This window comes from Streptomyces polygonati (genome assembly GCF_042650325.1).
GTDB lineage: Bacteria > Actinomycetota > Actinomycetes > Streptomycetales > Streptomycetaceae > Actinacidiphila > Actinacidiphila polygonati.
Genome location: NZ_JBHSBB010000040.1, coordinates 1 through 40,371, shown reverse-complemented (window position 1 = coordinate 40,371; position 40,371 = coordinate 1). Strand labels below are relative to the sequence as shown.

At 73.4% G+C, this 40,371-nt stretch carries 25 protein-coding genes and 1 pseudogene; 7 read left to right on the top strand and 19 right to left on the bottom strand.

Annotation, left to right across the window (positions count from 1 at the left end; all coding sequences use genetic code 11):
- Both ACFO3J_RS32710 and kdpC read left to right on the top strand, forming a co-directional pair.
- Window positions 1-342, top strand: a pseudogene (locus ACFO3J_RS32710) (potassium-transporting ATPase subunit B); the annotation flags it as partial.
- 31 nt (window positions 343-373) lie between these two features.
- Window positions 374-1,000 (top strand): potassium-transporting ATPase subunit KdpC, encoded by a 627-nt coding sequence (gene kdpC, locus ACFO3J_RS32705; RefSeq protein WP_386437409.1) that lies wholly within the window; start codon window positions 374-376, stop codon window positions 998-1,000.
- Window positions 1,001-1,122: 122 nt separating this feature from the next.
- Here the strand turns inward: kdpC and ACFO3J_RS32700 are convergent, their stop codons facing one another.
- Window positions 1,123-2,280, bottom strand: coding sequence for an ROK family protein (locus ACFO3J_RS32700; RefSeq protein ID WP_386437406.1), 1,158 nt, complete (start codon window positions 2,278-2,280; stop codon window positions 1,123-1,125).
- 377 nt (window positions 2,281-2,657) lie between these two features.
- Here ACFO3J_RS32700 and ACFO3J_RS32695 point away from each other — a divergent pair, with 377 nt between their 5' ends.
- Window positions 2,658-4,772 (top strand): fibronectin type III domain-containing protein, encoded by a 2,115-nt coding sequence (locus tag ACFO3J_RS32695; protein ID WP_449343668.1) that lies wholly within the window; start codon window positions 2,658-2,660, stop codon window positions 4,770-4,772.
- Between the two features lie 439 nt (window positions 4,773-5,211).
- Window positions 5,212-7,413: an alpha-galactosidase gene (locus tag ACFO3J_RS32690; RefSeq protein WP_386437403.1), complete on the top strand. Its 2,202-nt coding sequence runs from the start codon at window positions 5,212-5,214 to the stop codon at window positions 7,411-7,413.
- Between the two features lie 82 nt (window positions 7,414-7,495).
- Here the strand turns inward: ACFO3J_RS32690 and ACFO3J_RS32685 are convergent, their stop codons facing one another.
- Window positions 7,496-8,062 carry an ATP-binding protein gene (locus ACFO3J_RS32685; RefSeq protein ID WP_386437412.1) on the bottom strand — a complete coding sequence of 189 codons (567 nt, stop codon included), beginning with the start codon at window positions 8,060-8,062 and terminating at the stop codon, window positions 7,496-7,498.
- A gap of 202 nt (window positions 8,063-8,264) precedes the next feature.
- On the opposite strand from ACFO3J_RS32685, the gene ACFO3J_RS32680 reads away from it, so the two are divergent.
- Together ACFO3J_RS32680 and ACFO3J_RS32675 are read left to right on the top strand one after the other, a co-directional pair.
- Window positions 8,265-8,501, top strand: coding sequence for a DUF397 domain-containing protein (locus ACFO3J_RS32680; RefSeq protein ID WP_386437400.1), 237 nt, complete (start codon window positions 8,265-8,267; stop codon window positions 8,499-8,501).
- Window positions 8,502-8,643: 142 nt separating this feature from the next.
- Window positions 8,644-9,546: a helix-turn-helix domain-containing protein gene (locus tag ACFO3J_RS32675; RefSeq protein WP_386437397.1), complete on the top strand. Its 903-nt coding sequence runs from the start codon at window positions 8,644-8,646 to the stop codon at window positions 9,544-9,546.
- 61 nt (window positions 9,547-9,607) lie between these two features.
- Here the strand turns inward: ACFO3J_RS32675 and ACFO3J_RS32670 are convergent, their stop codons facing one another.
- From ACFO3J_RS32670 to ACFO3J_RS32615, 12 genes are all read right to left on the bottom strand, one after another.
- Entirely contained in the window at window positions 9,608-10,423 is an 816-nt protein-coding gene (locus tag ACFO3J_RS32670; RefSeq protein ID WP_386437394.1) for an SAM-dependent methyltransferase, read from the bottom strand.
- A gap of 185 nt (window positions 10,424-10,608) precedes the next feature.
- Window positions 10,609-12,462: a coagulation factor 5/8 type domain-containing protein gene (locus ACFO3J_RS32665; protein ID WP_386437391.1), complete on the bottom strand. Its 1,854-nt coding sequence runs from the start codon at window positions 12,460-12,462 to the stop codon at window positions 10,609-10,611.
- A gap of 281 nt (window positions 12,463-12,743) precedes the next feature.
- A complete protein-coding gene (locus tag ACFO3J_RS32660; RefSeq protein WP_386437388.1) occupies window positions 12,744-12,977 on the bottom strand; it encodes a hypothetical protein in 234 nt (77 codons plus the stop codon).
- A 268-nt stretch (window positions 12,978-13,245) separates the two neighbouring features.
- Complete coding sequence (locus ACFO3J_RS32655) at window positions 13,246-14,016, bottom strand: 4'-phosphopantetheinyl transferase family protein (RefSeq protein WP_386437385.1); 771 nt, start codon at window positions 14,014-14,016, stop codon at window positions 13,246-13,248.
- A gap of 7 nt (window positions 14,017-14,023) precedes the next feature.
- Complete coding sequence (locus ACFO3J_RS32650) at window positions 14,024-15,439, bottom strand: MFS transporter (protein ID WP_386437382.1); 1,416 nt, start codon at window positions 15,437-15,439, stop codon at window positions 14,024-14,026.
- 133 nt (window positions 15,440-15,572) lie between these two features.
- The gene (locus ACFO3J_RS32645; protein WP_386437379.1) at window positions 15,573-15,938 is read right to left on the bottom strand and encodes a hypothetical protein; all 366 of its coding nucleotides are present in this window, start codon (window positions 15,936-15,938) and stop codon (window positions 15,573-15,575) included.
- A gap of 226 nt (window positions 15,939-16,164) precedes the next feature.
- Window positions 16,165-17,490 carry a glutamate synthase-related protein gene (locus ACFO3J_RS32640; RefSeq protein WP_386437376.1) on the bottom strand — a complete coding sequence of 442 codons (1,326 nt, stop codon included), beginning with the start codon at window positions 17,488-17,490 and terminating at the stop codon, window positions 16,165-16,167.
- On the bottom strand, window positions 17,487-18,521 hold the full coding sequence (locus ACFO3J_RS32635; protein ID WP_386437374.1) for an asparagine synthetase A: 1,035 nt from the start codon (window positions 18,519-18,521) through the stop codon (window positions 17,487-17,489). Before ACFO3J_RS32635 ends, ACFO3J_RS32640 begins: the two co-directional genes overlap by 4 nt.
- Window positions 18,522-18,665: 144 nt before the next feature.
- Window positions 18,666-19,964: a methylaspartate mutase gene (locus tag ACFO3J_RS32630; protein WP_386437371.1), complete on the bottom strand. Its 1,299-nt coding sequence runs from the start codon at window positions 19,962-19,964 to the stop codon at window positions 18,666-18,668.
- Complete coding sequence (locus ACFO3J_RS32625) at window positions 19,961-20,419, bottom strand: cobalamin B12-binding domain-containing protein (protein ID WP_386437368.1); 459 nt, start codon at window positions 20,417-20,419, stop codon at window positions 19,961-19,963. The genes ACFO3J_RS32630 and ACFO3J_RS32625 overlap by 4 nt, the downstream gene beginning before the upstream one ends.
- A gap of 238 nt (window positions 20,420-20,657) precedes the next feature.
- Window positions 20,658-20,864 carry an MbtH family protein gene (locus tag ACFO3J_RS32620; RefSeq protein ID WP_386437366.1) on the bottom strand — a complete coding sequence of 69 codons (207 nt, stop codon included), beginning with the start codon at window positions 20,862-20,864 and terminating at the stop codon, window positions 20,658-20,660.
- A gap of 101 nt (window positions 20,865-20,965) precedes the next feature.
- On the bottom strand, window positions 20,966-28,309 hold the full coding sequence (locus ACFO3J_RS32615) for an amino acid adenylation domain-containing protein (RefSeq protein ID WP_386437364.1): 7,344 nt from the start codon (window positions 28,307-28,309) through the stop codon (window positions 20,966-20,968).
- A gap of 301 nt (window positions 28,310-28,610) precedes the next feature.
- On the opposite strand from ACFO3J_RS32615, the gene ACFO3J_RS32610 reads away from it, so the two are divergent.
- Entirely contained in the window at window positions 28,611-28,832 is a 222-nt protein-coding gene (locus ACFO3J_RS32610) for a hypothetical protein (RefSeq protein ID WP_386437361.1), read from the top strand.
- 568 nt (window positions 28,833-29,400) lie between these two features.
- On the opposite strand, the gene ACFO3J_RS32605 is transcribed toward ACFO3J_RS32610, so the two are convergent.
- The 5 genes from ACFO3J_RS32605 to ACFO3J_RS32585 all read right to left on the bottom strand — a co-directional run.
- Complete coding sequence (locus tag ACFO3J_RS32605; protein WP_449343667.1) at window positions 29,401-35,787, bottom strand: condensation domain-containing protein; 6,387 nt, start codon at window positions 35,785-35,787, stop codon at window positions 29,401-29,403.
- 124 nt (window positions 35,788-35,911) lie between these two features.
- On the bottom strand, window positions 35,912-37,720 hold the full coding sequence (locus ACFO3J_RS32600; protein ID WP_386437355.1) for a non-ribosomal peptide synthetase: 1,809 nt from the start codon (window positions 37,718-37,720) through the stop codon (window positions 35,912-35,914).
- Between the two features lie 6 nt (window positions 37,721-37,726).
- Complete coding sequence (locus ACFO3J_RS32595; protein ID WP_386437352.1) at window positions 37,727-38,764, bottom strand: TauD/TfdA family dioxygenase; 1,038 nt, start codon at window positions 38,762-38,764, stop codon at window positions 37,727-37,729.
- 152 nt (window positions 38,765-38,916) lie between these two features.
- Window positions 38,917-39,708 carry a thioesterase II family protein gene (locus tag ACFO3J_RS32590; RefSeq protein WP_386437349.1) on the bottom strand — a complete coding sequence of 264 codons (792 nt, stop codon included), beginning with the start codon at window positions 39,706-39,708 and terminating at the stop codon, window positions 38,917-38,919.
- A 102-nt stretch (window positions 39,709-39,810) separates the two neighbouring features.
- On the bottom strand, window positions 39,811-40,371 hold a 561-nt coding region (locus ACFO3J_RS32585; RefSeq protein WP_386437346.1), incomplete at its 5' end, for a phosphopantetheine-binding protein.

Sequence of the window (40,371 nt, the reverse complement as noted above, 5' to 3'; positions counted from 1 at the left end):
ACCCGCGGCGCACTGACCACCTTCTCCATCGCCAACGACGTCGCCAAATACTTCGCGATCATCCCCGCGATGTTCACCGTGGCGTACCCGGGCCTGCACAAGCTCAACATCATGGGCCTGCACAGTCCCCAGTCGGCGATCACCTCCGCGATCATCTTCAACGCGCTGATCATCGTGGTGCTGATCCCGCTGGCGCTGCGCGGCGTGCGCTACCGGCCGTCCTCGGCCGCGCAACTGCTCAACCGCAACATCTGGGTGTACGGACTCGGCGGCCTGGTACTGCCCTTCGCCGGCATCAAAGTCATCGACCTGATCATCCAGTTCATTCCCGGACTGAGCTGACCGGCGGACCCGAAGAAAGTAGGTGTAGGACATGTCCAATCTTCCGACCGCGATCCGCCGGCACCTGTCGGCGCTGCGCATCCTGCTGCTCATGACGGTGATCTGCGGAGTGATCTATCCGCTCGCGGTGACCGGTGTCGCCCAGGCCGCGTTCAACGACAAGGCCGACGGCTCCCTGGTCAAGCAGAACGGCAAGGTCGTCGGCTCCAGCCTGCTGGGCCAGAACTTCGACCTGCCGAAGAAGGACCCGGACAACGCCGACGAGGCGGCCCGGCCGGACCCGAAGTTCTTCCAGCCGCGCCCGTCGGCCGGATCGTACGACCCGCTCGCCTCCGGGGCCTCCAACCTCGGTCCCAACGACCCGGGTCTGGTCAAGACGATCCAGCAGCGGCGGCACGACGTCGCCGCGTTCGACGGGGTGGACCCGGCGAAGGTGCCGCCGGACGCGCTGACCGCCTCGGGTTCCGGCCTGGACCCGGACATCTCCACGGCCTATGCGTACGAGCAGGTCAACCGGGTCGCCAAGGCCCGCGGGGTGTCGGCCGACGCGGTGCACCAGCTGGTCGCGCGGCATGTGGACGGCCGCAGCATCGGCTTCCTCGGTGAAGCCCACGTCAATGTGCTGGAGCTGAACAAGGATCTGGCGAAGCTGTCCTGACCGCGGCCCAGCCGGAGACGGGGCCCGGGTTCCTGGCGGACCCGGGCCCCGTGCCGTGGCGGCGCGGCCGGAACGCGGCGGGGGTCGGCGGGGGTCGTTGGGGGTCGGCGGATGCGGGAAGATCACTTCGACGGTGCGAAGACCCGCTGCGCGGCGACGGCCGCGCCGCCGCGCGCCCACTCCTCGAACGGCAGCGGTCTGACCACGAGGTCGCAGTCCGCCGCCGCGCCGAACGCGTGGTCGGCGAAGGTGCGCCGGATCTGGTCGGCGAACAGGTCGTAGGAGGCGACCCCTTCGCCCGAGACGATGATCCGCTCGGGGCCGATCAGATTGGCGACCGAGGCCATCGCCCGCCCCAGCGCGCGGCCCGCCAGGGCGAAGACCGCCCGCACCGCCGGGTCCCCGGAGTGCGCCAGCCGCACCGCCTGGGCCATGGTCAGCTCTGGGTCGCCGGTGGCCTGCCGCGCCTGCTCGGTGATGGCGTGCGTCGAGGCGACGGCCTCCACACAGCCGGTGTTGCCGCAGGTGCAGATACGGTCGCCGCCGCCGACCGGCAGATGTCCGACCTCTCCCGACACCCCGTGCGCCCCCGACACCACCCGGCCGCCGATGGACAACCCGCAGCCGATGCCGGCGCCGACCGTGACCAGGGCGAACGACGACAGTCCCACGCCCGCGCCGAACCACTGCTCGGCCACGGTCAGCGCCCGCACATCGTTCTCGATCACCGTCGGGATGCCGGTGGCCGACTCCACCAACCGGGCCAGCGGCACCCGCCGCCAGTCGAGGAACGGCGAGTACTGCACGGTGCCGGTGTGCCCGTCGACATCGCCGGAGATGGTGACGCCGACGCTGTGCACACCGCCCTCCTGCCGGGCGCCGGCCGCCTCCCGCAACGCGGTGACCAGCCGGGCGATGGCCCGTACGACCGTGCCGACGTCCCGCGAGCCCAGCCGGGCACGCCGCGCCGCCAGCGGCCGGGCGGTCAGATCCGCGAGCACACCGATCACCTCGTCGGCCGTGACCTTGACGCCGATGAAGCGCGCGCGTTCCGCCCGTACCGCGATCAGCGTGGCCGGGCGGCCGTTGGCCCGCTCCGCCACGGCCGGCCGGCCCAGCTCGGTGATCCAGCCGTCGGCGAGCAGGGGAGTGGCCACCTTGGTCACCGCGCCGGGTGACAGCCCGGTGCGCCGCCCGGCCTCGGCCCGGGTCAGCGGGCCGTGGGCGAGCAGGGTCTGGAAGACCAGAGCGGCGGCCGGCGGCTGATCGGCGAGCGTCATGCCCGGACCCTACCTTTCCAGCGGAAAGTATGAAACCCCCTGAAGATGGGGCCTGACATGGAAGATATGTGGGCACCAGCATCGGATTTTCCTCGCCGAGTATGTTGACGATGGAAGGAAACCCTGGCTAGATTCGCGGCACTTCCTCGTCGGGGCGGACGGGACGGTCCGTCCGGGGAGGAGTGCGGCCGGCTTCCTCCCACCGGTCGCGGCTTGTCCCCCCCGGTGGTGTGTCCGGGACGACCACCACCGGGGGAACGCCCCGCGGACAGGTGAACCCCGGCCGCGTCCACGGCGGTTCCCGATCTCCGCCGCACACCTCAGCGCCGAGATGGAGTAGACCCATGGCTCGTCCAGCAGCATCCGCAGGACCCACCGTGTCCGTACGACGCGGCAGACGGCAGCCCCGCCTCCGGAGCGGCGGCCCGCGCGGCACCCTCGCCCTGCCCCTCCTCGCCGTCGCGGCGCTGGTCGCCGCCTTCGTGGTGCCCGCGGCGGCCTCCGCCGCCGCACCGGCCCGCGCCACCAACGCGAACGCCCAGGCCCCGGCGCCCGCGCGGCCCGGTGCGGCACCCGTACTGGCCGCCAAGCCGTACATGGGCTGGAGCAGTTGGAGCCTGGAGTCCACCAACTTCCCCGGCTACGGCAACGAGGACTACCTCACCGAGGCGCACGTCCTCCAGCAGGCCGACGTGCTCTCCGCCAAGCTGAAGTCCCACGGCTACGACTACGTCAACGTGGACGCGGGCTGGGTCGGCGGCTTCGACCACTACGGCCGGCCGGTCCCGGACACGACCACCTTCCCCGACGGCTTCACCTACCTCGGGAACCAACTGCACAAGAAGGGGCTGAAGTTCGGCACATACCTGGCGGTCGGTCTCTACTTCGACGCCTACAACGACGGCAGAACGCCGATCTACGACGCTCCCGGCTGCACCACCAAGGACATCGTCTATCCCGACCTGCGCACGACCAGCGGCTGGGACAACGTGTCCTACCAGCTGGACTTCGACAGCCCCTGCACCACCGAGTACATCGACTCCGTCGCCGACGAACTGGCGGGCTGGGGCGTGGACTTCCTCAAGGTGGACGGCGTCGGCCCCGGCTCCGGCCAGGGCGACGCCGCGCACGACAACGTCCCCGACGTCGAGGCCTGGCACGCGGCGCTGCGGCAGGCCGGCCGTCCCATCCAGCTCACCTTGTCCTGGTCGCTCAGCCATGCCGAGGCCGCTGTGTGGCGGCAGAACTCCAACGGCTGGCGGGTGGACACCGATGTCGAGTGCTACTGCGACACCCTGGTGAGCTGGAACAGCTCGGTCAAGGAGCGCTGGAACGACGTCGTCCAGTGGATCCCGGACGCCGGTCCCGGCCACTGGAACAACCTCGACTCCCTCGATGTCGGCGTCGGCCCGATGGACGGCCTCACCGATGTCGAGCGGCAGAGCTATATGACGCTGTGGGCGATCGAGTCCGCGCCGCTGTACACCGGGGACGACCTCACCAAGCTCGACGACTACGGTCTGTCGCTGCTCACCAACGACGAGGTCATCGCGGTCGACCAGGCGGGCGACCCGGCGAAGCCGGTCAGCCAGGCCACCGACCGGCAGGTCTGGTACTCCCGCGACGCGAACGGCGGTTACACCGTGGCGCTGTTCAACCTCGGCGCCGGCTACCAGGACGTCACCGCCGACTTCGGCGACCTCGGCATCAGCGGCAAGGCCGACCTGCGCGACCTGTGGAGCCACCAGAACCTCGGCGCCGCCGCCGGCTCCTTCACCGCCGAGCTGCCGCCGCACGGCTCGCGCCTGCTGACCATCACCCCGCGCGCCGCCGCGTCCCCCGGCGTACCGCTCGCGGTGCACGGCACCGCCGCCACCGCGACCTCCGTCTCACTGGCCTGGGACGCGGTGAGGACCGGCGCCGCGGCGGTCACCGGCTACGACATCTACGCCAACGGCAACAAAGTCGCCGCCACCACCGGCACCACCACCACTGTCTCCGGCCTGACCCCCGCCAGCGGCTACTCCTTCACGGTGGCCGCCAGGGACGCCAAGGGCCACCGGTCCGCCGCGAGCAAGGCGGTCCCGGTCACCACGCCGGCCGCGGGCGGACCCGTCTCCTACGAGGCCGAGGCTCCCGGCAACACCCTCAGCGGCGGCGCGAGCACCGGCGACTGCGCCGGCTGCTCCGGCGGCAAGAAGGTCGGCGACCTCGGCGGCGGCGGCAACTCGCTCGCGATCACCGGTGTGACCGCGCCGAAGGACGGGACCTACCTGCTCACCCTCGACTACGTGGACGGCTCCTCCGGCCGGACCGTTGTCATCACCTCGGGTGGTACGTCCTTCCAGCTCCCGCTGGCCGGCAGCAACGACAACGACTGGGGCGCGGCGCAGTCCGTGACCGTACCCGTCCGGCTCAACGCCGGCAGCAACACCGTCACCTTCGGCAATCCGACCGACTACGCCTCCGACATCGACCGGATCACCGTCTGACCGGGCACGGACGCACGGCCTGACACGCCCCCGCGTACCCGGGCGGACGTGGCCACCACGGCCGTCCGGGTACGTTCGCCGCAGAACACGGGATACGCTCCGAAGATCGGCGAGTCCATGGTCGGGCTCGGAGTGATGTAGGTCCAAGGTGTCGCAGACCGGTACATTCTTCCCGTCGGTCCCCGCGCCGGCGGACGCCTCCCGAAGGCGCTCGCCAGGCAGGGCACCGACCTGTCGGTCCGCCTCGGCACCCCGAAGGCCGCCGACATCCGCCGAGGACCGCCAGGACCGCGTGAGGACCTTGAGAACAGGATCCTGTGTCCGAGGCGTACTCCGCCGGCACCACTGACCGCCACCGGGTCCGGCCGCAGCCGATACGGCCGGCCGGACCGGGTCGCCGGAACCGTCCATCATGGTGGACGAACCGAAAGGACTCTGTATGCCCGACACCCCCGCGCGGATCGTCTCCCTGCGCGCGGCCGGCACCTGCTTCGTCGTGGAGCTGACCGAGCCGGTGCCCAGAGTCCTCCACTGGGGAGCCGATCTCGGCGAGCTGTCCGGCCAGGACATCGCCGCGCTCGCGCTGACCGCCGACGCCGCCGTGCTGAACAACGCCGTCGACACCCCCCGGGTGTTCACCATCTGGCCGACCGAGGCCGACAACTGGTCGGGTACCCCCGCCCACCACGGCCACCGGGCCGGCGCGGCGGCCGCCCCCCGGCTGCGTACCGTCGCCACCACCGTCCATCAGCAGGGCGACGCCGGGGGCGAGTTGCTTGTCGGGCTCACCGACGACGCCTCCGGCCTCGACTTCGCGGTCCGCTACACCCTGGACCCCTCGGGAGTGCTCGCGGTCGGCACCGAGGTCACCCGGCAGGGGGGAGCGGAGTCGGCCCCGTACGACCTCGCGCAGGTCACCACGCTGCTGCCACTGCCCCGTCGGGCCACCGAGATCCTCGACTTCACCGGCAAGTGGAGCCGTGAGCGCTCCCCGCAGCGCCGCCCGCTCGGCTACGGAACGCACGCCCGCGAGACGCGGCGCGGCAAGCCGGGGCTCGACTCGCCGTATCTGCTGACGGTCGGTGTGCCCGGTTTCGGCTTCCGGGAGGGCGAGGTGTGGGCCGTGCACATCGCCTGGAGCGGCGACCAGCGCTATCTCGTCGAGCGGCACCCGGAGGGCGCCGGCACCCACGCCGCCGCTCTCGGCGGCGGCGAACTGCTGCGGGCCGGCGAGATCCGGCTCGCCCCCGGCGCGCGCTACCAGGCCCCGGTCTGCTACTTCGCCTGGTCCGGGACCGGTCTCGACGGTCTCGCGGACCGGTTCCACACCCTGCTGCGGTCCCGCCCGAGTCACCCCGACCGTCCCCGCCCGGTGATCCTCAACAGCTGGGAGGCGGTCTACTTCGACCACGACCTGGACCGGCTGCTCGGGCTCGCCGACCGGGCCGCCGAGGTCGGCGTGGAGCGCTTCGTACTGGACGACGGCTGGTTCCGCGGCCGGCGCTCGGACAACGCGGGCCTCGGCGACTGGACGGTCGACCCGGTGGTCTGGCCCAAGGGGCTGAGCCCGCTGGTCGACCGGGTGCGCGCGCTCGGCATGGAGTTCGGCCTGTGGGTCGAGCCCGAGATGGTCAACCTCGACTCGGAGCTGGCCCGGGAGCACCCCGACTGGGTGCTCGGCCCGGCCCGCGGTCTGGGCCCCTCGGCCCGCCACCAGTACGTCCTGGACATCGCCCATCCCGAGGCGTGGGAATACCTGCTCAAGTCGCTGGAGGCGCTGATCGAGCGCTACGCCATCGACTATCTGAAGTGGGACCACAACCGGGAGGTGCACGAGGCCGTGCACGGTCCCGGCGACCGGCCCACCGCCCATGCCCAGGTGCTGGCCCTGTACCGGCTACTGGACGCCCTCAAGGAACGTTACCCGGCGCTGGAGATCGAGAGCTGCGCCAGCGGCGGCGGCCGGATCGACCTCGGCATCCTGTCCAGGACGGACCGGGTGTGGACCTCGGACTGCAACGACCCGGTGGAGCGCCAGTCCATCCAGCGCTGGACCGCCCAACTGCTGCCGCCCGAGCTGACCGGCTCCCATGTGGGGCCCGCCACCAGCCACACCACCGCCCGGATCAGCTCCGACACCTTCCGGATGGTCACCGCGCTGTTCGGCCACGCCGGCATCGAGCAGGACATCACCCGCTGCACTCCGGAGGAACTGGCCCGGCTGACCGCCTGGACGGCCCTCTACCGCGAACTGCGCCCGCTGCTGCACAGCGGCCGTACCGTACGCGCCGACCTGGCCGGCTCCCCCGGTTCCGGGGAGGAGGCCGCCCTGCTGCACGGCGTGGTCGCCCGGGACGGCGGCTCGGCTCTCTACTGCTGGGCCCGCGTGGCCACTTCGCCCGAGGCCCAGTGGGGCCGGGTCCCGCTGCCCGGCCTCGCGGCGGACGCCCGCTACCAGGTCAGGGTCCGCACCGAGCTGGGGCTGCCGTCCTGGCACCAGACCCGCGGCCCGGCCTGGCTCACCGCGGCGCTGGACGGATGGGTGACGCTGCCGGGCGCGGTGCTGGCGGTGGCCGGCGTCCCGATGCCCACACTCAACCCGGAGCAGGCGCTGCTGATCGAGGTGCGGCGGGAGTCGTAGCGGAAGGCGCGGTCGTGCCCGCGAGCGGGCGGTGTCAGCCGGGGCGCCGCCCGGCCGGCGCGGGGCCGGCCGGGCGCGCCCGTCAACCGCCGCCGGTCAGCCGGGCCCAGACGGTCTTACCGGAGGGTTCCGGTGGCGAGTGCCCCCAGGTCTCGCTGAGTTCGGCCACGATGTGCAGCCCGCGGCCCGACTCGGCGAACGGCTCCGGGCGGGACAGGGCGGGCAGCCGCGGACTCGGGTCGGCCACCGCGCACACCACCGCGCGCTCGAAGCGCAGCAGGGCGATCCACGCGGTGGGGTCGGCCGGCAGCGGCGGGTGCGGACGCGGCGGCCGGAGGGCGTGGGTGACGGCGTTGGCCACCAACTCGGCGGCGATGGTGGTCGCGTCGTCCACCAGTTCCTGGAGCCGCCAGCCGAGCAGGGTGCTGCGCAGGAAGCGCCGGGTGCGGGTGACGCTGACCGGGGAGGCGTCGAAGCGGAGCGCGGCGAAACCGTCCCCGTCGAAGTCCGTCGGGCCGCGGCCGCCCCACGCCCGCCACTCGGCCCGCAGCAGGGCCTCCAGCGGCCTGACCCCCAACCGCCTTGCCACTGGCGGGCGTTGGTGTTTCTGTCCCGGGTCGTTCCCGGCGGCGGACGCCTGGGCGGTCATGCGGTTCACCCCTCCGAGCGAAGCTCATCTGCACGCATCGCGATCATGTCGACACGCTCAGTATCGTCGTTCGGCGGCCATCGATGCAATTGCATCGGAAATTGCATCCGCACGTGCGCAGTGGGTACGTGTGTACCTATGGTCGTCCCTGATGCGAAAGCGGACTCGCGGGACGGCCGAACCAACGAAGGAGTGATGCTCGGTGCAGCAGTTCGACAACGGCGTACAGGCCAGCTCCATCACCGGAGCGCAGTGGATCAAGAGCGGGCGCAGCAACCAGAGCGGCAATTGCGTCGAGGTGGCCATGCTGCCCGACGGCGGTGTGGCGATGCGCAATTCGCGCCACCCCGACGGTCCGGCCCTGGTCTACACACGCGCCGAACTCACCGCCTTCGTCGAGGGCGCCAAGGACGGCGACTTCGACGCCCTCACCGACTGACCCGGCGCCCGACCCACCGGCCGACCCACCGGTGAACCGGCGCCCGGCGGCCTGAAGTCGGCCGAGAACCAACGCTGTCAGGCAGTGGCGGCGGGCTCCCAGGTGCCATACTGGCCTGTCCGGATACCGCTTGGGAGCCCGCATGCCCGCCTCGCCGCAGGTCGTCTCACCGATACAACTCCTGGAGCGGCGCCCCGACATGGGCGCCAAGGCCATGGCGCGGGTGCTCGGTGCCTATCTGCGCGGACTGCGGGAGAGCCGCGGCCTGACCCCGGCCAGCGCCGGCGCCCACATCAGGGCGCACGCCTCCAAGATCAGCCGGATGGAGACCGCCCATGTCTCGCTGAAGGTCCGCGACGTCGAGGACCTGCTGGACTTCTACGGCGTGGACGACCGGGAACGCGCCGACATCGCCGCCATGGTGCAGCGTTCCGCCCGCCCCGACTGGTGGCAGCCGTACGGTGAAGTCGTCCCGGACTGGCTGCAGCAGCTCATCGGCCTGGAGCGGGACGCCCATGTGATCCGCACCTACGAGACGCAGTTCGTGCCCGGCCTGCTGCAGACGCCCGCCTACGCGGAGGCGGTGGTGCTCAGCGGCCACCGGCTCGCCCCGCCGGACGAGGTGCGGCGCCGGGTCGCATTACGGCTGGAGCGGCAGCGCCGGATGTGGGAGCCGGGCGCACCCGTGCTGTGGGCGCTGATCGACGAGGGCGTGCTGCACCGGCCGGTCGGCGGACGGCAGGTGATGCGCGAGCAGTTGCTGCATCTGCTCGACATGCTGCGGCAGCCGGGTGTCCGGCTGCAGGTCGCCTCGTACGCCGCCAGCGCCGAAGCCACTCCGGGCGCCGCCGTCACCTATCTGCGCTTCGCCCAGGGCTTCCTGCCCGACGTGGTGTATCTGGAGCACATGACCAGCGCGGTCTACCTGGACCGGCTGGAGGACCTCGACCGCTACCGCGCGGCGCTCGACGAGCTGAGCGCGCTCGCCGCGACACCGGCCGCGAGCCGCGTCATGCTGGAAGAGGCCCTGCAGCGCTACCGGTGACCGGTGCGCGACAGGGCCGGCGCTCTTCCGGCGACGCGCCGCGGGCCTGTTCGGCCGGCCGTCAGGTCAGCCGGGCGACACCGCCGAACTCGATCCACTCGTTGCTGGGCTGCTTGGGCGCGAGGTCGTTGTCCGCGCGCCAGGTGGAGACCTCCACCAGGCCCGGGTCCAGGAGCTCCAGGCCCTCCAGATAGCCGCGGACGTCCTCCGGGGTGCGCACCCGGCCCCAGTTGTCACCGGTGGACTCGGCCATGAACTCGGTGACGGACCGCCGGGTCTCGGGGTCGTCGCTGACGAGCTGGCAGACCACCAGATAGCTGCCGGGCGGCAGCTTCTCCCGCACCCGGCGGACCACGCCGGCCGGGTCGTCCTCGTCCTTGATGCAGTGCAGCACCGAGACGAAGAGCGCGGCGATGGGCTCGTCCATCCTGATCAGCCGCTTGACCTCGTCGCTCTCCCATATGCTGTCGATGTCGCGGAAGTCGGCCTGCAGGACCGCCGTGTTCTCGTTCTGCTCCAGCAGGGCGCGGCCGTGGGCCAGCACGATGGGGTCGACGTCGCTGTAGACCACCCGGGCGTCCGGGTGGATGGCCTGGGCGATCTCGTGGACGTTGTCCACGGAGGGCAGACCGGACCCGTGGTCGACGAACTGCTTGATGCCGAAGTCCCTGGCGAGCACCCGCACCACCCGGCGCAGGAAGTCGCGGTTGTTGAGCGCGAGGACCTTCATGCTCGGCACCTGCAGCAGTAATTGCTCGGTGGCCTCGCGGTCGGCCGGGTAGTTGTCCTTCCCGTCCAGCAGGTAGTCGTACATGCGGGCCACGCTCGGCACCGTCACATCGATCTTGTCGCTCAGCGGCGCGTCCTGGTGTTCCATGGGCCCCTCATGGTGTTTCGGCTCTGACAAGTGCTGCAATTGCGGCAGTTGACGCACATCCTAGGCAGCCCCGATCGGCCGGGCGACACACTTCACCGGGCTCGTCCGGCCCGGGAGGCACACGGCGTGAGGGGGCCGTCGCCGGACCGACCGGCGGCAGCCCCCTCATCCCCATGAGCCAGGGATCAACTCGCCGGGTAGCTCACCACGTTCACCGGCACGGTGGCGGTGCCCTGAGCGGGGTCGCCGAAGTCGTTGATCACATGGTCGATCACGCCGTCCCCGTTCAGGGACACGGTGAGCAGATCGTGGAACTTCACGCCGGGCCGCACCGGCGCCTCGAAGCTGTGCGCGTTGTGGATCGTCGGGTCCACATTGAAGAAGCAGTAGGAGCCCAGGCCCCAGCCCTCGTGGTGCCGCACCGAGTCGGCCACCTTGTAGGCGGCCCAGCCGTTCACCCCGTGGTGGCGGTAGGCCGCCTGGTTCGGGGGATCGTACGGCAGTTCGTTCTGGAACATGATCGTCCGGCCCCGGTCGCCGTTCCAGATCACGTTGTACTTCTGGAAGTGCTCCACGAACAGGCCGGTGGCCAGCACATGGTCACCGTTGACGACCACGCCGGTCTCCGCGGTGTTCACCGTCCAGCCCACCCCGGCGCCGTGGTCGGCGCGCCAGGCCCAGATGTGGTCCAGCAGCACATTGTCGCTGTTCACGATCAGGGCGGTGGTGGCCTTGCCCGCGCCCGCGCCGCCGATCCGGAAGAACACGTCCTGCACCGACGCCGGGTCGCGCGGGTCGGTGCGGCCGCCGCGCCGGCCGCCGATCTCCAGCAGCACCCGGGAGTTGACCGGCCCCGCGTCGAACAGCAGACCGGCGATCCGTACGCCGCGGCCGTCGTCCACCGTCATCGGCACCACGCCGCCCACCGGAGTCAGCGTCGCGTAGCCGAGGCCCAGCACCACGGTCCCGGCCCACTTGACCCTGATCGTGTCGGTGAGCTTGTAGATGCCGGGAGTCAGGAGCAGGTGCTTGCCCTGCGACAGCGCCTTGTTGATGGTGCGGGCCGAGTCGGTGGGCCTGGCGATGAAGAACCGGTCGATCGGCACCGACGAGCCCGGCGTCGTACCGCCGCTCCATGTCGTACCGACCCCGTCATGGCGCAGCGCGGGCAGGAACACCCGGTAGCCGCCGTGCTCGTCGACGTACAGGAAGGGCTTCTCCCGGCTCAGCGGGCTGGTCGGCAGCGTGGTGTACGGCGGGCTGGGGAACGACTGCGCCGGAGCCCCCTCGACTCCCGCGAAGACCTGGTTCCACACGCCGTTGGACCAGCTGCCGACGGTGCTGTCCCGGGTCAGCCACTGCTGCTGCGAGGCGTTGAGCGCCTGCTCGTCGATCAGCGAGTCGGCGATGTAACCGCCGCTGGAGAAGCCGCCCTTGCGCGGGAAGAGGAACAACTGGCCGCGGATGTGCACCCGGCGCAGTGGCGCCGCCTGGGAGACCGCCCACCAGTTGACGTCGCCGGTGGGCACCACCGCGAGATTCTCCGCCGACCGCCAGAAGTTGGTCAGCGCGCTGTCCCCGCCGCCGGGCTGGTCCTGGCCCTCGACCCGTACCGCGCCGTTGATCGTCACATCGTCCGGGTGCAGGCCGAGGCCCGCCACCGACGTGTAGTAGCCGAGCTGCGCGTCCACGTCGTACGTGCCCGGCTTGAACAGGAAGGCGTACCGGCCGGTGCCGAACTCGGCCGGCACCTGCTCCAGCGCGGCGGCGTCCAGCGCCGCCTGGATGTCGGCGGTCGGCGTGTCGGGGCCGAAGACCCTCACGTTGGGGCCGAAGTCCGGCTCGGCGGGGGTGTGCGGACGCCCGTGCCCGGCCGGGGTCTGCGCCGCCGCGGCGGTGGCGCCCGCCACCGGCACCGCGGTGGCCAGCGCCGCGGCGGTCACGAACGAGCGGCGGCTCAGGCCGGTACCCGCCGGCTTCGGCCCGGATCTGCGCTCGGGCTCGGGTAGTTCACTGTCTGCGGCCCTGAATGAGGACATGAGGTACGACCCACCTTTACACGGATGGCCAGCGGCCCGCCGACGCACGGGCGTTGGACGGAGGAAGCGCTGAGAGCGCTCTCTCGCAGACGTACCCTGGAGCCCGCGAGCCCGGCTGTCAAGGACTTCAGAGAGCGCTCTCATCAATTCGCGGCGCGGGTGGCGCGAGATGTCGCTGAGGCTTGTGGGATCACTCGCCGCACGGCCCGACCGCAGTTCGGGGGCGGTCTCGGGGGGCGTCCGGCGGCGGCTCGGGACGCCGCGCCGCCGGTGGCCGGCCTTCAGCGGACCTCGGTCCAGGTCATCTCCTTGAGCGCCATCCGGGCGGCCGGCGCGGTGCCGGGCAGGGTCGTCCAGAACGGGTGGGCGGTGATCCGTACGGACAGCCGGACCAGCCGCCGCCGCAGCACCGTGGTCTGCGCGCCCGTGGCGCCGTTGGTGGCCAGTTCGCGGTAGGTGGAGTACCAGTCGCGCTGCGCCTGGATGAGGTCGTCGGGGAAGGCGTGCTGGGGCATGGAGGCGATTCTGGCACACATTCGAATGTGTGTTCGATAACGGGGTCGCACGGGACCGCCGGGCGGTGACACCCGATGCCGGCCGGGTCGGTACCCGGGGCCGCCCCGCGCCGGTGCCGGCCGGCTGCCGGTGCCCGGCGGGTCGCGGCGGCACGGTCCGGGCCCGGCCCCCGGGAGCCCCGCGTGACACCGGCGGCGCGAGGACTTCCGGGACGGGGGGAGCGGAGCCCTGAGTGCTCCGGGTCCCGGCGGCGCGGGACCCGGAGCCTCAGGGCAGCAGCCCCGGGACGTACACCGCGACCGCCGCGCAGTGCCCGTCCGGGACCCGTACATCGGTCAGCGACCAGTCGGGCAGCGGCGCCGCCCGCGGTCCCGAGCCGACGTAGTCGGCGGCCGGGTCGGCCGACAGTCCCACCCCCCGGCCCTTGAGGTAGGCCTCCTTGCGGGTCCAGACCCGGGTGAAGGCCACCGGCCGGTCGGCCGGGAGCAGCAGCGCCAGTTCGGCCGCCTCCCGCGGGTGCAGGACATCGGTGGTCTCGGCGACGGTGCGCGGCGCCGGCACCGCCTCGACGTCCACGCCCACCGGGGCGGTCGCGAAGGCCAGCAGGCTCAGATCGGCGCAGTGCGACAGCGAGAAGTGCAGCGCGTCACCCGGGACCACGGGCCGCCCGTGCGGCCCGCCGCAGTGCGCGCACGGGGCACGCTCCACGCAGACCTCGCGCGGCGACAGGCCGAGATAGGCCCCGAGCAGCCGGCGCAGACCCACATGGGCGCACACATAGGAATCGCGGTCGGCCTCGTACAGGAACTCCGCCGCGCGGGCCAGTTCCTGTACGTCCAGGGTGGCCGCCGCGTGCAGGGCCGCGTGCTCGCGGTGGGCGGTGGTGTCCACCAGCCACACCTCGGGCGCGTCGGTCAGCGCCGAGGTGGGCACGGGCGCCGCGTACAGGGTGCCGAGCGACGTGGGGATCAGCAGGCCGTCGGCCGTGGAGCGGGCCGGGGGCGGGACGGTGGGGGTCGGGAACAGCGGATGCCTCATGGCTGCCTCACACGGATGCGGGGAGGGGTTCCGGGACGTCGGCAGGTGCGGGGGCGCCGGTGGCCGGCGGTGCGGCGAGCGGCGTCGTGTCGGGGTCGGGCCGGTCGGACCGTACGGACGCGGTGACCGCGGCCTGCGCGCCGGCCTGGCCGGCCGCCTGCGCCGCAGGGTCGTCCGTGTCGCCCGGCTCGCCGAGCTGGACCGGCTGACGCAGCGCCACCAGCGCGGCGAACGGGGAGAAGAAGGCGACCGTGCCGCAGATCAGCCAGGTCGTCTGCACGCCGAGACCCAGGGCGAGGCTGCTGAAGATCGCGATGGAGATCGGGCCCACCCCGATGCCGGACAGCGACAGCGTCGACATCGCGGCGCCCATCCGGGACTCGGGGGCGGACTGCTGGTAGACGGTCACGATCGCCGGGCCGTTGAGCCCGGACAGCAGGCCCACCCCGGCGGCCACCACGGTCAGCGACAGCACGGTGGGCATCAGTGCCATCACCAGGATGCCGACGGCCAGCCCCAGACCGGTCGCCACCAGCCGTACGAACATCGAGATGCGGTGCGCCATGATCGCGCCCACCGCGCTGGAGCCGAGCGCGCCCACGCTGAACGCGGCGAGCACCACACCCACCGCGCCCACCCCCCAGCCGCGCTGGTCCACCAGCGACGGCAGCGCCACGTCGGCCGGCCAGCCGAACGCCAGGTCCAGGCAGAAGGAGGCGAGGAACATCCAGCGCAGCCGGGAGTTGCGGACCAGCAGCTGGATGCCGTCGGCCGAGCGCTTGAACAGCGACACACCGGCGTCCCGGCGCGGCGGCTTGAACCCGTGGGTCACATAGAGCAGGCAGGCCAGCCAGAACACGCCGGTCCCGGCCGCCGCCAGCAGCGCCTGCCAGAGTTGGCCGACGCTGATCAGCCAGGCGCCGATCGGCGCGCCCGCGATGGGGGCCAGCCGCAGCACCATCGAGTACAGGGAGTTGGCCCGGCCCAGGTGCTCGCGGGCGGCGAGCTGCGGCATCAGCACACTCGACGCGGGTCCGGCCAGGCCCAGCAGTGAGCCCTCCACCAGGGCGACGAGCATCAGCGGCCACAGCAGCTGGGTGGAGGCCGCCACCACCGCGCCGCCGATCAGCACCGCGGCCCGCGCGGCGGTGGTGCGCACCAGTACATAGCGGGGACCGAGCAGATCGCTGACGGCGCCGCCGAAGATGAGCATCAGCGCGCGGGGGATCGTCGAGGCGAGCATCAGCATGCTCACGGCGCTCGCGCCGCCGATCTGCACGGCGGTCCAGTTCATCGCGATGAGCAGGGCGTAACTGCCGCCCTGCACCATCGCCTGGCCGCTGACGAGCGCGCCCACCTTGCCCCAGTGCACATTCATCGTGCGCTGGGGGGCGGGTGCCCCGCTGGAGGGCGTCGTGTCCATGCGATCACCTGTTCTGTGGAGGATGGGGGAGGTGGCGGAACTGCGGGACAGGAAAGGAAGCACGTGCGGGGTGGGGCCGCGGGCGGGGTCGGGGTGCGTTGCGCGGGCCCGGGTGTCCGACGGGCCGTCGGGGTCAGGACCGGCAGCGGACCCGGACCCGGGCGGTGCCGCGCCCGCCGCGCAGGGTGGACTCGACAGCGAGCGTCGCGGCCCGCCGCTGGGCCGCCGCGACGGCCCGCACCAGCCGGGCGGGGTACGGCCCGGCGCCGTAGGTGCGCAGCTGGAGCCGGCCGCCGAGGTACGAGCGGCCCGCCACCGCGAGCGCCCGCGCGGCGGCCGCCCCGGCCCAGGTCGCCTGAGGCGGATACACGACGACCACCGGCAGCTCCGACAGCGAGAACCGGGCCCGCACCGAACACCGGCCGTGCGCGGCCCGCGCGGTCACCGGGCCGTCCGACGCGGGCGCCGTGCTCCGGGCGGGCGCCCGGGGCCCGCTCACCGCGGCACCCCCTGCGCCCGGCCCGGCGCGGGCCGGGGAGTGGCCATGATCAGTCCGAGGAGTTCGCCGACAGTGCTGAGGGCGGCGACCGGGCTCGGCCGCCGGCCGCGGAGGCCGGGCGCCCCGGTGGTCTGCGGCCCCGGACCGGCCGTGCCCGCCACGGCGGTGACGGCCCGTCGGAGCGGACGGCTGGGGGCCGGCTCGGGCGGCCGGGGGCCGGCGGCGGTCATGAGGCGCCGCCCGCCGGGGCGAAGGACGGGTGCGGGGCGGGGGCGGCGGGTGCGCCGGGGAACCAGACGTCCTCCGCGGTCAGCGAGTCGGCGCTGTACTTGCCGAGCGCGCTGATCAGCAGCCTGGCTTCCAGGGCGAGGCCCTCGACCAGGCGGACCAGGCCGTCCCGCGGGTCCTCGTCGACAGCCACGAGGGCGGCGCGGCCGAGGCCAACGGCGGTGGCGCCGAGCGCCAGCGCGCGAACCGCCCGGCCGCCCTCCCAGACGCGCCCGGAGGCCAGCAGGCAACCGGCGGGACGGCCGATACGGCGCAGGCACTCGGTGAGGCTCAGCCCCACCTGGTCCAGGAAGACCCGCGGCGCCCAGCCCGTACCCCCCTCGGCGCCGTCGACGGTCACCGCGTCCGCTCCGGCCCGCCAGGCGGTCGCCGCCGCCTCGGCGACATCCCGCCCCGGGTGGAACTTCACCCAGGTTCTCGCCCGGGGGAAGTTGTTCCGCATGAAGCGCAGCTGCTGCCGGACGATCTCCTCGGTGAAGGTCCCCGGGCTGGCGCAGCGCAGCCGGTAGGCCGCCGCTTCGCCCTCTTCCCCGCCGCCGCCGAGCAGGTCGCGGACCGCGAACCGCCCGGCCAGCCGGGCCGCTTCGGCCGCGCCGACCACTGTCATCCCGCCCAGGCCCGGCTTGGCGCCCTGACCGATCTTCAGCTCGAAGCCCAGCCGGCCCGACTCCAGCAGCGGGCGGGTGCCCGGATCGCTGTAGACGAGGTTCCACACCTCGCTGTCCGCGTCCTCGGTGGACTGCTGGACGACCACGCCGCCGACGCCGTCGGCGACCTCCTCGGCGTAAGCGGCGATCCGGTTCAACAGCGCGGACCTCGTTCCGGCTTCGTCACCGCGCCGGTAGCCGTGGACCGGGACCATGTTCTCGCCGATCACCATCGGGATGCCCAGCCGCGCGGCCTGCCGGCCGGCCGCGACCCCGAGGTCGCCGCTGCCCGCCCGGGTGGAGCCGAACGCGCTCAGATACAGCGGGAGCCGACTGCTGAAGCCGCCGACCGCGGTCGCCAGTTCCACATCGTCCCAGAGCGGTTCGCGACCCAGCTCGATCAGTTTCTCCAGCCGCCGCGGCATGAACACCGGTGGCACCAGCCGCGCCTGGTCCAATTCGTCCCCGGCGAAGGGCAGCTGTCCGCCGCCCTCCGGGTCGGAGCCGAACAGCTCGCCGCCGTAGGCGTCGGCCGGCGGGAACACCTCGGCGGTGCCGCGCCGGGCCCGCGCCCTGACCGCCTGCTCGGGGAAGCCGGCCGCTCGCAGCCCGGTCACGGCGCGATCACCCCGGGCAGTTTCGGGTAGGCGCTGACCTGCCACAGGGCGTCGAGGCCGGTGAGGAAGCGGACCAGCCGCTGCACTCCCATGCCGAAACCCGCACTCGCCGGGATCCCCTCACGGGCCATGTCCAGATACCAGGCGTACTTCGCCGGGTTCTCGCCGCTCTCCCGCATCCGGGTGACGATCGTGGCGTAGTCCGCCTCGCGCTCGCTGCCGCTGACCAGCTCGCCGTAACCGCCGTGCGCGATCAGGTCGAAGTTCCGCAGTACACCGGGGCGTTCGGGGTCCTCGCGGTCGTAGAAGCCGCGCGAGCCCTTCGGATAGTCGTTGATGAAGAACGGCCGGTCGGCCTCCAGCGACAGCAGCTTCTCGCCCGCCCAGTCGATCTCGGCGTCCGGGCTCTGCCGGTGCCCGCGCCCGGCCAGCCGCGCCACCGCCTCCTCGTGGGTGCACCCGTCGAACTTGCCGTCCAGCGTCTCCGCGAAGTCCAGCTCGTCCCGGCCGAGTCCACGCAGTACGTCCGGCACCGTCCGCCACACATGCGCGACGACCCGGCTCAGCAGGCCCGCCGCGATCTCCTGCACGTCGTCCCGGCTCGCGCCGGCCATCTCCACGTCGATCTGGTGGAATTCGACGAGGTGCCGTCCGGTCCCGGCGGTCTCCGGCGGCTCGACCCGCACATTGGGCGCGATGTAGAAGAGCTTGCCGAAGCCGCGCAGCGAGGCCTGCTTGTAGAGGATGGCGCTGGTCATCAGCTTGTACGGCTGCCCGTAGTAGTCCACGTCGAGCGCCTTCGCACCCCGTCCGCCCGGGTCGGTCACCGGACCCACCAGCGGCGGCAGCAGTTCGGTGAACCCCCGCTCGCGCAGGAACTCCCGCGCCGCGTACAGCGCCTCCTGCTGGACGACCATGGCGGCCCGCAGTCGGGGCGAGCGCAGGTGCTCCCCGAGCGGCGGCGGTACGGGGACGCCGGTCGGGCCTCCTTCCGTCGGCGCGTCGGCCTGGGTGACGTCACGCTGCTGCATCTCGGCTCCCGGTAGGTCGGTTGTCGTTCCAGGGGGTTGCGGGTTTGCTGAAGCTCGGGGGTCCGCTGGGCGCGGTCCTCCCGGTCGGGCGGTCCGAACTCGTCCGGCCGGCGGGGCGGTCGGAGGGCGTGCGAACGGCTCCGGTCAGTCGGGGCCGTCCGGCCGGTCCGGGAGTTCGGGGTCCGCGCGGTCGAAGCGGCCGGCGACGGCGTACAGCGCCCGGAGCAGTCCGTCGGCGGTCAGCGCGGCGGACGTGCCCGGCGGCACCGGGTCGGCGGTGATCGGCATCGCGCCCACCCGGGACCAGCGCAGCCGTCCGGCGCCGTCGATGAAGCTGCGCGAGCGGCCGGCGTTGTCCGGGTGGAGGCAGTAGGGGACGTCCAGATAGCCGCGGGCGAAGGCGGTCCGCAACGCGGCCCCGGTCTCCTTGCCCGTCCCGAGCACCGCTTCCACGAAGGCCCGGGCCTGCGTGTACACCTCGCTGTCGGGGTCCGGCGAGCCTTCGTCCAGCGGCTGTTCGGCCAGCGCGGCGGCGGCCGCGGTCTCCAGCGCCGTCACGTTCTCCCCGACGGTGGGGATACGCCGTGACTCCGCGGCCGTCTTCACGATCAGCCGCTGCGCCCCGGCCCGCACCGCGAGCCGCGCCGAGGCGCGCAGCAGCCGGTGGGCGCCGGCCTCGGTCAGCGGGTAGACACCCATGTAGGTGTAGAGCACCACATGCCAGTCCACGCCGGGCGGCAGGAACTCCGCGGCCAGCCGCCGCAGCGCCCGTACCGCTTCGATGTCCTGCGCCGGGGAGGTCTGCTGGGCGTAGCTGAGCGAGATCTCCCGGATCCCGTGCTCGGCGAAGAACATCCCCTCCAGCAGGCTGATCGCCACCAGGAGTCCGGGCGGGCAGAGCTGGCCGAGCATGCAGCCGCCGAAGGTCTCCAGGTGCGGCACCCGCGGCGCCGGCACGAGCCGTGCCAGCAGTTCGCAGCCACGCGCCCAGTTGTCGACCGACTCGGCCAGCGGGGTGCGGCCGTAGGGGAGGCAGTAGGAGACCGGGCCGCCCTCGGTGGCGTCCAGGCCGGCCGCCGCCAGGGCGCGGATGATGGTCTCCGGCCGGGAGGAGCCGTGCCGTACCTGGACCGGGAAGGACGCGTCGTGGACGCCGTCCAGCAGCGCGCGGGTGGTGGCGGTGGAGTGGGTGGCGATCGGATAGCCGTTGAGCGCCGCGCCTTCGGTGAGCGCGGCGCGCGCGGCGGCCAGGTCGCCGACCCTGGTGTAGCTGTCGATGGTCAAGGTGCCCACGGTGGTGGCCGCGGCGAAACGGGTGCGCTCCAGACCGCCGCGCATCCGGTGCGGCTGGCCGAAGCCCATCCGGGGCTGCACCACCAGCTGCCCGGCCGCCGCGGCGGCGGCGACGAAGCCGCCGAAGGAAGCGGCGGCGGGCGCGTTCACGCCGTGGTCCCGGCGGGCACGGCGGTGTGCCGCCGGCCGTCGCCCAGCGCCGTCACGAACTCCCGCAGCTGATCGAGGTCCCCGTCGTCGAAGACAGCGTCGCAGCCGGCCGCGAGCAGCCGCGCCGCGCGCCGCGGGTTCCGCTCGCCGGCGACCCCGAGCTTGCCGCCGATCACCACCCGGACGGCGGCCAGGTCGGGTTCGGCCCGCAGCCGGGTGACGGCGGTCAGTCCGTCGCGGTAGCCGTGGCCGTTGACACTGCTGATCACCACCAGGTCGGGCCGGTGCCGGCGGCAGCCGCGGGTCAGCAGGTCCGCCGGTACGCACGGGCCGAGATTGGCCACCCGGTGCCCCAGCTCCTCGATGAACAACTGGAGGTAGACCAGGTTCCAGGTGTGGGAATCCGATGCGGTACCGGTCACCAGGACCTTCAGACCGGGCTGGGCGAGCGCCATGTGATGTCTCCGGAAGTCGTCGAGGAACGGGGGGATTCCTCACTGCGTAGAAACGAATATAAGCGGCTGCCACCTCGCCGGGAGGAAGTTCCGGCGGCAGAAAGGCGGAAGCCGGAATGCGCCGCTCCGGGCGCGGGTGGCGGTTTTCCGGCGATGTCCCGGCACACGTCCGGAAAAAGGGAAAGGCCGTTTCCGGCAGCACGGCGAGTGCTGCCGGAAACGGCCTTCGGGACAGCGATCAGCTGTAGCTGGCGACCAGGCTGCTGGGGCGGATGTCCGTCCAGTGCTCCTCGACGTAGGCCAGCGCCTCGTCCCGGCTGGTCTCGCCGAACACGGCCGTCCAGCCGGCCGGGACCGGGGCGAAGGCCGGCCACAGCGAGTGCTGGTTCTCCTCGTTGACCACGACGTGGAAGGTGCCCTCGTTGTCGTCGAAGGGATTCGTCATTGTAATGTTCTCCTCGTGCTCGTCGGGAATTGCGGGGAAGTCGGGGAAGTCGGAAAAGCTGGGGGATCCGGGTTTTTCCTGGGATGTGCTGCCGGAATGTCTCACATATTCGGCGACAGGGCCGGCTCGTCGGCGTCGGCGCTCTGCGCTGTGTCGAGGCTCTGCAATTTCTCGGCCAGTACCCGTCCGATGTGCGCCATCGGCTCCGTCTCCGCCATGCGCAGATGCGGGCAGTCGATTCCGTGGTTCTCCACCGGACCGTCGATGAAGGGCGCCCATTCCTGGGCCAGGGAGTCGCCGGGGTCGAGCGGCTGCCGCGCGGTGAAGAACAGCAGTTCGGTGGCGACCCGGGTCGGGTGGTACATCGGCAGGATCTCCGCGTGGTCGAAGGAGGCCGCGATGACCCCCTTGATCTCCTCGTCGGAGAAGTCGGCCAGCACCATGTCGCGCCGCCGCATCCGCTCCACACCGGCCGCCAGGTCGAACGGCTTGTTGCCCCCGTCGTCCTGCTCGGCGAAGAGCACGTCCCGCTTGTCGGCCTCGGTGAGGCGGACCCGCTGCCGCTGCGGCGGCATCGGACGCACATCCATCATCGCGATCAGCTCGGCCCGTTCACCGGTCTTCGCCAGCAGCGCCGCGATGGCGTGCGCGACGGTGCCGCCGAACGACCAGCCGAGCAGCCGGTACGGACCCCACGGCTGCACCTGGCGGATCCGCCGCAGATACTCCTCGGCCATCTCCTCCACGTCCCGCGGCGAGTAGTCGGGCTCGCGCAGCGCCCTGGTCTGCAGCGCGTACAGCGGCTGGTCGGTGCCCAGATGCTGGGCCAGACCGGCGTACGACCAGCCGACGCCGGTCCCGGGGTGGACGCAGAACAGGGGCCGCCGGGTGCCGCGCGGGCTGAGCGGGAGCAGTACGCCCATCGGGTCGCCGGCCTCCGCTCCGTCGCCGAGCAGCCCCGCGGGGGTGGGGGAGCGGAACAGGTCGCGTACGGTCCGCTCGACGCCCAGCGCGGTCCGCATCCGGCTCATCAGCCGCACTCCGAGCAGCGAATGGCCGCCCAGCGCGAAGAAGTTGTCGTCGATACCGACACCGGGCACATTCAGGATCTCCGCGAACAGCCCGCACAGCACCTCCTCACGCGGGTTGCGCGGCCGGCGGCCGGACGGCGCCGAGCGCAGCTTGGGCGCGGGGAGCGCCTTGCGGTCCGGCTTGCCGTTGACGGTCAGCGGGATGCTCTCCACCAGGACGACCGCCGACGGCACCATGTGGGACGGCAGTTCGCGGCCGGCCGCGGCCAGGAACTCCGCCTCGGTGACGGAGGTGCCCGCGCGCGGCACCACATAGGCCACCAGCCGCTTGTCACCCGGCCGGTCCTCGCGCACCACCACCGCGGTCTGCCCGGCCGCCGGGTGCCGGGACAGCACCGCCTCGATCTCGCCGGGCTCGATGCGGAAGCCGCGCAGCTTCACCTGGCCGTCGGCCCGCCCGAGGAAGCGCAGTTCACCGTCCGGCTGCCAGAGCACCAGGTCGCCGGTGCGGTACATCCGCCCGCCGTCCGAGCCGAACGGGTCGGCGACGAACCGCTCCGCGGTCAGCCCGGGACGGCCGGTGTAGCCGCGCGCCACATGGGAGCCGGCCACGTACATCTCGCCGGGCACCCCGGGCGGCACCGGCCGCAGCCGGTCGTCCAGCACATGGATCCGGGTGTTGTCCATCGGCACACCCAGGTACACGCCGCGGAAGTCCCGCCGCCCGGCCGGGAACTGCTGGTAGTGCGAGGCGAAGGTGGTCTCGGTCGGGCCGTAGGAGTGCACCACGGTGGTGTCCGGGCAGTGGTCCAGCACCCGCTTCAGCGCCTCGGGGGAGGCCACGTCGCCGCCCGTCCACACCTCGCGCAGCCGCGCCAGCGTGCTCAGCCCCTCGTCGGCCATGATGTGGAACAGGCCCATCGTGAAGTACGCGGCCGTCACGTCGTAGGTCCGCACCGTCCGGTCGATCTCGGCGACATCGGTGCCGTCGCCCGGGGCCATCACCAACTGGCAGCCGTTCAGCAGCGGCACCCACAGCTCGTAGGTGGAGGCGTCGAAGCCGATCGCCGAATGCACCAGCATCCTGCGGTGGCTGGCCGGGCTCCACACCCGGTCGGCGGCCAGCTCCACCACATTGCGGTGGGTGACCCCGACGCCCTTCGGCCGGCCGGTGGAGCCGGAGGTGAACATCACGTAGAAGACATCGTCCTCGCCCACCGACACACCCGGAGCGCGGTCCGAAGTGCCGGGTGGCGGCGGGGAGTCGGCGGTCAGCACCCGCGTCCCGGCGGCGAGCTCGCCGATGACGGCCGGCGAGTCCGGATGACCGCCGCGGGTCAGCAGTACGGCCGCGCCGACGTCCTCCATCATCATCCGCACCCGGGTGTCCGGCAGCCGCGGGTCCACCGGCACATACGCGGCTCCGGTCCTGGCCACCGCCAGCGCCGCCACCACCAGGTCCGGCACCCGGTCCATCAGTACCCCGACCGCGCCGCCCCTGACCACCCCGGCCGCGATCAGCCGGTGCGCCAGGACATTGGCCGACGCGTCGAGTTCGCCGTAGGTCAGGGTGTCGTCCTCGTACGAGACGGCGATGCGGTCCGGGTCGCGGCGGGCCCGCGCGGCGAACACCTCGTGCACCAGGCCGACGTCGGTGAGCGGTGTCGCGGTGTCGTTGTACTCGGTGACCAGCAGGTGCTCCTCGGCCGCGGTCAGCAGGTCGATGTCGTCCACCGGACGCTCCGGCGCCCGGGCGACCGCCCGCAGCACCCGGGCCAGCCGCTCGGCGAACGACTCGGCGGTGGCCGCGTCGTACAGCTCGGTGGCGTACTCCAGCACACCGGACAGCCCGCCCGGTCCGCCCGCCGCGTCCTTGGTCTCCCACAGCGACAGCGTGAGGTCGAATTTGGTGAAGCCCGTCTCGAAGCCCACCGGGGTGCCGGCCAGCGGCGTGTCCTTCACCGCGGTGTCCTCGGCCGGATGGACCTGGACCATCACCTGCACCAGCGGGTGATGGGCGGTCGACCGCTGCGGGTTGAGATGCTCCACCAGCCGGTCGAAGGGCAGATCCTGGTGCGCGTACGCGGCCAGGTCGGTCTCCCGCACCCGGGCCAGCAGTTCGGTGAAGGTCGGGCTGCCCGAGGTGTCGCACCGCAGCACGAGGGTGTTGACGAAGAAGCCCACCAGCCGGTCCAGCGCCTCGTCGTCGCGGCCCGCCACCACGGTGCCGAGCGGCAGATCGGTGCCGGCGCCGTGCCGGGTCAGCGTGGCGGCCAGCGCCGCCTGCACCACCATGAACAGCGTGGCGCCGCCCGCGTGCGCGATCCGGGCCAGCCGCCGGTGGGTGTCGGCGTCGAGCGACAGCGGCGCCTGGGCGCCGGCGTGCGAGCTGTCGGCGGGCCGGGTCCTGGCGGCGGGCAGCTCCAGCACCGGCGGGGCGTCCGCCAGCTGCTGCTTCCAGTAGGCCAGGTGGCGCGCGGTCGCGCTGCCGGGGTCGTCGGCGCTGCCCAGCGTGCGGTCCTGCCACAGGGTGTAGTCGGCGTACTGCACCGGCAGCGGCTGCCAGCCGGGGGTCCGGCCGGCCGCCCGGGCGGTGTAGGCCTCGGCGAGGTCGTCCAGCAGCGGGTCGGTGGACCAGCCGTCGGTGGCGATGTGGTGGAGCAGCAGCACCAGGGTCTGCGTGACCGTGCCGTCCGTCCCGTCCGTGCCGTCCGTCCCCGGGGCGGCGGTCGAAGCGGCGGCCGGCGGACGAGCGTGTGCCGTACCGGCGCCGGTGCCCGCGCTCCCGGTAGCGGCCTCGATCAGCCAGGCCCGGAAGGGAATCTCGTCGGCCAGGTCGAAGACATGACCGGCCGCGGCGTCGACCGCCCCGGCCACCCGCTCCGGGGTGGTACGGACCACCTGGAGCTCGGGCCTGACACCGGTCAGCACCTTCTGGTAGGGGCGGCCGTCCGGCGCCGGGTAGACCGTCCGCAGCGCCTCATGGCGCCCGGCGACGTCCGCGAGCGCGTCGGCCAGCACCTCCGGGTCCAGCGGCCGGTCCAGACGCAGCGCGAAGGGGATGTTGTACGAGCGGCCCGGCCCCTCCAACTGGTCGATGAACCACAGCCGGAGCTGCGCGTACGACATCGGCACCCGCTCGGGCCGCTCGGCCGGGACCAGCGGCGGCCGGTCGTCGCTCACCGCCAGCCGGGCGATCCGCCGGGCCAGCGCGGCCGGCGTCGGCGCCAGGAACAGATCCCTGATCCGCACCTCCACGCCCAGCACCGTCCGGATGCGGTTCATCAGCCGCACCCCCATCATCGAGTGGCCGCCGGCGGTGAAGAAGTCGTCGTCGGGACCGATGCGTTCGGCGCCGATGACCTCGGCGAACAGCCCGCACAGGATCTCCTCGCGCGGTGAGATCCCGGTGCGGACCGCGACCGGCGCCGGCCCGGCGGCCCGGGCGGCCGCGGCCCGCTCACGGCGTGCGGCCAGTTCGCCGCTCTCCTGCTCGATGAGCAGGGCGAGCCGGGAGGGCCGCGCGTCCGGGGTGTCCGCCAGGGCGCGCAGCGCCCGCAGATACAGCTCCAGCAGCAGCTGGGCGGTGTCGTGCTCGAACAGGTCGACCGCGTACTGCCACCACACCTCGAGTCCGGCCGCGGCGCCCCGCGGGTCGGTGAGGTCCACACAGGACGCGCTGATGTCGAACTTCGCCGGGTCCAGGCCGGTTTCCATGAACCGCCCGCTGAAGTCGCCCAGCCCGACGCTGTCCTCGCCGTCGGCCCGTCCGCCCTGCGCGGTCAGCATCACCTGGAAGAACGGGTTGTGGGCCAGCGAGCGCTCCGGGTTGAGGTACTCCACCACCAGGTCGAAGGGCACCTCCTGATGGGCGTAGGCGGCCAGGTCAGCGTCCCGGACCCGCGCCACCAGTTCGGCGAGGGTCGCCACGTCACCCGACACGTCGGTCCGCAGGACAAGGGTGTTGACGAAGAAGCCCACCATGTCGTCGAGGGCGTCGTCGCCGCGCCCGGCGACCGGGGTGCCGATCGCGATGTCGGTGCCCGCCCCGGCCGCCGCGAGCGCGAGGGCCAGCCCGGTCTGCAGCACCATCAGCAGGCTCGCCCCGGTCCGCTCGGCCAGGTCCAGCAGCCGCCGCTGGACATCCGCGTCCAGCCGTCCGACCAGGGTGGCCCCCTCGTTGGTCGGCTCCGCTGGCCGCGGCCGGTCGGCCGGAAGATCGACGACGGCCGGCAGGCCCGCCAATGCCTCCCGCCAGTAGCCGAGTTGCCGATGTGCCAGGCTCTCCTCCCGGCCGGGGTCACCGAGCATGTCGTGCTGCCACAGGGTGTAGTCGGCGTACTGCACCGGCAGCGGCTCCCATCGCGGGCCGTGCCCGGCGGCGCGGGAGTCGTAGGCGGCGCCCAGGTCGCGCAGCAGCGGCGCCACCGACCAGCCGTCGGTCGCGACATGATGGAGCAGCAGCACCAGCACCGCCGTGCCGTCGCCCGGCAGCAGCAGCGTGGGGCGCAGCGGGAGTTGGCAGGTGATGTCGAACGCCTCACCGGTGAGGTCGGCCACCCGCGCACCGATGTCGGCCGGGTCGCACGTCCGGACCGCCAGCCGGGTCGGCGGATCCTCCAGCACGTGCTGGTACGGCTCCGCGTCCGCCGCCGGGAACACCGTGCGCAGCACTTCGTGCCGGGCCACGAGGTCCGCGAGGGCCGCCTCCAGCGCGTCCCGGTCGGGTACGCCGTCCAGCCGCAGCACGATCGGGGCGTTGTAGGTCGAGGACGGGCCTTCGAGCCGGTTCAGGAACCACAGGCGGCGCTGGGCGAACGACAGCGGCACCCGGTCCTCCTCGGGCAGCAGCTCCCCGTCGAAGTCCGCGACCAGGTCCGGCGTTTCGCGCGGCGCGGCGCTGCGCACCCGCGCGACGCCGGTGATCCGCAGCAGCTTGCGGTCGATCTTCCCCGAGCTGGTCCGGGGAAGCGCGCCGACCAGTCCGATCGCGTTCGGGACGGCGGCCGGCGGCAACTGCTCGCGGACCAGGGCCCGCAGCTCCTCGACGCCCACGCCGTCGGCGGCCACGAAGGCCACCAGCCGCTTGACGCCTTCGGCCGACTCCTGTGCCACCACGGCTGCTTCACGTACCCCGGCATGGCCGGAGAGCACCGATTCCACCGACGCCGGGTCGATCCGGTGCCCGTTGATCTTCACCTCGTCGTCGCGGCGGCCCCGGTAGCCGAGCTGGCCGTCGGGGAGCACCGTCACCAGGTCGCCGGTGCGATAGGCGCGCCGGCCCTGCCACTCGGTGAACCGGCGGGCGTCCAGCTCCGGCCGGTGGAGATAGCCGCGGGCCAAGCCGCCGCCGAGCAGGAGCAGTTCGCCGTCCACGACGGCCGCGCGAACGCCCGGCAGCGGCCTGCCGATCGGGATCGGACCGTCCTCGTAGCCGGACAGATCGGCGACCGTCGCGACGACGGTGGCCTCCGTCGGGCCGTAGGTGTTGAGCAGCCGCACCCGGTCGCCGGCCGCCTCGCACCACTGCGCCACCCGCTCCGGCAGCGCGGCCTCGCCGCCGATGATCACCGTACGCAGCGCGGACGGCAGTTCGACCGTGCCCGACGCCAGGGCGTGGGCCACCTCGTGCCAGTACGCGGTGGGCAGGTCCAGCACCGTGATCCCGTGCTGGACGCAGCCCGCCAGCAGGCCCGCCACGTCCAGCATGTCGTCGTCGCGCAGGACGAGGGTGCCGCCCGCGCCGAGCGTCACGAAGATCTCCTCGACGCTCGCGTCGAAGTGCAGCGGGGCGAACTGCAGCACCCGGTCGTCGGCGCCGATCCCGTAGACCTCGCCGGCGCCGGCCGTGAAGTGGGCCAGCGCCTCCCGGCCGACCACCACGCCGTTCGGCGTCCCGGTCGACCCCGAGGTGTAGATGACGTAGGCGGTCCCCTCCTCGACGCCCGGCCCGGCGAGGACCGCGTCGCCCGCGGCCAGCTCCTGCTCCGTGGGCGGGGCTGCCTGCCCGCAGGCGTCGGCCAGGATCGCGGCATTGCGCGCGGCCGGCGCGCCCGGGTCGAGCGGCAGATAGGCCGCCCCCGTCCGCAGCACCGCCAGCAGCGAGACGATCGCCTCGACCCCGCGCTGCCGGTGCACGGCCACCAGCCGCCCCGGCCCGGCGCCCGCCGCCGCCAGCTCGTCCGCCCGGAAGGCCACCGCGAGCGCCAGCTCCCCGTACGTCACCGTGCGGGCACCGGCCACGACCGCGGGCCGCTCGGGCGCGGCCAGGCTGCGCGCGGCGATCCTTTCCGTCACCGGCGGCGCCGGCTCCACGGCCGGCCCCCCGTCCACTACGGCGGAGATGTCGGACGGGTCGTCCTCGCCCAACTCCTGAGAATCGTTCGCGGTCGGCGGCTGGCCGTTCGGGGGCATCGCGGTTCCTCCAGACAAGGGGACAATGGTGTGACGGAACTCCCGGCCCCGGCGCGGGCCTTGGCGGGCCCGGCCGCGACCGGCAAGCAGTGCGGGACGAAAACAGGGAGACCGCGCGCTTCCGTCCTCCCGCTCCGTGCTCCCAGGCTAGGTACGCGCCCCGGCCCCGAAAGGCACCCCGAGCGGCACCTTCGGCCCCCGGAGTGCCGCCGCGAAGTGCCGTTCGGCGCGTGGGCGTTGAACCACCGGACACCGGGTCCAGCAGACTGGGCGCAGGCGCGAACGCACGAAAGGCGGCCCGATGTCCTTGTCCTCCGAGTTCCGGGGTTTCGATCTGACGCGGCACGGTTACGACCGCGGCGAGGTCGACCGCTACCTCGACTACCTCGACCACCTCGGCTCCCTCGGCCAGGGCGCGGCGGCGCGACCGCCGCAGTTCCGGACCCGGGGGAGGGGCTACGACCGCGACCAGGTGGACGCGCGGATCGCGGAACTGCTGGCACGGGCGCAGCCCGCCGAGTGACCGGTCGCGCCGGGAGCCCGCCGTAACCGCCCTCCACCCGGGAGGTGTTGAGGCCGCGGGGCAGTCGTGCGGCACCCGCTGGAGTTCATCGGGGGGAGGCGGTGTCCGGTCCGCGCGTTCGGGCCGAGCCGCGTGCGGCCTGTATGCCGCACGGTGCGGGCACGGCGCCGCCGGGTGCCAGTAGTCGCCGACGCCGCCGACCCCGATCGCTCTGCGGCGGTGGGCGGGCCGGCCTCCGCGTCGCCTCCCGGCCTGGGCGGGGTCCTGGCGCGGCGGGAGGTCGGCGGGCCCTGCTCCGTGGCGGATCGAGTACGCGCGGATCTGCCGGACCGACCGGGAGCGAGCGGTATGAGGACACGGCGGCAGTCGGAGCTGCCGCGCTATCCGGTGGTGGGCGAGCATCGCCCGGCGCCAAGTCGTCGCCGACGCCGACGCCGTCACCCAGACCGGTCCGGGCCGGTTGACCGGCGGTCCCCGCGTCGGACACGCGAACGAACCGCCGTGCTGCGAACCCGCGCAGGGCCCGGCCGGCGGGAGGCCGGCCGGGCCCTGGTCCGGAGCGGAGCGACTACGCGCGCATCCGGCTGCCCCCGCTGGTGCGGCGGCGCAGGGTCGGGCGGAGTGGCGGCGGAGTCGGGGGAATGGGGGCGTCGGACTCGGAGAGGGTCGCCGCCGTGAGCCACTGGGCGAGGGTCGAGACGGTGGGATGGCGGAAGACATCGCGCAGGGTGATGTCCTGGCCGAGCTCCGCCCGGACCCGGTTGACCAGGCGGACCGCGAGCAGGGAGTGGCCGCCGACCCGGAAGAAGTTGTCGTCGGTCCCGATCTTCTTGCCGTCGAGCACCTCACTGAACAGCCGGGACAGCGGCTCTTCCCAGCGGTCGCCCGGCCGCTCCGACGTTCCGGTCCCGGTGTCGGTGGGGGCGCTGCCCGGAGCGGGCAGCGCCCGGTCATCGAGGCGGCCGTCGGCGCGGACCGGCAGCGCGGTGAGGCGCACCACCGCCGAGGGGACGAGGTAGTCCGGCAGCCGTTCGGCGAGCCAGGTCTGCACCTCGGCCTCCCCGATGGGCAGCTGCCCGGCCGGCACCACGTAGGCGACCGGTCGCGGCTCCGTCCCGTCGCCGGGGCGGATCAGCACGGCCGCCTCCGCCACCGCCGGGTGCTCGGTGAGCTCCCGCTCGACCCGTACGGTGTCCATCCGGTAGCCGCCGACCACCGGACCGTCGGTGGGGCCGACCGGCAGCAGCCGGCCCGCGGCGTCCAGCACCGCGCGCTTGCCCGTACGGACCATCAGGCCGCCGGGCCGCCCGAAAGGATCAGGCACATACACCCGGGCCGTCCGGCCGGGCCGGGCCGGGAAGCCGTCGCCCGGCGACGACCCGCGCACGTACAGATCGCCCGGCACTCCGGCGGGCACCGGCCTCAGCGACCGGTCGAGCACCAGATGGCCGCCGCCGGAGGCGGGCAGCGCGCTCAGCGGCCGTACCGCGCCCAGCACGCAGCCGGCACCGCTCAGCAGGCCGTCCCACAGCGCCCGGACGAATGCCTCCGCGCCGACCGCGGTGTCCACCACCCGGCGCTCCGGTCGGCGGACGACCGCGCCGCTCAGTGTGCGATGGGTGATCCGGACCGCGTGGAGCGAGCCGTCGTCGTCCACCGCGAGGCTGACCGCCGCGGCGTCCAGCGGGTGGACGGCCGGCAGCCGCGGCCCGGCGAACTGCCCGGGCTCCGCGCGTTCCAGCCGCTCCAGACGCAGCACCGGCAGCAGCCGTCCCGCGCCCGACCTGCGCTCCAGCGCGCGCCGGGTGAGCAGCGCGGCGCAGCCCAGCGCGGTCAGCGCCTCCGCCGTGTCCCCGTCCGGGTCCAGCAGAGCGGGCGCGGCGCCGCACTTGAGCACGGCCAAGGCCGCCGCGACCTGCCGTGGACCGCGTTCGAGCAGCATACCGACCACGTCGTCGGCCCGGACGCCCTCCCGCAGCAGGCCGCGCGCCAACGCCGTCGCGCGCGCGTCGAGTTCGGCGTAGGTGAGGGCGTCATCGCCGCAGCTCACGGCTGTCCGGTCCGGGGTCCGGCGTGCCAGGTCCGCGAAGACCTCGTGCACCGGCCGTCCGGGGCCGTACGGAAGGGGGGCCGGCGCCGCGCCGCCGTAGTCCACGTCCTCGATCCGCGCCGCCGGGTCGGCGGCCACGGCCCGCAGGGTGATGACCAGCCGCTCGGCGAGCAGCCGGGCCGTCGCGGCGTCGAAGAGATCGGTGGCGTACTCCAGCACCCCGGCCACTCCGCCCGCCGCACCCGCCGCGTCGCGTGTCTCGGTCAGCGCGAAGGTCAGATCGGCCTTGGCGCTGTCCGCGCCGACCGGAAGCTGGACGCCCGCCAGCGGGGACCCGGGGTCGGCGGCCGGCCCGGCGGCCTGCACTTGGAGCATGACCTGCACCAGCGGGTGGTGGGCCGAGGAGCGGTGCGGGCTGAGGTGCTCCACCAGCCGGTCGAAGGGCACGTCCTGGTTGCTGTAGGCGGCCAGGTCGGTGTCCCGCACCCGTCGGACGAGATCGGCGAACTCCGGGTTGCCGCTCGTGTCGGTGCGCAGCACAAGGGTGTTGACGAAGAAGCCGACGAGCGGGCTGAGCGCGTCGTCCCCGCGCCCGGCGACGGTGGTGCCCAGCGCCACGTCCGTGCCCGCTCCGTGCCGGGTCAGCAGGGCGGCCAACGCCGCCTGGACCACCATGAACACGGTAGCGCCGCACGCCTGGGCGGTGCGGGCCAGCGCCTGGTGGGTGGCGGCATCCAGCTGGAAGGGGGTGAGCGCGCCCCGCCCGCTGGGCTCGGCCGGCCGCGGGCGGTCGGTGACCAGGTCCAGCACCGGCGGCAGGTCCCGCAACTCTGCTGCCCAGTGAGCGAGCTGACGTGCCATCAGTCCCCGGCCGCCGTCGTCCCGGCCGAGCAACTGCCGCTGCCACAGGGTGTAGTCGGCGTACTGCACGGGCAACGGCTCCCAGCGCGGGGCGTCTCCGGCCGCCCGAGTGGCGTACGCGTGCGCCAGATCCGCGAGCAGGCAGTCCAGCGACCAGCCGTCGCCCGCGATGTGGTGGAGCAGCAGGACCAGGGTCTGGCCGTCGCCCCCGTCGCCCCCGTCGCCCCCGTCGCGCCCGTCGCGCCCGCCGATATGCTCGGCCGGCTCGAACAGCCAGGCCCGGAACGGGACATCGGCGGCCAGGTCGAAGACGTGCCCGGCGGCCTCGTCCACGGCCGCCGCCAGCCGCCTCGCCCCGATCCGCTCCACCACGAGCGACGGGCGGACGCCGTCCAGCACCCGCTGGTACGGCTCGCCGTCCAGCACCGGATAGACGGTCCGCAGCACCTCGTGCCGCGCGGCGACATCGGCCAGCGCCTCGCCGAGCGTCGCCGGGTCCAGCGGGCGGCGCAGACGGCGGACGACCGCGATGTTGTAGGTGGCCCCGGGGCCCTCCAACTGGTTGACGAACCACAGGCGGCGCTGGGCGTACGACAGCGGCACCCGCTCCGGGCGCTCACCGGGCGGCAGCGCCCGCAGCGGCGGCCGGGCGGCGGCCGCGGGGTCCTGCCGCCCGATCCGCTCGTGCAGGCCGGCCGGGGTGGGGAACAGGAACAGGTCACGGATGCCGACCTCGGCGCCGAGCACCGTACGGATCCGGTTGACCAGCTTGCTGGCGAGCAGCGAATGGCCGCCGGAGCGGAAGAAGTTGTCGTCAGGACCCATGGCGTCGCGGTCCAGCACCTCGGCGAACAGCCCGCACAGGATCTCCTCGCGCGGTGAGACCCCGGAGCGGGCCGCAGCACCGGCTGGGGCCGGCGCGGCTGCCGTTTCGGCGGCGGCTGCGCGGGCGGCGGCCAACCGCCGGCGGCGCTCGGCAAGACCGCGGGCCTCTTCCTCGGTGGGCGGGACGAGACCGCTGACCGGCGCGTCCGGGTCGGCGGCCGAGAACGCCTCCAGCGCCCGGACGAACAGGCCGAGCAGCAGCCCGGCGGTCTCCTCGTCGAACAGGTCGACCGCGTACTGCACACCGGGTTCGAGCCCGTCCGGCTGCCCGTCCGGCGTGTACCTCTCGGCGCAGTGGAAGGTGAGGTCGAACTTCGCCGCGGCCAGGTCGGTGGAGGTGAGCCGCGCGGTGCGGCCACCCAACACCACTGCGTCGGCGGTCTCTTGCTGGTGCGTCAGCATCACCTGGAAGAAGGGGTGCTGGCCGAGCGCGCGGTCCGGGTTGAGGGCCTCCACCAGCAGGTCGAACGGCAGATCCTCGTTGGCGTAGGCCGCCAGGTCGGCCTCACGGACCCGCTCGATCAGCGTCCGGATCGACGGTTCACCGGTCATGTCGGTCCGCAGCACCAGGGTGTTGACGAACAGGCCGGCCAGGTCGTGCAGATCCTGGTGGGGGCGGCCGGCGACCGGAGTGCCGATGGCGAGGTCGTCGCCCGCTCCGGCCGCCGACAAGGCGGTGGCCAGTGCGGAGCGCAGCACCATGAACAGCGTGGTCCGGCCGGCCCGGGACAGCGCCAGCAGTCCGCTGTGTGCCGCGGCGTCCAGCGAAGGCGCGGTCAGGGTGGCACCGCGCCCGCTGGGCTCGGTCGGCCGCAGCCGGTCGGCGGGCAGGTCGGTGACCGGCGGCAGGCCGTCCAACGCCGTGCGCCAGTAGTCGAGTTGGCGCGCGGTCCGGCTGTCGCCGTCCGCCGCCGATCCCAGCACCGCCTGCTGCCAGAGGGTGTAGTCGGCGTACTGGACCGGCAGCGGGGAGAGGTCGGGTTCCCGGCCCGTCGCCCGGGCCGCGTAGCCGCGCGCCAGGTCGGCCAGCAGCGGCCCGGTGGACCAGCCGTCGGCGGCGATGTGGTGGACGAGCAGCACCAGCGTCTGGCCACGGCCCGTCCCGGGGTCCAGCAGCCAGGCGCGGAAGGGGATGTCGGCGGCCAGGTCGAAGACGTGCGCGGAGACCGCGGCGACCGCCGCCGGCAGACTCTCCGGGCTGGTCTCGATCACGTCCAGCGAGGGACGCACCGCCGTCGCCACCACCTGGTGCGGCTGCCCGGCCGCCGCCGGGTAGCGAGTGCGCAGCACCTCGTGCCGTGCGGCCACGTCGGCCAGCGCGTCGGCGAGGACGGCCGGGTCGAGCGAGCCGTCCAGGTGGAGCACCAGCGGGATGTTGTAGGCGCTGCCGGCGCCTTCGAGCTGGTCCACGAACCACAGCCGGCGCTGGGCGTAGGAGAGCGGGATCAGATCGGGGCGTTCGTCGGGCGTGAGCGCGCGCAGCGGCGGCCGGGCCGCCGTCGTGGCGTCCTGCTGCTCGATCCGGAGGTGCAGCCCGGCCGGGGTGGGCGCGAGGAACAGGTCGCGGATGCCCGCCTCCACACCGAGGGCGGCCCTGATCCGGTTGACCAGCTTGCTGGCGAGCAGCGAATGGCCGCCGGAGCGGAAGAAGTTGTCGTCAGGACCCATCCGGTCCCGGCCCAGGACCTCGGCGAACAGCCCGCACAGGATCTCCTCGCGCGGCGACAGCACGCTCTGGCCGGCCGCCGCGGCCGTCTTCTCGGCCGGCGCCTCCGCCTCCTGCGCCGCCCGTCGCTTCCTGCGCTGCTCAAGGCCCGCCGACTCGGCCGCGGACAGCAGCTCCAGCGCGCCGAGCCGTACCGCCGGACGCCCGGCGAACGCCCGCAGCGCCCGGACGAACACCTCCAGCAGCAGCCGCGCGGTCTCCTCGTCGAACAGGTCCACCGCGTACTGCACCCCGAGCTCCAGCCCGCCCGGCCTGCCGCCGGCGAGCTGTCTCTGCACGCAGGTGAAGGTCAGGTCGAACTTCGCCGCCGCCAGGTCCGCGTCCGCGAGCCGGGCGGTCAGCGGTCCGAGTGCGGTCACACCGGACCCGGCGGGCTGGACGGTCAGCATCACCTGGAAGAAGGGGTGGTGACCCAGGGAGCGCTCCGGGTTGAGGTGCTCGACCAGGAGGTCGAACGGCAGATTCTCGTGGGCGTAGGCGGTCAGGTCCGCGTCCCGCACCCGGTCCAGCAGTGTCTCGGCGGTCGGATCGCCGGACAGATCGGCGCGCAGTGCCAGGGAGTTGACGAAGAAGCCGACCAGGTCGTGGAGATCCTCCTCGGGCCGGCCCGCGACCGGGGTCCCGATGGCCAGGTCGTCACCGGCGCCCGCCGCCGACAGCGCGGCGGCCAGCGCGGCCCGCACCACCATGACCAGGCTCGCGCCGCGGGCCCTGGCCAGAGCCAGCAGCGCCTCGTGCTCCCCGGCGCCGAGGCCGGCGGTGAGCGTGACGCCGCGGTGGCTGGGTTCGGCAGGCCGGGGCCGGTCGGCCGGCAGCTCGATGACCTCGGGCAGCCCGGCCAACGCTTCGCGCCAGTAGGCCAGTTCCTCGGCGGCCACGGTGTCCGGATCGGCCGGGTCGCCCAGCATCTCGTGCTGCCACAAGGTGTAGTCCGCGTACTGCACCGGCAGCGGTTCCCAGTCCGGCGCCCGCCCACCGGACCTGGCCCGGTACGCGGTGTCCAGGTCCCGCAGCAGCGGCGGCACCGACCAGCCGTCGGTGGCGACGTGGTGCAGCAGCAGCACCAGGACCGAGGTGCCGTCGTCCGGCACGAACAGCTTGGCTCGCAGGGGCAGTTGTGCGGTGATGTCGAAGGTCTGCCGGGTGAAGGCCGACACGAGCGCGTCCAGCCGGCCCGGCAGGCAGTGCTCGACGGCCAGCCGGATGTCCGGCGCCTCCAGCACGCGCTGGTACGGCTCGGAGTCGGCGCCGGCCGGGAACACGGTCCGCAGGGATTCGTGCCGCGCGACCAGGTCACCGATGGCGGTGTCGAGCGCGTCCCGCTCCGGTACGCCGTCCAGCCGCAGCACGACCGGCGCGTTGTAGGTCGAGGACGGGCCGTCGAGCCGGTTCAGGAACCACAGCCGACGCTGTGCGAAGGACAACGGGATCACGGTGATTCTCCGGAGGTGAGCCGAGCGAAGTGGAGCGGGGACAGGGGGAGGCGAGGGGCGTGCCGCGCGGGCACGCCCCTCCGCGTCCCGGCGGGGCCGAACGGAGCGGCGGATCGGGCGGGTCCTACAGCTCCTTGGCCGCGATCAGCCCTTCGATGTGCGCGGCCAGGTCGTGCAGCCGCGGGTTGGCGTAGACCGCCTTGACCGCCAGCGCCACGCCCAGCTCGGCGCGGACCCGGGAGACCAGCTTGATCGCCAGCAGCGAGTGACCGCCGAGCTTGAAGAAGTTGTCGTCCGGGCCGATCCTGGGCGCGCCCAGCACGGTCTGCCAGACCCCGGCGATCAACTCCTCCACCGGCCCGCTGAGTTCACCGCTGGAGGCGGTGTCCGCCGCCGGAACGGCCGCCGGGGCGGGCAGCGCGGCGCGGTCCAGCTTGCCGTTGGTGGTGGTCGGGAAGCGGTCCATCGCCACGAAGGCCGACGGCACCATGTACGCGGGCAGTCGCTCGGCCAGCCGCTCGCGCAGAGCCGCCTCGTGCACCGCGGCGCCGGCCCGGTAGTAGGCGACCAGGCCGGGCGCGCCGTTCACGTCGTCCAGCAGCAGGACGGCGGCCTCGGCCACCTGGTCGTAGGAGGTGACGGCGGCCTCGATCTCCGGCAGCTCGATCCGGTGACCGCGCAGCTTGACCTGGCCGTCGGCCCGGCCCACGTACACCAGCCGGCCGTCCGGCAGCAGCCGGGCCAGGTCGCCGGTGCGGTACATCCGCCCGCCGCCCGGCTCGGTGCCGCCGGTGTCGGCCACGAACCGCTCGGCGGTCAGCACCGGTCGGCCCCGGTAGCCGCGGCCGACCCGGGGACCGGCCAGATACAGCTCGCCGGTCCGGCCGAAGCCCACCGGATTCAGCCGTTCGTCCAGCAGCCGCAGCCGCAGACCCGGCAGTACGGAACCGATGTGTGGCTGCTCGGCGGCGCCGTCGATCCAGCCCGCCGTCGCGTCGACCGTGCACTCGGTGGGGCCGTACAGGTTCACCGCGCGCAGCACCCCGGCGGCGGTCCGCTCGGCGATCCGCTCCCACAGCACCGGACCGATCGCCTCGCCGCCGACGAGCAGGGTCAGGGGTCGCGGCCCGCCGTCGGCGGACAGCAGGTCCAGCAGCGGATCGGCGTGCGACGGGGTGATGTCCAGGTCGGTCAGCGCCTGCTCGTCCACCAGCCGGGCCAGCAGTTCCGGATCGGCCCGGGTCTCCTCGTCGATCATCACCAGGGCGTCGCCGCGGCACAGCCGCACCCACTGCTGAACGGAGGCGTCGAAGGACGGCGACGCGTTCCAGCCGACCCGCCCGCCGTCGGTCACCGCGATGCCCGCGCCCTCCAGCTCGGCGAGCAGCGCGGACGCGGCTCCTCGGCTGATCTCCACGCCCTTCGGACGGCCGGTCGACCCCGAGGTGTAGATGACATAGGCCAGCGTGCCGGCCGTGACCGGCACCGGTCCGAAGCCGAACGCGCCCGCCGGGTCGGTGAGTTCGCCCACCGGCAGATGCGGCACGCCCGCGTCGAGCGGCTCGGCGGCACCATCGGCGGTCACGACGAGATCGGCGGCGGCGTCCGTCACCAGGTAACGGCGCCGTTCGGCGGGCAGCTTGGGGTCGACCGGAAGATACGCCGCGCCCGCGGTCAGGGTGCCGATGAGCGCCACCACCAGGTCGGCGCCGCGCGGCAGGCTCAGCGCCACCACGCTCTCCGGACCGATGCCCCGCGCGGCAAGGCGGCCGGCGAACCGGCCCGCTGCGGACCGCAGTTCGCCGAAGGTCAGGCTGCGGCCGTCCGCGACCACGGCCACCCGCGCGGCCGGTACGGCCGCCAGGCGGTCCAGCAGATCGGCGGCCGGTGTCGTCGCGCCCCGCAGGGCGCGCTCAGGAAGTACGGCGGTCATCCGGGATCACTCCCCGAACAGATCGGTCGAAGGGGCGGTCTCCGGACGGCAGTCGGCCAGCGCGACCGGCTCGCCCATGGCCACCAGGATCTTGCGGTCGCCCCGGTACGCCTCGCGGCCGTGCGCGCACAGGATGTTGTCCACCAGCATCAGGTCGCCGGCCTGCCAGGTCTCCCGCACCGTCACCCGGTCGTAGACCGCGTTGACGGCGTCCACCTCGGCGTCGGTGAGTGAACTGCCGTCTCCCAGATAGGTGTTGAACGGCAGGCCGCCCTCGCCGTAGGTCTCGACCAGCACCTCGCGGATGTCCGGGTCCAAAGTACGGCTGTTCCAGAACGCGAAGTGGTTGAACCAGGACTTCTCCCCGGTCACCGGGTGGGTGACGATCGCCGAGCGCCGCTGCCGGGTGCGCATGCCGTCGTCCTCCAGCCACTCGTAACCGACGGTGTTCTCCTCGCAGTACGCCTCGGCGACCGCCTTGTCGTCGGTGGCGAAGGTCTTGTACCAGGGCAGACCGGCCAGTTCGGAGTAGTTGCGCTCCAGCAGCCAGCCGGCCCGCGCGAACCGCTCGACGAGCTCCGGCGGCAGCAGCCGCAGCGCCTCGCGCATGTCGCCGACGGTGGTGGCCCCGCCCTCCTCGGGTGCGATCACGCAGCCGAAGAGCAGCACGCCGGGGAAGTCCAGGGTGTAGCTGTTCTCGTTGTGCAGCCGGATCGGCTGGATCGCCGGCAGATCCGTCGAGGAGAAGACGCCCTCCCCGAAGTCGGTGCGCGGGGTGGCCTTCTCCTTGTAGCCGGCGCGCCGCTCGATCAGCGCGTCACGGGCCTGGGCGAAGCCGGCGGCGTCGCCGACCGGCACCCCGCGCAGCAGCACGGCCCCGGAACGGTGCAACTCCGCCTGGATGGCGGCGCGATGGTCGGTCAGCCACGCGACGGCCGGCTCCAGGCCGTCGAAGTACGGGGTGTTGACCACGACGGGTTTGCCGGGCTCCCGTACCGGGTCGATCCCGGTCGTGGTGACGGTGGCGTGTGCGGTGGCGGGCATGGTGGGTCCCTCGCTCGAAGATGGACGGTGGAAAGGGATGGAGGAGATCAAGGAGGTGCGGGAGATACGGCAGAGCCGGGCCTGGCCCTACGGCGACGGGCCGGCGCTTCGGTAGGGCGGTCCGGCGGCGGCGCGGTCGGGCAGCGCCGCGCTCAGACCGCCTGCGGCTGGGCGCGGACGCCGTCCAGGACCGGGTTGACCAGCGCGAAGAAGGCGTCCAGCTGCTGCTGGAAGTAGAAGTGACCGCCGGGCAGGATCTCCAGCGCGAAGCCGCTGCGGGTGATCTCCGCCCAGTGCGTCAGCGCGTCGGCCGGCACCACCGGGTCGGAACTGCCGCCGATCACGGTGATCGGGCAGTCGACCGTGACGTCCGGCACCGCGCACCGGTAGACGTCGTCGATGGCGAAATCCGCGCGGATCGAGGGCAGGACGATCTCGCGCAGCTCCGGCTCGTCCAGGATGCCGTCGTCGGTGCCGCCCCGTTCCTTGATGGCGGCCACCAGCGCGTCGTCGTCGAGGGTCTCGGGCCGTACCGCGCTGGGATTGGGCAGGATCGGCGCGCGGCACGCCGAGGCGATCAGGGCACGCGGCGTACGACCGGCCGCCTGAAGCTTCCTGACCACCTCGAACGCCACCAGCGACCCCATGCTGTGGCCGAGCACCACCAGATTCCCGGTGTCGTCGGGCAGCGCGGCCACGACGGGCGCCGCCAGGTCGTCCATGCTCTCCGGCAGCGGCTCGGAGAAACGGGCGCCGCGCCCCGGGTACTGGCCGATCAGCAGCCGCACATCGGCCGGCAGATACTGCCGCCACTGCGCGTAGGCATGGGCGTTGCCGCCCGCGTGCGGCAGCACGAGCAGCGAGCCGCGCTGCTGCGGGGCGTCACCCGGGATGTTCCACACGACGTCATCGGGCTCGGGCGGCGGGCTCTGGGCAGGACTCATCACGGACTCCGTTCGTCAGGGTGCGGGCTGCGAGTGGCGCGGGCCCGCGAGGGGTGCGGGCGGTGTGTGGGGGGAGCCGGCCTCGCCGGCTCGGGGCGGCGCTCAGGGAGTGAGCAGCGCGCCCGCCTCGGTGCGTCGGCGCAGGGTGGGCCTGGCGCGCTTGGGCTTGGCGCCGCCGATGGCATCGGCGCTGCCCTGAAGGGCGACGTACGCGGCCAGCGCGGCCGGGGTGGGGTTGAGGAAGACGTCACGGATGGTGAGCGGGGCGCCGAACGCCGCGGTGACCCGCCCGGCCAGCCGGGCCGCCAGCAGCGAGTGGCCGCCGAGATCGAAGAAGTTGTCGTCGATGGTGAGCGGCACCGGGCTGGCCAGCACGTCGGTGAACAGCCCGCACACCACCTCCTCCGCCGCGGTCCGCGGAGCGCGCCCCTGGACGGCGGTGAACACCGGCGCCGGCAGCGCCCTCTTGTCGACCTTGCCGTTGGCGGTGAGCGGCATCCGGTCCAGCACGGTGATCGACGCCGGAATCATGTGGTCGGGGAGCTGGGTCCTGAGCCAGTCGCGGAACTCCTGCGGAACCGTCTCGCATCCGGGTGTGGTGGTGATGTGGGCGGTGAGTTGGGGGGTGTTGTGGTGGTTGGGGTGGGTGGTGATGGTGGCTTG

Coding starts and splice junctions, on each gene's coding strand:
- kdpC (WP_386437409.1), top strand. CDS start 374: ATGTCCAATCTTCCGACCGCGATCCGCCGGCACCTGTCGGCGCTGCGC.
- ACFO3J_RS32700 (WP_386437406.1), bottom strand. CDS start 2,280: ATGACGCTCGCCGATCAGCCGCCGGCCGCCGCTCTGGTCTTCCAGACC.
- ACFO3J_RS32690 (WP_386437403.1), top strand. CDS start 5,212: ATGCCCGACACCCCCGCGCGGATCGTCTCCCTGCGCGCGGCCGGCACC.
- ACFO3J_RS32685 (WP_386437412.1), bottom strand. CDS start 8,062: ATGACCGCCCAGGCGTCCGCCGCCGGGAACGACCCGGGACAGAAACAC.
- ACFO3J_RS32675 (WP_386437397.1), top strand. CDS start 8,644: ATGCCCGCCTCGCCGCAGGTCGTCTCACCGATACAACTCCTGGAGCGG.
- ACFO3J_RS32670 (WP_386437394.1), bottom strand. CDS start 10,423: ATGGAACACCAGGACGCGCCGCTGAGCGACAAGATCGATGTGACGGTG.
- ACFO3J_RS32665 (WP_386437391.1), bottom strand. CDS start 12,462: ATGTCCTCATTCAGGGCCGCAGACAGTGAACTACCCGAGCCCGAGCGC.
- ACFO3J_RS32660 (WP_386437388.1), bottom strand. CDS start 12,977: ATGCCCCAGCACGCCTTCCCCGACGACCTCATCCAGGCGCAGCGCGAC.
- ACFO3J_RS32655 (WP_386437385.1), bottom strand. CDS start 14,016: ATGAGGCATCCGCTGTTCCCGACCCCCACCGTCCCGCCCCCGGCCCGC.
- ACFO3J_RS32650 (WP_386437382.1), bottom strand. CDS start 15,439: ATGGACACGACGCCCTCCAGCGGGGCACCCGCCCCCCAGCGCACGATG.
- ACFO3J_RS32635 (WP_386437374.1), bottom strand. CDS start 18,521: ATGCAGCAGCGTGACGTCACCCAGGCCGACGCGCCGACGGAAGGAGGC.
- ACFO3J_RS32625 (WP_386437368.1), bottom strand. CDS start 20,419: ATGGCGCTCGCCCAGCCCGGTCTGAAGGTCCTGGTGACCGGTACCGCA.
- ACFO3J_RS32620 (WP_386437366.1), bottom strand. CDS start 20,864: ATGACGAATCCCTTCGACGACAACGAGGGCACCTTCCACGTCGTGGTC.
- ACFO3J_RS32615 (WP_386437364.1), bottom strand. CDS start 28,309: ATGCCCCCGAACGGCCAGCCGCCGACCGCGAACGATTCTCAGGAGTTG.
- ACFO3J_RS32610 (WP_386437361.1), top strand. CDS start 28,611: ATGTCCTTGTCCTCCGAGTTCCGGGGTTTCGATCTGACGCGGCACGGT.
- ACFO3J_RS32600 (WP_386437355.1), bottom strand. CDS start 37,720: ATGACCGCCGTACTTCCTGAGCGCGCCCTGCGGGGCGCGACGACACCG.
- ACFO3J_RS32595 (WP_386437352.1), bottom strand. CDS start 38,764: ATGCCCGCCACCGCACACGCCACCGTCACCACGACCGGGATCGACCCG.
- ACFO3J_RS32590 (WP_386437349.1), bottom strand. CDS start 39,708: ATGAGTCCTGCCCAGAGCCCGCCGCCCGAGCCCGATGACGTCGTGTGG.